The 53128-nt window shown below is 26.8% G+C and carries 45 protein-coding genes; 9 read left to right on the top strand and 36 right to left on the bottom strand.

All coding sequences use genetic code 11. From position 1 onward, the window contains the following. From KO488_RS15440 to KO488_RS05835, 4 genes are all read right to left on the bottom strand, one after another. Window positions 1-180 (bottom strand): SDR family NAD(P)-dependent oxidoreductase (locus KO488_RS15440; protein ID WP_228319040.1); only part of this gene is annotated, 180 nt, incomplete at its 3' end. A 1-nt stretch (window position 181) separates the two neighbouring features. Beyond that, on the bottom strand, window positions 182-358 hold the full coding sequence (locus tag KO488_RS05845) for a hypothetical protein (protein ID WP_216057859.1): 177 nt from the start codon (window positions 356-358) through the stop codon (window positions 182-184). Window positions 359-384: 26 nt separating this feature from the next. Further along, complete coding sequence (locus tag KO488_RS05840; protein ID WP_216057858.1) at window positions 385-618, bottom strand: transposase; 234 nt, start codon at window positions 616-618, stop codon at window positions 385-387. A gap of 70 nt (window positions 619-688) precedes the next feature. Then, complete coding sequence (locus KO488_RS05835; protein WP_216057857.1) at window positions 689-994, bottom strand: hypothetical protein; 306 nt, start codon at window positions 992-994, stop codon at window positions 689-691. Window positions 995-2211: 1217 nt separating this feature from the next. Between KO488_RS05835 and KO488_RS05830 the strand changes: the two genes are divergently transcribed. Both KO488_RS05830 and KO488_RS05825 read left to right on the top strand, forming a co-directional pair. Further along, on the top strand, window positions 2212-2808 hold the full coding sequence (locus tag KO488_RS05830; protein WP_216057856.1) for a hypothetical protein: 597 nt from the start codon (window positions 2212-2214) through the stop codon (window positions 2806-2808). Between the two features lie 2 nt (window positions 2809-2810). After that, complete coding sequence (locus KO488_RS05825) at window positions 2811-3086, top strand: hypothetical protein (RefSeq protein WP_216057855.1); 276 nt, start codon at window positions 2811-2813, stop codon at window positions 3084-3086. Here KO488_RS05825 and KO488_RS05820 read toward each other — a convergent pair. The 4 genes from KO488_RS05820 to KO488_RS05805 form a co-directional block, all read right to left on the bottom strand. Beyond that, on the bottom strand, window positions 3083-3418 hold the full coding sequence (locus KO488_RS05820) for a hypothetical protein (RefSeq protein ID WP_216057854.1): 336 nt from the start codon (window positions 3416-3418) through the stop codon (window positions 3083-3085). The two genes, KO488_RS05825 and KO488_RS05820, sit on opposite strands and share 4 nt — an antisense overlap. A 230-nt stretch (window positions 3419-3648) precedes the next feature. Further along, a complete protein-coding gene (locus KO488_RS05815) occupies window positions 3649-3837 on the bottom strand; it encodes a hypothetical protein (RefSeq protein WP_216057853.1) in 189 nt (62 codons plus the stop codon). After that, window positions 3834-4811 carry a hypothetical protein gene (locus KO488_RS05810; RefSeq protein ID WP_216057852.1) on the bottom strand — a complete coding sequence of 326 codons (978 nt, stop codon included), beginning with the start codon at window positions 4809-4811 and terminating at the stop codon, window positions 3834-3836. Before KO488_RS05810 ends, KO488_RS05815 begins: the two co-directional genes overlap by 4 nt. A 373-nt stretch (window positions 4812-5184) precedes the next feature. Next, on the bottom strand, window positions 5185-6393 hold the full coding sequence (locus tag KO488_RS05805; RefSeq protein ID WP_216057851.1) for a response regulator: 1209 nt from the start codon (window positions 6391-6393) through the stop codon (window positions 5185-5187). A 91-nt stretch (window positions 6394-6484) separates the two neighbouring features. Between KO488_RS05805 and KO488_RS05800 the strand changes: the two genes are divergently transcribed. Continuing rightward, window positions 6485-7609, top strand: a complete 1125-nt coding sequence (locus KO488_RS05800) for a response regulator (protein ID WP_216057850.1) — start codon at window positions 6485-6487, stop codon at window positions 7607-7609. A 9-nt stretch (window positions 7610-7618) separates the two neighbouring features. Here the strand turns inward: KO488_RS05800 and KO488_RS05795 are convergent, their stop codons facing one another. Genes KO488_RS05795 through KO488_RS05775 form a run of 5 tightly spaced genes read right to left on the bottom strand, consistent with a single transcriptional unit; the run spans window position 7619 to window position 14433 of the window. Next, window positions 7619-10465 (bottom strand): PAS domain S-box protein, encoded by a 2847-nt coding sequence (locus tag KO488_RS05795; protein WP_216057849.1) that lies wholly within the window; start codon window positions 10463-10465, stop codon window positions 7619-7621. A gap of 44 nt (window positions 10466-10509) precedes the next feature. After that, the gene (locus KO488_RS05790; RefSeq protein ID WP_216057848.1) at window positions 10510-11943 is read right to left on the bottom strand and encodes a leucyl aminopeptidase; all 1434 of its coding nucleotides are present in this window, start codon (window positions 11941-11943) and stop codon (window positions 10510-10512) included. Further along, window positions 11933-12646 carry a DedA family protein gene (locus tag KO488_RS05785; RefSeq protein ID WP_216057847.1) on the bottom strand — a complete coding sequence of 238 codons (714 nt, stop codon included), beginning with the start codon at window positions 12644-12646 and terminating at the stop codon, window positions 11933-11935. Before KO488_RS05785 ends, KO488_RS05790 begins: the two co-directional genes overlap by 11 nt. A gap of 11 nt (window positions 12647-12657) precedes the next feature. Next, a complete protein-coding gene (gene trpB / locus KO488_RS05780; RefSeq protein ID WP_216057846.1) occupies window positions 12658-13866 on the bottom strand; it encodes a tryptophan synthase subunit beta in 1209 nt (402 codons plus the stop codon). A gap of 12 nt (window positions 13867-13878) precedes the next feature. Further along, a complete protein-coding gene (locus tag KO488_RS05775) occupies window positions 13879-14433 on the bottom strand; it encodes an adenine phosphoribosyltransferase (RefSeq protein WP_216057845.1) in 555 nt (184 codons plus the stop codon). Between the two features lie 135 nt (window positions 14434-14568). Between KO488_RS05775 and KO488_RS05770 the strand changes: the two genes are divergently transcribed. Beyond that, window positions 14569-15387 (top strand): DNA ligase, encoded by an 819-nt coding sequence (locus tag KO488_RS05770; RefSeq protein ID WP_216057844.1) that lies wholly within the window; start codon window positions 14569-14571, stop codon window positions 15385-15387. Here KO488_RS05770 and KO488_RS05765 read toward each other — a convergent pair whose 3' ends face one another. The 10 genes from KO488_RS05765 to KO488_RS05720 form a co-directional block, all read right to left on the bottom strand. Beyond that, on the bottom strand, window positions 15388-15801 hold the full coding sequence (locus KO488_RS05765; protein ID WP_216057843.1) for a type II secretion system protein: 414 nt from the start codon (window positions 15799-15801) through the stop codon (window positions 15388-15390). A gap of 105 nt (window positions 15802-15906) precedes the next feature. Then, window positions 15907-17247 (bottom strand): sugar transferase, encoded by a 1341-nt coding sequence (locus KO488_RS05760; protein ID WP_216057842.1) that lies wholly within the window; start codon window positions 17245-17247, stop codon window positions 15907-15909. Continuing rightward, complete coding sequence (locus KO488_RS05755; protein ID WP_216057841.1) at window positions 17244-18344, bottom strand: glycosyltransferase; 1101 nt, start codon at window positions 18342-18344, stop codon at window positions 17244-17246. Before KO488_RS05755 ends, KO488_RS05760 begins: the two co-directional genes overlap by 4 nt. Further along, on the bottom strand, window positions 18341-19459 hold the full coding sequence (locus tag KO488_RS05750) for a glycosyltransferase family 4 protein (RefSeq protein WP_228319036.1): 1119 nt from the start codon (window positions 19457-19459) through the stop codon (window positions 18341-18343). Before KO488_RS05750 ends, KO488_RS05755 begins: the two co-directional genes overlap by 4 nt. Further along, a complete protein-coding gene (locus tag KO488_RS05745) occupies window positions 19449-20306 on the bottom strand; it encodes an NAD-dependent epimerase/dehydratase family protein (protein WP_216057840.1) in 858 nt (285 codons plus the stop codon). Before KO488_RS05745 ends, KO488_RS05750 begins: the two co-directional genes overlap by 11 nt. A 3-nt stretch (window positions 20307-20309) precedes the next feature. Continuing rightward, complete coding sequence (gene gmd, locus KO488_RS05740) at window positions 20310-21344, bottom strand: GDP-mannose 4,6-dehydratase (RefSeq protein ID WP_216057839.1); 1035 nt, start codon at window positions 21342-21344, stop codon at window positions 20310-20312. Between the two features lie 8 nt (window positions 21345-21352). After that, window positions 21353-22678 (bottom strand): TolC family protein, encoded by a 1326-nt coding sequence (locus KO488_RS05735; RefSeq protein WP_216057838.1) that lies wholly within the window; start codon window positions 22676-22678, stop codon window positions 21353-21355. After that, the gene (locus KO488_RS05730) at window positions 22668-23975 is read right to left on the bottom strand and encodes an HlyD family type I secretion periplasmic adaptor subunit (RefSeq protein ID WP_216057837.1); all 1308 of its coding nucleotides are present in this window, start codon (window positions 23973-23975) and stop codon (window positions 22668-22670) included. The genes KO488_RS05735 and KO488_RS05730 overlap by 11 nt, the downstream gene beginning before the upstream one ends. Window positions 23976-23977: 2 nt before the next feature. Next, a complete protein-coding gene (locus KO488_RS05725) occupies window positions 23978-25765 on the bottom strand; it encodes a type I secretion system permease/ATPase (RefSeq protein WP_216057836.1) in 1788 nt (595 codons plus the stop codon). A 16-nt stretch (window positions 25766-25781) separates the two neighbouring features. Next, window positions 25782-27080 (bottom strand): SapC family protein, encoded by a 1299-nt coding sequence (locus KO488_RS05720; protein ID WP_216057835.1) that lies wholly within the window; start codon window positions 27078-27080, stop codon window positions 25782-25784. A gap of 206 nt (window positions 27081-27286) precedes the next feature. On the opposite strand from KO488_RS05720, the gene KO488_RS05715 reads away from it, so the two are divergent. Beyond that, on the top strand, window positions 27287-28981 hold the full coding sequence (locus KO488_RS05715; protein ID WP_216057834.1) for an ATP-grasp domain-containing protein: 1695 nt from the start codon (window positions 27287-27289) through the stop codon (window positions 28979-28981). After that, complete coding sequence (locus KO488_RS05710; RefSeq protein WP_216057833.1) at window positions 28971-29957, top strand: hypothetical protein; 987 nt, start codon at window positions 28971-28973, stop codon at window positions 29955-29957. Before KO488_RS05715 ends, KO488_RS05710 begins: the two co-directional genes overlap by 11 nt. Window positions 29958-30039: 82 nt before the next feature. Here the strand turns inward: KO488_RS05710 and KO488_RS05705 are convergent, their stop codons facing one another. The 7 genes from KO488_RS05705 to KO488_RS05675 form a co-directional block, all read right to left on the bottom strand. Further along, the gene (locus KO488_RS05705; RefSeq protein WP_216057862.1) at window positions 30040-30435 is read right to left on the bottom strand and encodes a DUF6447 family protein; all 396 of its coding nucleotides are present in this window, start codon (window positions 30433-30435) and stop codon (window positions 30040-30042) included. 215 nt (window positions 30436-30650) lie between these two features. Continuing rightward, window positions 30651-33953: a DUF4214 domain-containing protein gene (locus tag KO488_RS05700; RefSeq protein ID WP_216057832.1), complete on the bottom strand. Its 3303-nt coding sequence runs from the start codon at window positions 33951-33953 to the stop codon at window positions 30651-30653. A 152-nt stretch (window positions 33954-34105) separates the two neighbouring features. Then, a complete protein-coding gene (locus KO488_RS05695) occupies window positions 34106-35254 on the bottom strand; it encodes a glycosyltransferase family 4 protein (protein WP_216057831.1) in 1149 nt (382 codons plus the stop codon). Between the two features lie 8 nt (window positions 35255-35262). Beyond that, the gene (locus KO488_RS05690) at window positions 35263-37602 is read right to left on the bottom strand and encodes a glycosyltransferase (RefSeq protein WP_216057830.1); all 2340 of its coding nucleotides are present in this window, start codon (window positions 37600-37602) and stop codon (window positions 35263-35265) included. Continuing rightward, a complete protein-coding gene (locus tag KO488_RS05685) occupies window positions 37602-38867 on the bottom strand; it encodes a class I SAM-dependent methyltransferase (RefSeq protein ID WP_216057829.1) in 1266 nt (421 codons plus the stop codon). Before KO488_RS05685 ends, KO488_RS05690 begins: the two co-directional genes overlap by 1 nt. A 3-nt stretch (window positions 38868-38870) precedes the next feature. Further along, window positions 38871-39896, bottom strand: a complete 1026-nt coding sequence (locus tag KO488_RS05680) for a glycosyltransferase family 4 protein (RefSeq protein ID WP_216057828.1) — start codon at window positions 39894-39896, stop codon at window positions 38871-38873. Next, complete coding sequence (locus tag KO488_RS05675; protein ID WP_216057827.1) at window positions 39896-41320, bottom strand: methyltransferase domain-containing protein; 1425 nt, start codon at window positions 41318-41320, stop codon at window positions 39896-39898. The genes KO488_RS05680 and KO488_RS05675 overlap by 1 nt, the downstream gene beginning before the upstream one ends. A 226-nt stretch (window positions 41321-41546) precedes the next feature. On the opposite strand from KO488_RS05675, the gene KO488_RS05670 reads away from it, so the two are divergent. Further along, window positions 41547-43553 carry an acyltransferase family protein gene (locus tag KO488_RS05670; RefSeq protein WP_216057826.1) on the top strand — a complete coding sequence of 669 codons (2007 nt, stop codon included), beginning with the start codon at window positions 41547-41549 and terminating at the stop codon, window positions 43551-43553. A gap of 24 nt (window positions 43554-43577) precedes the next feature. Here KO488_RS05670 and KO488_RS05665 read toward each other — a convergent pair whose 3' ends face one another. The 6 genes from KO488_RS05665 to ispG all read right to left on the bottom strand — a co-directional run bounded on the left by KO488_RS05665 (window position 43578) and on the right by ispG (window position 50670). Further along, window positions 43578-44066, bottom strand: a complete 489-nt coding sequence (locus tag KO488_RS05665) for an acyltransferase (protein WP_216057825.1) — start codon at window positions 44064-44066, stop codon at window positions 43578-43580. Then, window positions 44059-45279 carry an ABC transporter ATP-binding protein gene (locus KO488_RS05660; protein WP_216057824.1) on the bottom strand — a complete coding sequence of 407 codons (1221 nt, stop codon included), beginning with the start codon at window positions 45277-45279 and terminating at the stop codon, window positions 44059-44061. Before KO488_RS05660 ends, KO488_RS05665 begins: the two co-directional genes overlap by 8 nt. Next, window positions 45279-46052 carry an ABC transporter permease gene (locus tag KO488_RS05655; protein WP_228319034.1) on the bottom strand — a complete coding sequence of 258 codons (774 nt, stop codon included), beginning with the start codon at window positions 46050-46052 and terminating at the stop codon, window positions 45279-45281. The genes KO488_RS05660 and KO488_RS05655 overlap by 1 nt, the downstream gene beginning before the upstream one ends. Before the next feature lie 4 nt (window positions 46053-46056). Continuing rightward, window positions 46057-47427 carry a mannose-1-phosphate guanylyltransferase/mannose-6-phosphate isomerase gene (locus tag KO488_RS05650; protein WP_216057823.1) on the bottom strand — a complete coding sequence of 457 codons (1371 nt, stop codon included), beginning with the start codon at window positions 47425-47427 and terminating at the stop codon, window positions 46057-46059. Between the two features lie 93 nt (window positions 47428-47520). Continuing rightward, window positions 47521-49608, bottom strand: coding sequence for a replicative DNA helicase (gene dnaB, locus KO488_RS05645; RefSeq protein ID WP_216057822.1), 2088 nt, complete (start codon window positions 49606-49608; stop codon window positions 47521-47523). Next, a complete protein-coding gene (ispG, locus tag KO488_RS05640) occupies window positions 49609-50670 on the bottom strand; it encodes a flavodoxin-dependent (E)-4-hydroxy-3-methylbut-2-enyl-diphosphate synthase (protein ID WP_216057821.1) in 1062 nt (353 codons plus the stop codon). A 104-nt stretch (window positions 50671-50774) separates the two neighbouring features. On the opposite strand from ispG, the gene KO488_RS05635 reads away from it, so the two are divergent. Next, entirely contained in the window at window positions 50775-51569 is a 795-nt protein-coding gene (locus KO488_RS05635) for a CvpA family protein (RefSeq protein ID WP_216057820.1), read from the top strand. 10 nt (window positions 51570-51579) lie between these two features. Further along, window positions 51580-53106, top strand: a complete 1527-nt coding sequence (lysS, locus tag KO488_RS05630) for a lysine--tRNA ligase (RefSeq protein WP_216057819.1) — start codon at window positions 51580-51582, stop codon at window positions 53104-53106. Window positions 53107-53128 lie beyond the last annotated feature (22 nt).

Genomic DNA, 53128 nt, shown 5'->3' with positions numbered 1-53128 from the left:
ATAATGAGCTAAAAGAGGAAATCCTATTTTTCCTAAAAATGAACTAATATTAATTATTATTCCTGTTTTTGCTTCTCTCATATGAGGAAGAACTGCTCTAGTAACTTTTAGTAAACCAAATACATTTACATCAAACTGATTAAATATTTTTTCATCAGTTCCATCTTCTACTGTTGACAGATCAGTGCTTTAATCGTCTTGTTCCATACGTCTGTCTCGATTGAATAAAGATATCTTTGATAAGCTTATTTAACTGTTCATCAATCTTATTTACAACACAACCATTTTTAATCCAATAATAATAAGCACTTCGATTTAATTTAAATACTTTACATATAAGGGTAACACTGAAACTCATTTGATGTTCTTTTATCAAAGCATACTTTATAGAGTTTCTTTTGCAAAGTATGTGGTTGTCTTTTTTAAAATTTCTCTTTCTTGCTTAACAATAGCAAGCTCTTTTCTTAGACGTTTATTCTCTTCGTCTAATGTTTCTTTTAAAGAAGTTTTTTGAGTAGTTCGCCTATTGTCAACATGAATACTATTTGCTTTTTTATATTCTCTTAACCAACTATATAAAGTTTTATCATTAATATCTAAATCTTTGGCTATTTGCATTGGAGAGGTAACTAAAATTCATACATAGTTTTACTTATCTCTTATTAAAAGTTTTTAGAAAAGAAAAAATCTAGTGTATGATTCTTCTAGTAATTAAATATTCAATTCTTGAGATAAAAATCTTAGTATTTTTTAAAATCTCATTTCTTTTTTCTTTAAGTCTTTTACCTTTATACATTTTTTGAACTTTTTTCAAAGAATTTTCATATTTTAACTCAAACATTTTAAAAAATTCTTTTAAAATAAAACATTCATTTAAATTTACTTCTTCAATCTTTTCGTCATTTAAATTCCAATTTTCAATTACATTTTCTCTTGCTTTTTTATAACAATAATCATAAAAATCTATATTATTTCTAATCTCTTTTTTTTTCATTTTTTATCCTCATATTTATAATTTTGTCTTTTTTTAAATTTAACTATTAAAAAGTTTATTTTTTATTTCTTTTAATAAATAACTCTGGATTTAGACCAGAGGAAGTAAACAAAAGCTTGGCTTTGAAAAACACAAGCTTTTAACATAAATAACCCTTAGAATGAGCCGTCGTCGCTTTAGTTAGTATTTTTACATGCTCATACTAACGAGGTTTCATGGTGGGTAATGCGATACCATATATTTTACATATCTATTTGTTATAAATTATATCAATGATTGGTAATTCAAAGTAAAGTTAATAGTTAGACTTAGTAAAAAGTTGCCTCAAGCTTGGTTGAGTATCTAGTATCAAACACTACGCCATTTCTGCATGTAGTCCACTTTTTGCTAAAAGGGAGTTCTGTCCCTAGTCATTTGTTTCCAAATTCCTGCACACACCGTAGTGTCTCTTTTTTATTTATTCACCAAATGGCGTTTTTTTGGGTTACTATTTAACTAGAATAAGCCCCAAAGATGGTTACTTCATCAGACACAAGAGATTATGCCTATCATATATTATGAACAATACTTTATTCTCAACATTTAAGTTGTTTTAAAAAATTTGACAAGTATTGATAAAATGTTATTTTTTTGTTATACTATTAGTCTATTTATAATAGCTCGGTTGTCGCCAAAACTTACGCGGGCTATTATTTACCTCCTGTTTTTATATATTATTTTATTCTCCGACAATCAAGTGGATTTCTGTATATAATTAAAATGAATTGATTAGTAAGTAAAATTAGATTGCATATTTGGTAGATGCACAAACTAATAAATACTTAGAGCTTGATAGTTTATCAAGTGATAAACAAATCAAGCAAGATTGTGCGCCTACCAAGCTCTAAATATTTGTACCTAAAGTTTAGCTGTAAATATATGGAAAGTACATATCATTAAATATTATTAATAATGTAGTTTAATGTTAATTAATTATTAATATTTATAAAGATTGTATTATCAAAATAAAGCTACTAAATATATTTACTTAAAATTATAAATTAATAAATTTAATTTATACTATTTTAAGAATTAATTTTATATAAAAATATATATTTATATATAGAATTATTATATAAACATATAAATAAAATATTAATTCTTTATTAGTTATAATAAAAATATATTTTATATATTACTTTATATTTTTATATAGAAATAATTATTAGGAGCTTATATTGTCGTATGTTATTTATAGTATAAAAGGTGGAGTTGGGAAAACTACTCTATCTGTTCAGGTATCTCAAATGTTAGATTATACTTATGTTACGAATGATTCACATTCATCTGCACATAATTTAATGCCAGAAGAAAAAGGTTTCTTAGTTTCAACCGAAGATTATGATCAAATTCCTTTTGATGAAAATGTTGTTTATGATTTTGGTGGATTTAAAGATTCTAGAATAAATGACATTATTAAACAAGCTAGTAAAATTATAATACCAACGCTTACTTCAATTGTTGATGTACAAGCAACAATTGCAACACTCAAAGATGTATCTGAAATCAACAAAAATATAATCATTGTAATAAATAGAACTAAGAACAACAATAAAGCTATTGAGTTAAAAGAATATTTAGAAGAAGAGATAAAAAAATCATATAAAGATATACATTTTAATATTTTATTTGTTAGAGATTCTTCTGTATTAGAGGACAGTTTATTTGATTGTGAAGCTATTGAAAATAAAGCTGGAACAAATAGATTTAAAAGACATATTTATAGAAATGCCATAGAAGATATGAATAATATTAAAAAAGCACTCAAGGAGTAATTATGGGTTATGCAGATAAGTTAAAACAAAACTCTTCTAAAATTCAAACTAATGAAAAAGTTTTAAAAGAAAAAGTACCTACAAAGAAAAAAGCAGGAAGACCAAAAAAAACACAAGAAGAAGTAAGAAATGTAGCTATTCCTGTGGCATTAAATCAAATTGAAAAAGATTGGATTGAGCAACAAGCTTTAAATATGTCAAGAGAAATTGGAGTTAAGATTACTACTTCAGCTTGGATGAGAATGACTTTATTAAAAGAGATGGAAAAGGATCATTAATTATTTTGAATAAAGACTTTTTCTAATACTTTAATAACTTCTTTTTTAATTATAGGTAAGCCGTCGGCAAATGATTTAATAGATTTTGGATCTAATTCTTGAGTAAGATGTTCAAAAAAGCCATCAAAATCTTGATTCATTCTTCCATTTAACTCTATTTTTTCTTCTCCTGTTAAAAGCAAAGAGAGTTTTAAAATATCTCTTCTATGTTTTTTCCACTTTTTATCTCCACGTTCTTTTAAATCATAAAAAGCAGACATTTTAAGCATGATAGTAGCTTGTGTATTTGTACTTGGTGCAACTCCTCTTTTATCTATGTTATTTTTAATCATTTCGAAATATTCAGGGTCAAGCATTATTGCAGATAAAGAGTAAAGACCTTTTTTTGGATCAATAGGAATAATTCTTTGAGAATTTTCTAGTTCAAGCGTATTTTCATTTGATGCAAATAATTCAATTTCTTTTGCAAAATCTTCGATTTCAGGCTGTATAAATCTGTAATATCTATATTTATCTTTTTCACCAATTTGAATTTTATACTGCCCTGCTTTTACATATTCTTTTATAATTCTATTGAATTATTAGTTAAAATTACTAAATCAATATCATAAGTTGCTTTACCATGATCACTTCCAAATTCTTCATCTAGTAACATTACTGTTGCAAAACCACCTACAACAACATAATGTTCATCAAAATCTTTACAGTAATTTTGAAAATGACTTAAGCCTATATAATCAATACTTTTCATTTATTATCCTCAAATTTATTTATAATTTCTTCTTCTATTTCATCTAGAGCATATTCTGTACGTTCATCATCTATATTTGTAAATAATCTTAGTAGATACAAGGGATTTATTGCCTTATCTTTTGAAAAAAGACTAGGGTTTCTATCCCAAACCTCAATTTTATATTTTGCAGATTCTTTCTCACATTCAATTTCTTTTATATTTAAAGATTTGACTTCTTTATTATCAATAGCAATTGTTTTTATAGTTGCATCAATAAATGATGAATAAATTGATAATGCTGTGTATCCACTATAAACGATATTATTAGAAGAATACTCATTTACATAAAATGAGTATTTAATAGGTACTTGTATATGCTTTTTTAAATAATAATATATTTCTTTCTTACTTTCAAAATATATATGTTTACTTCTTCCTACTTTTTCAATACTAATTAACTTCATAGATAATAAAACATCTAAAGCTTTAGAAACCATTCGAGAATCTTTGTTAATTACTGATGCAATATCTTTTATCATTATTTTATTAGTAATTCTATTATCTAAATATGAGACTAGTATCATATCAGCATCAACACTTAATTGATTAAATCTTTTTAAATTAATTTTCTTATCTTCAGTTTTAATTTGAGTTAATGCAAAAGGTATATAAATTTGTTTATTTTGCACAATAAATGAAATATGTTTTTTTATTAAACTATTTGAATTCCTATTATCTAATTTCTCAAAAACTAGAACTGTATTACAAGAGCATGGCTCTTCTATTTTTTTTACTGCATTTTGATGAATTCTCATATCTATATTAGAATCTTTAATTTTAAGAAATAAAACATCAACTCCAGCTATTTGTGTATTCCATAATTCATAGGCAGATTTGATATATATAGGTAGATTTACATTAAGTACTTTTTCATTAATGTTCCAATTTGTACTGATTTTAATATAATTAAATAAATCTTTTTTTGTTTTCATAAACTTATATAAAAATGTTTATAAGTTTATGAAAACCTTATTGTATACTTAATGTATATGAAAGTTACTATTAAATTAATATTTTCAATATAATTGGGGAAGAAAAATTGTGTCTAAATTTAACTTGTTACTTAAATATTAAAATGAGTTGTAGATGATTTTTTATAAGGACTATTCAAGGACTAAGATTAAATATAAAAATTAAACTAGCTCTAGAACTCCTATATAACAGTGTTTAGAAGGTTATAAAAAAATTTTAATACGGGACACCTAATCCCATTGCTAACCTTTTATTATTATTTATTATATACCTCTAGAGGTTATTTATATATATATTATAAACAAAAATGCCCAAAAAGCAGATAAATTTACTTTAAATATTTTTTTTAATTTTATTAATTTTTAATAATTCTTCTAAATCTCGAATACGCACCCTAGCTTTTTTATTTTCTTCTTTTAAAAATAAATTTTCTTTTGCGATTAATTTAATATTTTTTTCTAAATGTTTTTTCTCTTTTTGAACTAAAGATACTTTTAATATTTCTTTTTGTGCTTTTTCAACAAAATTTCCAATTTCTTCTTGCTTTAATTTTAGCATATGCTCAAATTTTTTATCTTTTACATTCAATTCTAATTCGTATTTATCTACTTGTGAACTTAATCTTGCAACCTTTTCTTCTAATCCTGTAGTTGTATTTGATAAGAATAGTAAATTAGATCTTTCGGCAGTTAATCTTTCTATTTCTTGTTTATAATAAGTTTCTTTTTGATGAAACTCTTTTATACTATTTATAACCTTTTTATGGAAATCTCTTTTTTCAAGATTTTCTTTTGTTGTTAAAAAAGCGATAGTTATAAAAGAGTTTTCTTCCGTAATTAATCTAAAAATTGTACTATTTAAGTAAAATGCATCTTTATTTTTTGTAATAAACTTTGTATTTCCTTTCCATAGTTCACCATTATTTAAAACTCTCCATGTTTCATCAACATATTTTTTAGGAATATCAGGATGAAGAATATCATCAAAGGATAAATTAATTATATCTTTTTCTTCATATCCAGTATTTTCTAACATTGTATCATTCATATATGTTATATCGCCATCTTTGTTCATTTTATAAATAAAAGCAACACTATTTACAGAATCTAAATAATTTTTTAGTTCTTCTTTTCTTAATTCTTCTTTATATTTAAAATATTTTCTTTCACAAAGGATATCTATTCTTTCAATTAGTGAGTGAAGATTAATAGGTTTAGGAAGAAAAGAGCTTACATTTAGATTAATAGCTTGGATTAACATATCTTCATCAAAAGTTGCAGATACTATTAAAAAAGGTAAATAAAAATCTGAGTTTCTAATAAGTTTTAATAATTCTAATCCATTTATTTTAGGCATTTGAATATCTGAAATTATAATATCAATATTTTTATATTCTTTATAAAGTTCAAATGCATCAGCACCATTAGAAGCTGTATGAACTTTTTTAAAATATTTACTTAAAGACTTAGAAATTATCTCTAAGTCATTTTTATTATCATCTACTATTAAAATGCTTATCTTTTTTAAAAAACTTTCTTCCATAAATTAATACCTACTTATAGTTTCTCTATTTTATCTTAATATGCATAAAAATATGCTAATATAGTTATTAATAAAAAAGAGGTATTATTTAATGATTAATCTACGTGTAATGATAGTTGAAGATGATGGATTTCTTTTAAAAAAAATTGGAAAAGTTTTAAGTAGAGAAATTTCTCATATATATACTTTTAAAAATCCAATTGAAGCAATTAAAAAAGTTGAAGAAATCAATCCTGATATAATCATATCTGATATAAACATGCCTGAAATGAATGGTGTAGATATGTATAAAGAATTAAAAAAGAATAATTTTGATATTCCAATTATTCTTGCATCTGCCTTTAGCGAACCAGAATATTTTATTGAAGCTATTAAACTAAAAGTTAAAAAATTCATTGTTAAACCAATAGATTTAGAAGAGTTAGTTGATGAACTAAGACAATTTGAAAAAGAATTATTAAATGAAAAAGAAATTTTAAAACAAGAAAGAATGTTAATGATTCAATCTAAAATGGCAGCAATGGGTGAAATGCTTACAAATATTGCACATCAATGGAGACAACCTTTAAATACAATTTCTATATGTACTTCAAATATTAAACTAGAGAAAGAGTTTGGTAAGATAATTGATGAAGATAATACACTTGATAGTATGATTGAAAATATAATGAATTCCATCCATTATATGGATACAACACTTAACGATTTTCAAAGCTATCTTAAACCAAATAAATTAGAATCTTGTTTTTATATTAAAGATACTTTAGAAAAAATTGATAAATTGATATTTTCTCAAATGAGAACATATAAAATAGAAAAAATAATAGATATTGAAGATTTTCATTTATGTAATTATCAAAATGAACTTATACAAGTTTTAATAAATATTAAAAAAAATGCAATAGAAGAACTATCACATCAAGACAAAGAAAGACTTATTAAAATAAGTACACATAAAGATGATAATGGTTTTGTAATTAGTATCCATGATAATGCAGGAGGAGTTCCTATTGAACTTATGGAAAAGATTTTTGAACCATATTTTACTACAAAAAAAGAATCAGGAACAGGAATTGGTCTTTATATGTCTAGACAAATTGTAGAAAATCATTTACAAGGAAAACTAACGGTTAGTAATGAAGAATTTGTACATAATGAAACTATATACTATGGAGCTAAATTTCAAATTCATTTAGAATCACTTGATGAATACTAATATGTAATTCTATCTATGATTTTCAATAAACCTAGGTACAGTAATAATAAACCTTGAACCTAAATATTCAATACCATTAATTTTTTCTTTATTATATTTGTACTCAATATCACCTTTTAAAGATTGAGTACAAATCGTTTTACAAATATACAAACCTAATCCTGTACCCATTTCTTTTGTAGTAAAATATGGTTCAAATATTCTAGATAAAGTAGTAGTAGACACTCCTCCAGCCAAATCACTAATAGAAATTTGAATATTTTTTTCATTCTCCTGTATTTTAACAATTATATTTTTTTGTTCTTTTACCGTAGTCTTTAGTTCAATAATTGCATCTTTAGCATTTGATATACAGTTTATTAAAACTTGCTTTAATTGTGATTCTTGATTGATTACTCTAAATCTATTTTTCTCTTCTTTAGTTAATTCTTTAATATCTTTTCCATTTACTTTTATCTCAAGATTTAGGTAATAATTATCAATATGAGCCCTATAAAGCTTATTCACATCAAGTAAAGAAGAAACAATATTAAACTCTTTATATGGCTCATTATTTTTAAAATAGTTTCTAAATTCATCAATAGTCTCAGACATATAGTTTAACTGTTCCATCATCTCTTTTTTTACTTCTTTTAGATAATCTTCATTAAATTCATTATGTTTATAAGCAGAAATCATATCTTGTAAAATAAATCCAATAGAGTTCAAAGGCTGTCTCCATTGATGTGCAATAGAACCAACCATTTCTCCCATAGAAGCTAGTTTAGACTGTTCCATCAATACAAGTTCTCTTTTCTTTGTCTCTTGTTCTAATAACTTTAGATTAGTTATATCTTGACAAGTACCAAAAAACTCTATTGCTTCTTCACCTAAGTATAAAATTCTACCTTTTGCGTAAATAAATTTAATTTTATTATTTACAACTATTCTATACTCAATCTCTAAATCTTTTTTTAGATGAAGACATCCATTTAAAGTATTTAGAACATTTTCTTTATCATCTTCATGAATTATATCTATAAAAGAGTGGTAATCATTTTTAAAAGTTTCTTTAGTTTTTCCAAATATTGATAACATATTATCAGAAACACTTACAGATTCTTTTCTAATATCCCATAACCAATGACCAATATGAGCTATTTTTTCAGCCTCTTTTAACTTATTTTTTATCTGGATTTGCTCAGTAATATCATCAATACTTGCAATAAAATATTCAAAAATCTCATTATTTTCACTGCTAAAAACACCTTTAACTCTTAAATTTACCCATACAATTTTTCCTGATTTAGTTATATATCTTTTTTCTATAGAGTATTCATCTATTTCTTTTTCTAATACTTTATTAACTAATTTTAAATCTTTACTTAAATCCTCTTTATGAGTAATATCTTGAAAAGTTAATTTAGTTAATTCATCCACTGAATACTCAACTATATCTGCAAACTTTTTATTAATCCTCCATAAACTTCCATCTTTTAAAACAATTGCGATACCAATAGCAGAAGAAGCAAAAATGTTTTCAAATAGTTTTTTTGTTTTTATTTCATCACTTAAATTTTTTATTGTTCCTATAAAATATTCAGAATTAGAGATATTAACTTTTGTTACAACTAAGCTTATTGATAAACTAGAACCATCTTTGTGTAATGCAAATAATTCTCTATCAATATTTATTACTTTACTATGCATATTTTTATCATGATTTTTAATATAATTATCATGTTTACTATGATGTGGTTCAGGAACTAACATCTTTATATTTTTATTTACTAACTCATGTCTTTTATACCCAAATATCTTTTCTGTAGATAAATTTACTTCTTGAATTATTCCTTTTAAATTAATTAGAATAATTGCATCTGAAGTATGATCAAGTATTGATTCTATTTTTACTTTTGAATCAATTAATGAGGAATTTAATAAATTTATTCTCTTTATATATAATAAAATCATATATAGAAATGGCGTAAGTAAAAGTAAACTTGCTAGAAATATAAGTCCACCAATATCTGTAGTTCTTTTAATTAAAAAGTTTAAACTTGATGATTTCTTATTTTCATAAATGATTTTATATTTATTGTTCCATAAATTAATATCTTTAAAAACTAATTTTTCATATCTATTTTTTGGGAAATACTTAGAAACAACAGTTCTATGTTCTTTATATCTTGTCCAAGAAAACTCTTCTTGTGGATGATAAATAAAGTATTCATCTTCATCAATTAAATACAAATTAAAAGCTGAGGAAGAGAAAAGGCTTTTTATAAAACTATTCATATTATAATTTATTACTAATATTGCTCTTTCTTTTTCTTCTAAATAAATTGGCATTGCCATTCTAATTGTAGATTTAAAAGGTTTTTCAACTATATTATTCTCAACATTTAAACTAAGTTTAGAAATACCTAATTCATTGTTTTTAAGTTTTATAAAACTTTTAAAATACTCACTATGTCCTTTATTTTGAAAAGTATCTTTATTTTGAAAAACATATTTATCTTTTATTTTATCTAGTCTAAAGGTTTCATTACCGTTTAAGTCTAGTATACGTATTTGCATTATCAGTTTATCAGAACTTGCAAATGTTAAAAAAAGTTTTTTTAATTCAAGATCATCTTTTGAAGAGATAAATCTCTTTAAGTTTTCATTGTTTGATAAAGTATTTAATAAATCAAACTTTGTTCTATCAAATTGTTTTATAATAAATTTTATGTTGTTTTGATTGATTTCTATTTGATTATTAAAAGACTTCTGAATAGTTTTATTAGTTAAATTATATGCTAGTAAGTAAATACTAAGAGAGATACTTATGAAGATTATTGTTATAAATATGATTTTTTTATTTAACAGTTTCATTATTCAAATCCTTCATAAGTATTATAAATTAAGTGTTTTTAAATTTATTTATCAATATTTTTTAAAAACTCTATTGTCATTCTAACCCCTGCTCCACTTGCACCATAAGGATTATATCCCCAAGCTTTTTCAACAAATGCAGGTCCTGCAATATCAAAATGAATCCATTTCTCTTTATTTTCTTTCTTTAAAAAGTTATCTAAAAATAATCCTGCTGTAATTGCGCCACCATATCTAGTACTTGCAATATTTGAAATATCTGCAATATCTGATTTTATTGTTTTCTTTAAATATCTATTAAAATCTAAAGTAGTTGCATATTCCCCTGATCGTAAAGCTGATAAAACTGCATTTCTTTTTAAAATCTCATTATTCCCCATAATACCAGTTGTATATTGTCCAACTCCAACTACACAAGCTCCTGTTAAAGTTGCATAATCAAAGATATAATCAATATCAGAAATCTCATCTTGTGCATAACATAAACAATCAGCAAGAACTAGTCTTCCTTCAGCATCTGTATTTCTAACTTCTATTGTAGTTCCATTTTTTGCTTTTAATACATCATCTGGTTTATAAGCATCTCCACCTATCATATTTTCAACTGCTCCAACTACTGCGTGAACTTCATATGGAAGTTCTAATTTTGCAATTGCCCAAATAGTTGATAATACTGCACAACCACCTGATTTATCAGATTTCATTGTTACCATATAATCAGCAGGCTTTAAAGATAATCCACCAGAATCATAAGTAAGACCTTTTCCTACAAGTACTATTTTCTTTTTTGCATCTTTTGGTTTATAAGATAAATGTATTAATTTTGATTCATGAATAGAAGCTCGACCAACGCTTAACATTGCATTCATATCATTTTTTTCTAAGAACTTTTCACCTTTAATTTTACACTCAATTTTTGCATCTTTTGCTAATTTTTTAGCTAGTTTTGCCATTACATCTGGATAAAAGTCGCCAGGAGTAGTATTAACCATATCTCTTGTTTTATTTACTGCTTTTGAAATAATAGTTGATTCATTTAAAATTGCATTTAACTCAATATTATCTAATGTTGGAGAATCTTCTAAAATTGAAATTGTTAATTCTTGTTTTTTCTTTTTCTCTGGTTTTGATTTGTAGTTATCAAAAGTATAAGAACCTAAAAGAGTACCCTCAACAATAAATTTTAAAATCTTTGAATCAAAACAACTTAAATCTAATTTTGCATTTTTAAAAGTTGTTGTTTGGAACTTTTTAATTGCTGTTGCAATTGCAATTGCTAAACAATCATATGTTTCTTCTTCGTAAGCAACAAATATTTTTCCTGATTCAGGTAAATAAATTAATGCTTCATCTGAAATTTTAAATCCTAAATTCTCTAATAACTCTTTTTCTTCTAAATCTTCAAGTTTATCTACTAATACAATTTCAATATCTGATTTTATTTTATTTATTTTTGTATTTGTTAAATTAATTTTCATTTTCTTCCTTTTTTAAATTCTTCTTTTCTACTTTTTTTGATGCTTTATTAAAATAGTAAATAATACTAGCTCCAAAACCTAAAGCAATAGGTAATACTAAATACCAATGTTCTTTTAACCAATGTAGCACTTTTAAAATTTCTTCTCCAAAATACCAAACAGGGACAATTGTAATAGCTGCCCAGCACCATGCAGATATAAGATTTATAAAAGCAAACATTTTTGCATTGTATCTAGTAAGGCCAATTGAAATTGGAATAATTGTTCTCATTCCATACATATATCTTTGTGCAAAAATAATTGGCCAACCATATTTTTGAAGTAATAAATGTGCTAATGCAAACTTTCTTCTTTGACCTTTAAATGTTTTGTGAACATATGACTTATTAAATCTACCTATATAAAAATAGACTTGATCTCCTGCAAAACCACCAAGACCTGCTACAAAAATAGCAATATATAAATTCATATCTCCTGTATGTGCTAAAAGACCAGCCATTATAAGACCAGCTTCTCCTTCAAGCATACCCCAAGCAAAAAGTATTATATATCCATACTCTTTTAGTAAATAAACAAACTTTTCTTCAAACCCACTAACTGGGGCTTGATAAAGATTGTAAGCTAAAAAAGAGAAAAATATAATAATTACAGTTGCAAATATTTTTCCTGAATGGGGTTGAAACTTTTTAAAGAACTGTTCCATTTTCTTCCTTTTTAGTCAAAATTTAATAAACTTTTAGCCTGTACCATATCTTTATCACCACGTCCAGATAAATTGATAATCACAATTTTACCTTGAAGTCTATCTTTTGCTTTTTTTAAATAAGCAATTGCATGAGAACTTTCAAATGCAGGAATAATTCCTTCCCGTCTACTTAACCATACGAATGCATCTAAAGCTTCTTTATCTGTTATTGAATCATATTCTACACTTTTATTATCTTTGTGAAAAGAGTGTTCTGGTCCAATCCCTGGATAATCAAGTCCTGCTGAAATTGAATGAGCTTCTAAAACTTGTCCATCTTCATCTTGTAAAAGGTAAGAACATTGTCCGTGTAATACTCCTGGACTTCCTTTTTCAAGTGAACATCCATGCATATTAGTATCTAATCCTAAACCACCAGCTTCAATCCCGATACAAGTTACTTCTTTATCTTCTAAGAAATGAGAGAACATACCAATAGCATTTGAACCACCACCAATACAAGCAATTACATAATCAGGAAGTCTATTTTCTTTTTCTAATATTTGCTTTCTTGCTTCATAACCAATTACTGATTGAAAATCTCTAACCATCATAGGATAAGGATGTGGACCTGCAACTGTTCCAATTACATAAAAAGTATCACGTGCATTTGTAACCCAATATCTAATCGCATCATTCATAGCATCTTTTAATGTTTTACTTCCACTTTCAACTGCAATTACTTTAGCACCTAAAAGCTTCATTCTAAATACATTTAATTCTTGACGTTCAACATCTTTTGCACCCATAAAAACTGTACATTCTAAACCCATAAGTGCAGCAATAGTTGCAGAGGCAACTCCGTGTTGTCCAGCACCTGTTTCAGCTATAATTTTTGTTTTTCCAAGTTTTTTTGCTAATAAACCTTGTGCAATAACATTGTTAACTTTATGTGCACCCGTGTGATTTAAATCTTCTCTTTTTAAATATACTTTTGCACCAATTTCTTCTGAAATATTTTTTGCAAGGTAAAGTGGATTTTCTCGTCCAACATAATCTTTTAATAAAGCATTTACTTCAGCCCAAAACTCTTTATCAAATCTATATTTTTTATATTCTATTTCTAATTCTTTTAATACAGGCATTAATGTTTCAGGAACATATTGCCCTCCGAAGATTCCAAATTGACCTTTTTCATCTGGATCAAAAGGACTTGGTTTTGGTATATAATTACTCATATTTTTCCTTCTTTATATTTCTAATACAGAATAAACTGGTGCAACTTTTTCAAGTTTTTTGGCACCACCTAGCATTTTGATATCCATTAAAAAACACATTTCTACTAAATTTACATTTAATTTATTTATTAAATTAGCAGCTGCATATGCAGTTCCTCCACTTACAATAATATCATCTATTAAAAGAACTCTAGCATCTTTTGTATCTCTAAAAGCATCTAAATGTATTTCAACTTCATCAAAACCGTATTCTAATTCATATTTTTCACAAGCAGTAGTACTAGGAAGTTTTCCTTTTTTTCTAACTGGTACAAAACCAATACCAAGTTTATTAGCAAGTGCTGCTCCAAAAATAAAACCTCTTGCTTCAATTCCTGCAATATAATCTAAGTTATAATCTTTATATCTATCTTCTAAGTGTGTCATTAAAAGTTTGTAAGCATCTTTGTCATTTAATAGTGTAGTGATATCTTTAAATACAATACCAGCTTTAGGAAAGTCTTCAATACTTCTAATAGAGTTTAATAATATATTTTTTTCATCTTCTGTTAGTAATTTTTTATTCAAATATAATCCTTCTATAACACTAAATTCAGTGTAAAGTTAAATATTTTATCTAAATAATTATTATGACTTTATGATTTATTGCAATTATTTAATATTGCTTTAAATATAATTAATAAAATTACTAAAAGGATTTTTATGAAATCATTCTTCACTCTACTATTAATTTCAATTTTAAGTCATAATTTAAGTGCTATTGAATTACAAAAAGCAAAAACTTATAATAAAACTCATTCAATAGAAAATTGGATGATGAGTGAAAAACTTGATGGCATAAGAGCTTATTGGGATGGTAAACAACTACTTAGTAAAAATGGAAATATTATCAATGCTCCAAAATGGTTTGTGAAAGATTTTCCAAACTTTAAACTCGATGGTGAACTTTGGACTAAAAGAAATGATTTTGAAAATATACAAAGTATAGTTTTGGATAAAACCCCAAGTAAACATTGGAAGGAAATCACTTATAATATATTTGAAGTACCCTACGAAAAAGGTGATTTTATAAAAAGACTTAAAAAAATAAAAGAATGGCAAAAAGTAAACAAAAACAAATATATAAAAATAATTGAACAAATCAAATGCAAAGATAACAAACACTTAGAATCATACTTAGAAAAACTTATAAAGTTAAAAGCAGAAGGGATTATGATAAAAAATCCAAGTTTAGAATATTTCGTAGGTAGAAGTTCAAATATACTAAAAGTAAAAAAGTTTTTAGATTCAGAAGCTGAAGTAATAGGTATAAATTATAATAAAGACAAACAAAACAAATTTAAAAGCTTAGTACTAAAACTAGAAAATAATGTAGTTTTTAATTTAGGAAATGGTTTCACTGCCGAACAAAGAATCAATCACCCAAAAATTGGAGATATAGTCACTTTTAAATACTATAATCTCACAAGATTTGGAAAACCAAAATTTGCATCTTTTTTAAGAATACGAAAAAAGGAATGATTAAAATAATTCGTAACTTGTAGTCTTAACACCGTCATCAGTTAATATTTTACAAATACCACTTGTTGCTGTTGCATCAACAGTGAGTTCTAAACTTTTAGTACCTGAATCATCTTTAATCTCTAAAGTAACACAATCTTTTTCATTATCTTTATATGTAATTTTAGTATCTGTTATAGTCCAATTATTTTCATTTAAAGTAATAGAATCAGAGATTTTGTCAATCTCACCCTTTACCAAATGATAGCTTTGAATAGAAGTCGTTGCACTAGCAATATCTCTTTTTATAGTTGAAGCCATCGCAGAATCTCTAGTATCTAAATATTTTGGTATAGCAAAAGATGCAATAATACCAATAACAACAATAGCGAATATTAACTCAAGAAGAGAAAACCCTTTTTTCATTTTTTTCATAGATAATCCTTTGTATTAAATAATAGTAAAGATTATCTTATAAACAACTATATAACTTATTAAAATATAAAATTAATTATTTTTATTATGCTTAAATTAAGTCTTTTATTTAGCTCCAACTTTTGATAGTACAACTTTAATAGTTTTCATAAAAATCACAAAATCCATCCATAAAGACCAGTTTTGTATATACCAGATATCTAAATCTACTCTTTCTTTAAAAGTAAGTTCATTTCTTCCACTAACTTGCCAAAGACCACTAATACCTGGTTTAACTTTTAGAATAACTTCTTCATTAAATTTGCCAATTTTACTTTTTTCATCTAGCATATAAGGTCGAGGACCTATTAAATTCATATCACCTCTTAAAATATTGTAAAACTGTGGAAATTCATCTAAAGATGTATCTCTTAAAAATTTACCAATTTTTGTAATTCTTGGATCATTTTGATATTTATGATATTTATCATAATATTCAATTTCTAAAGGATTTTCATCTAAATACTTATTTAGTATCTCACTAGAATCCGAATACATTGTTCTGTATTTATAAACTCTAAAGCACTCTCCGTCTTTTCCAAATCTTTTTTGTTTAAAGAAAACAGTTCCCTTAGAATCTAATTTAATTAATAAAGAAATGAAAATATGTAAAACTAAAGCAAAAGGGAAAATCATAAAAACTAATAGTTTTTCAAATATATATTTTACAAATATATTTTGAGTATTTAGAAGCCTATTTTCTATATGGATTGCAGATAATCTTATATTAAAATAATCTACAACCGTTGCATGTGATAAATCAATATGATCAACATAAGGAATTATATAAATATCTTTTGTTTTTTTTGTATATTTCTTTATAATTTGATGAAACTCTTCTACTTCAAAATTCTTAGAAGATATAATAACCATATCAAAATTTGTTTTTACATCTTTAAAACCAAAATACCAATTTTCTCGAATCTCATCAGAAATTGAATTTTCTTGATCAGAATTTGCAACTACTTTAACTCTAATTTTAAAGTAATCAGCAGAGAATATAAATCTCTTAAAAAGTCTTTTTGAAAGTGGTAATAAAATACATAACAAAGTAAAAAAGATTAAGATAAACATACGAGAATAATCATCTGACATCTTAGTTAAAGTAATAACAGTGAAAACTGCAATAAAAGACATGATTAAAGCTTTTAATATTTTTTTTGTATCACTCCAGAAATCATATCTTATAAAATATATTTTTTCAAAAACTAATAATGTAATTATAATAAACATTATCCAATAGTAGCTTTTAATCCCATCTGTATTAAAAACAGGAACAAAGTTATTAAATAATTGTTCTCTTATCATTATTGCTATTTCTAAAGATAAAAGTACAACAATAAAATCCATAGAAATAAGTAATAAGATATAAAGAATATTGGATAAGTTTAATTTATTTGTTTTCATTGTTCTATTATAGTTAGTTTATTATCAACAAATGATTTAAATTCTTTTTTAAATCTATTAATTGAAAAAGAATTAGCATATTTTGATATCTCTTTATAATTAAAAGTTAATGTTTCAAATTCATCAACAGCATTAATTATACTTAATGTACTTTGTTCATCAAAATGAAGACCATTGGTTTTATTAATTACAGTTTCTGCAGTTCCACCTTGATTTAGTGCAATTACGGGTGTACCACAACTCATAGCTTCAATAGGAACTATCCCAAAATCTTCAACTGCGGCATAAACAAATGCTTTTGCTTTTTTCATATATTCTATTAAAACTTCATCTTCTTGATACCCTAATAAAGTTATATTATCTTTTGCAATAAGTTTTATATTATTGAATTCTTCCCCTGCTCCTATTACTATTAATTTTTTATTAGGCATTTTATTAAAAGCTTCAACAATTAGTTTTGTCTTTTTATATGGCACTAATCTTGAAGCAGTAAAATAAAAATCTTCTTTTTCTTCTTCCAATATAAATTTATCTGTATTTACAGGTGGATAGATTACAAGTGAATCTTTTTTGTATGTATTTGTTATTCTATTTTGTACAAACTTTGAGTTAGCAATAAAATAATCTACTCTATTTAGAGTTTTTATATCCCACTTTCTTAACTTTTCTAAAGTTTTCTGAACTAGATACTTTTTAGGCTGCTTTAAACTTGATGTATATTCATCATACAAGTCCCAAGCATATCTAATAGGAGTGTGGCAATAAGATATATGAAGTTGTTTTTTCGTTTTTTTTATTCCTTTTGCTACTGCCCAAGACGAAGAGATAATCAAATCATAGTCTTTTAAATCAAAACTTTCTATAGCTTTTGAGAAAAATGGCAAATAGTTTCGAAAGTGTTTTTTTGAAAATGGAAGTTTTTGTATAAAAGTTGTTTTTACAGGTTTACTATAAATCACTTCCTTTTTATCTTTTAAACTTAAGAAATCAACTAAAGAATATATATCAGCATTTGGATAAATATCAATAATAGCTTTTAAAACTTTTTCTGCACCTGCATTTGTAACAAGCCAATCATGCACTATTGCTATTTTCAATTTTTTAATACCTCTTCAAAAACTTTTATATGCTCTTTTGCTGATTTATCCCAAGAAAATAACTTAGCTCTTTGCATACCTTTTTTTATCATTTCTGTTTGTAATAAAGTATCTTTTAAAACCAGTTCTATTTTCTCTTTTATATCACTTATATCATCTGGATTACAATATACGACAGCATCTTCTCCAACTTCAGGTAAAGAACTTCTATTACTGCAAACGACAGGTGTTCCACAAGCCATAGCTTCAAGAACAGGTAAACCAAAACCTTCATAAAAAGAAGGGAATAAAAAACAAGTTGCAAGATTATAAACTTTTGCTAATTCAATATCAGATATAAAACCAAGATATATAATATTTTCTTTATTATTATCTATAATCTGCATTATTTCTTTATTTTCCCAACCTTTGAAACCTGCTAAAACAAGTTTATATTCACTTTTAACATCCTTAGATAAAAGGTTATATGCCTTTAATAATCCAAGTAAATTTTTTCTTGGTTCTATACTTCCTACACTAAATATAAATTTCTTAGGAACTTGGAAATCTAACTTTATATCATTATACATTTTAAATAAATCATGATTTATTCCGTGATATATTACTCTTATTTGATTTTCTTTAAAGTCCAATCTATCTAAAATTTCTTGTTTAGAAAAATTTGAACCAGTAATAATCATATCACTTTTAATAATATTTTTTAAAAAGTATTTCTCAAAATGTTCTATTCTTTCTTTTGGATGAAAGTCTTTGTGTAAAATAAATGAAAAATCATGTACTGTTGTAATAATCTTTTTCGCTTTTATACCTTCATTTGGTATAAAATTTGGTTGCCAATAAAGATCATAACTTGTAACAAACAATCTACTAGAAATTGTTACAAGTTTTCTTGCTATTTTTTTTAATATTTGACTTTTAGATAAAATCTTTTTTAATATCTTCAAATCATTTTTATCAGTAGATTCAATCAAAGTTTTACTATGATAACCATAAAAGAAACTAGAATTAATACCACTATCTTTTTCTACTCTTTTTGCTATTTCATAAGTATATCTACCAATACCTGTTAATGATGACAATAATGAAATAGTATCTATTATTATTTTAGGCTTCATACATCACTCTTAGTGTTTTTTCTAATTCTTTTGATTCTATATCACCTATTAAGTTAAAAAGCTTTTTTGAACTTCCACATAAAGTCTTGATTTCATCTTTACGAACAAAAGCTGGATTAACTAAAACTTTTATTTCATATCCTGATATTTTATTCATTAGTTCTATTACATCTAAAAGTGCAATAGGATTTTGTGAAGCTATATTAATTATTTTACTTTTTTCTTTTACCATAAGCAATTTAGAATAAACCTCACAAACAAAATTCACATCATTAAATTCACGCTTTACATCTAAATTTCCTAGTTCTATTTCTTTTTTATTCTCTTTAAAATGAGAAACAATTTTAGGTATTAAAAAATGTTCTTCTTGTCCAAAGCCTGTGTAATTAAATGGTCTAGTGATAATTATTGGAAGTTTAGAAAAATATCCACTTGCTAAACACTCCATTGAGTATTTACTAGCGCCATAATGATTTGCAGGTTTAGGACAAAGAGATTCATCTAAAATTTCTTTATCTTGGTTTCCATATACAGTAGCAGAGCTTGAAAGTATAATTTTTTCTATTTTTAAATTTGTTTGCAAAATTGCATCAAGTAAATTTGTAGTTCCAATTGTATTTATTTTATAAAAGTCTTCATTATTTGCATGAGCTGCAAAAGATATACCCGCTAGATGAATTATAAAGTTTGGTTTAAATTTATTTAAGGCATTGATAATATCATCTTTATTTGTAATATCACAAGATTTCGAAGTAGTTCCCACTACTTCAAAATCTTGTTTTTGAAGATATTTTTCTAGATGTTTACCTGTGAAACTATTTATTCCAGTTATTAAGACTTTTTTCATAACTTAAAAAGAAAAACCTATTTCATTTCTTCTTAAATCTTCTTTTACCATCATTGCACATAATTCTTCAAGTGTACATTTTGGTTCCCATCCTAGTTCATCTTTAGCTTTTTGTGGATTTCCAATAAGAATATCAACTTCTGCTGGTCTATAAAATTTTGGATTTACTTTTACAAGAGTTTTTCCTGTAGCTTTATCAATTGCTATTTCATCTTCAGCTTTTCCTTGAAATTCTATTTCAATTCCAGCTGCTTTAAATGACATTTCAACAAAATCTCTTACAGTTTCTGTTCTGTTTGTAGCTAATAAATAAGTATCAGGTTTATCAGCTTGTAGCATAAGATACATACCTTCTACATAATCTTTTGCAAAACCCCAATCTCTTTTTGCATCCATATTTCCAAGTTCCATATGACCTAATTTTCCAAGTTTGATTTTTGCTACAGAATCTGTAATTTTTCTTGTTACAAACTCTTGTCCTCTTAATGGTGATTCATGATTAAAAAGAATTCCACTTGTTGCAAAAATATCATAAGATTCTCTATAGTTTACAACCATCCAATGTGCATACATTTTTGCAGCCCCATAAGGACTTCTTGGCCAAAATGGTGTTTTTTCTGTTTGTGGAATTTCTTGAACATCTCCAAACATTTCAGATGTACTAGCTTGATAAAATTTAATTTTTGGATTTATAATTCTAATCGCTTCAAGTAAATGAACACAACCAAGTCCTGTAATATGTGCAGTTGCTAATGGTTGTTCAAAAGATACACCAACAAAACTTTGAGCAGCTAAATTATATATTTCATCTGGATTGATTTCTGAAACAATTCTAATACTACTTGATTGATCTGTTAAGTCATACTCTACTAAATTAAGATTTTTATGATCTTTTATTCCTAGTTCTTCAATTCTCCAAAAATTAACAGAAGAAGTTCTTCTATATGTACCATAAACTTCATAACCTTTTTCTAAAAGTAAGGCAGCTAAGTAAGCTCCATCTTGTCCTGTAATACCTGTAATTATCGCTTTTTTCATCATTCTTCCTATTCTTCAGTTTTAGACACAATATTATCAATTAAATCTAAATTATTTAAATTATTTGTTAAAATTAAAAACTCTACATATAAATTTGTCATTTCTTGTACACTTTGTATGTAATCAAATTTTATTTCAAAAAGTTTATTTTTTGCATCATATAGTTCTACAATATTTCTCAAACCTTTTTCATAAGCTAATTGAATTGAATCAAGATAAGTTTGACCAGAAATTAAGGCTTCTTTATACATTTTTAAAGTTTCAATCTCATTTTTTAATTTGTTAACATTTTCATTTAATTTTATGTTAGTTTCATCTTCAATTGTTTTTACATCTTCAACTGCTGCTTTTTTTATAAGTTGTTTTGATGCCACTCTTGAAGATGTTGCTCCACCTTTAAAAAATGGAATTCTTAACCTTAACATTGCGCTTCCATAATTTTCATAATCAGAAGTAGCATCATTTGAAATATACTGAGTATATCTTGCATTAATATCAAGTGTTGGTAAATGTCCAGCTTTTGCACTTGTTATGTCATCACTTGCCATTTTTACAGCTGTTCTTGATTGCAAAATATTAATATTTTTGTCTATACTTGTATTAATATTAACAACATTTAGAATATTGTGCATAAACTCATCAGATAAAGAATTTAAATTAATATCAGGTATTTCAATATTTTCTAGTTTCGTTATATCTTGTAATTTTCTAAACATAACTTCATAATTTTTTTCCTCACGAATTAGAGAAATCCTAGATTTTTGATATTCAACATTTACTTTTAAGTAATCCATTTTTGTTACTAAATTCATAGAATACTTTTTTTCAATCATATTTAGATTTTGACTTACATATTCTAAGTTTGATTCTAAAAGTGAAATCTTATTTTTTGAATTTAAAACACTCATATATGTATTTAAAGTTTCTGTTGCAATTTTTTGCTTTGATAGTTCAAAATCATATGAAGAAATTTTTACTTTTGACTTTTCAACATCAATTTGTGAAAATAAAGATTGGTCAAAAAGAACTTGATCTAAAGATATATTTAAATCAGTAGACTCTTCTTTTATATAAGGATCGCTACTATTTATTAACTCATTTCTTTCATAGTCTGTTCTTGATAAAGAAACACTACCTTCAATCTGAGGATATAATCTTGCATAAATCTCATTTAAACCTTCTTCTTTTGATTCAAATAAATACTTAGAAGAAGATACTTTAGTCGAATTATTAATTGCAGCTTTATAAGCATCACTTGGCGTAGTATAGGAAGCACTTGCAACACTTCCATAAATAAGTGTTGTAAGTAAAACTTTTGAAATTTTATTCTTCATTAAATCCCCTAGAAAGCATATCTGTAAATGGTTTAACTAAATAACTCAATGGCGTTCTCTCACCAATATTAATCATTACTTCAGCTGGCATACCAGGTAAAAGTTTGAAACCAAACTTTTCTAATTGAGTCATTCCTTCAGGTGTAACTTTAATTTTTGCTTCATAATATGGTTCACCAGTTGATTCATCTGTAAATCTATCAGCAGATACATAAATAATCTCACCCTCAATTACATGTGCATTTTGCAAATTAAATGCTGAAAATCTAATATCAGAAAGAAGTCCTATTTTAACTTTATCTATATCGGTAATTTGAACTCTTGCAATTACTATTAGATCCGAATTTTCGGGAACTATTTCTAAAATATCAGTACCAGGTCTTATAACTGAGCCTTCAGTATGCGCCTTTAAACCTACTACAATTCCACTTGTTGGAGCTTTAATATCTGATTTTGAGATAACATCTTCAAAACTATCAATTTTAGACTTTAAATCAGACATAATATTTTTTACTTGAACAATTTGATCTAAAACTGTATTTCTATACTCTTTTTCAGTTAATAACTGTTGGGTTTTCATCTCATTAATTTGTTCACCAAGTCTAGATATATCAGATTTATTACTTGCAATATCCCCTTTTAAAGAGTTTATTTCTCTATTAATATCTCTAATTTTAATCTTGTCTACAAGTTTTTGTGCATATAGAGATTCCCATTCTTTTAACTCATCACTTAATGATTTTATTCTATTAGTTCTTACATTATTTAAAGATTTAAGACCTGAAATTTGATTTCTTAATTGAACAATCCTTTGCTCAGTAATTTCTTTTTGATCTTTTAAACTTCTAGTTGTTGTATAAAATATATTTTCTTGGTCTTGAATTATATTTAAATTAGTAACCTCACTTGGGAAATTAATAGAATCTAAATCATCTCTTTGTGCAACTAATCTTGAAAAAGAAGCTAGTGAATCCATATATTGTCTTTTATATGCATCTAATTGAGCTTTACTTTGTAAAATATCAAGTTTAATTAAAACATCATCTTTTTTAACTATAGCTCCTTCTTTTACAAGAATTTCACTAATTGTTCCACCTTGTAAATGCTGAACTACTTTTTTCTCTGTACCAGCAGATACTTCTCCTATTGCAACAGAAGAACTTTGTAAAGGTGCAAAAGCCATCCAGCCACCACAAATTACAAAGACTACTATTAATAAAGTCAATCCAAAAGCAATTACTTTAGAATCATCATCTGATGGCATATTATTTTGTTGTAAATTATTTTCTAAATTCATTCCTAGCTCCCTGGCTTACTTAATGTAATTTGTTGAGTCGTTTTAGGTTTTTGCTGTGCTGCTTGCGTTTGTTGTGCTGCACTTGCTTGAGCTTTTTGCTGAGCTATTGAGGCAAAAATTTCATTTGTATTTCCATACTTTTCAACTTTTCCATTATTCATCATTGCAAGTTTATTTGTTGCTTTTAAAATATTTGGTCTATGTGTAATAATAATCATTGTAGTATTTGTTTTTTTCAATTCTTCAACTGTTTTTAATAATGCAATTTCACCTTGATCATCTAAATTTGAATTAGGTTCATCAAGCACTATAAATACAGGATTATCATAAATTGCTCGAGCAAGTCCTATTCTTTGTCTTTGACCTCCTGAAAGTGTCATTCCTGCTTTTCCGATAACTGTATCATAACCATCTGCTAATCTTAAAATCATATCATGAACACCAGCTTTCATTGCAGCTTCAATTACTTTTTTAGAATCAACTTCTGAAAATCTTGCAATATTTTCACTAATAGTACCTTCAAATAATTCAATATCTTGAGGTAAGTAACCAATAAATTTACCTAAATGCTCTCTATCCCATTGAGAGATATCAGCTCCATCCATTCTTACTGTTCCATGAGCTACTGGCCATACTCCTAAAACAATTCTAGCAAAAGTTGATTTTCCTGCAGCACTTGGTCCAACTACTCCTACAATATCACCTTTTTCTACTTTTAAACTTAATTCTTGAAGTGAATAATTGTCAGATGCAGGTGGTTTTGCAAAAACATTTTCAATTGATAATACACCTTTTGGTGATGGTAATTCCATATAATCTTTATCTTTTGGAAAGTCTTTTAATAGCTCATCAACTCTTTTAAAAGACATTCTTGCACCACTAAAACCTTTCCAAGTATTAATCATTAAATCAAGTGGAGCTAATGCTCTACCCATAAGAATAGAACCTGCAATCATCATACCAGCACTTAATTCCATATTAATAGCTAAATATGCACCAAGACCTAACATCATAGATTGAAAAAACATTCTTGAAGTTTTAGAAGTATTTGACCAAATACTAGCTTTTGTACTTGCATCATTTTGGGCATTTAAAAAACCAAAATATTTAGTTTGCCATTTTTTTCTAATATTTGTTTTCATACCCATAGCATTTACAACTTCTGCATTTCTTAGGCTTGATTCTAATTGCATCATAGATTCTCTGTTTAAACTATTTGCTTCATTCATTTTTTCTTTTGTTGTATATTCATTTAAAAGTGTAAATATAACTAATACAATAGCTGCAAAAATTGCAAAAATACCAAAATAAGTATGAAATAAAAATAATACTCCAATATATATAGGAATCCATGGAGCATCAAAAAATGCAAATAAACCATTTCCGCTTAAAAACTGTCTAATTTGCATTAAATCACCCATTAAACGTGAAGATGCTGATTCAGGTTTTTTATTTGCTAGTTCAAAACTACTATCAAATACTCTATCACTTAAAAGATTCGAAAACTTATTTCCAAACTTGATAAGAACTCTTGATCTTACAACTTCAAGTAAACCCATAGTAATAAATAATATAACAACAATTAAAGTAAGCATTATTAGTGTAGATTCACTTCTACTTGCAACTACTCTATCATATAATTGTAACATATATAAGGGTGGTACTAACATCAAAAGGTTTATAAACATACTAAAAAAACCTACCATAATTATAGATTTTTTTGCTTTACTTATCGTTTCTTTAAGTTCTGAATATTCTATATCATCAACTTTTTTATTATTTTGTGCCATTAAGTTATCCTAAAATTTAACTATTTTTTTGTGATGATAAATCCATCAAAGTTTGCATATTATCTAATGATTTAATATGCAAGTTTATAAATGAAATTATTCCATTTCTTACCCATGAAGCTAAAGTTGCATCATCTAGTGCATTTAACTTTTCTCTATCAACTACTTTGAAACCTTTTACTAAAACTTTTTTTTCTGCACCTTCACCAACACTAATTTCTCTATCTTCTAAAATATTAGCATCTGCTATAATTTTTACTAAACTCTTTGTTTTCATAGTTTCTTGTTCATAAGATGTCAAAAATTGTATAGTATCTTTTAAAAGTTGTGTTTGTTCTTTGTCTTCATCAAATAATGTATTTCCAACATCTGTCGATATTATTTCAGCTTCAATATCAATAGCAACAGCTTTTTGTTCTGTATTTTCTTTTACATTTACATAAGTAAATGGGTATTTTCTATAAACAGCTGGAATATAGTTAGTAATCCATCTGCCATCTTCTGTAATTGCTAAATTGTCATTGCCTAAAGCTGTAATAGCAATTAAAGATGGATTTTCATCTGCTGTAAAAACTATTGGAAAGGTAGTCATTATTTTTTCTGTTTCACTTATTAAAACAGGTATAGATGCCATATTCTTTGCAAACAATAAGTTTGACAAAGGTTTAATTTTTAAATTACTATGTTTTTCTTTACTTAATAATTCTAATTTTTTATACATTTTATTTCCTTGAATATTAGTATTTTTAGGTCTTCCTCTTTTTTTTGAAACTAGAGTCTTTCCAACAATATTTTCTAATGATTTTATAAAACTATCACTTCCTGTAATAGTTTCACTTTGTAAACTTTTTTCTATAAACTTTTTATCAAAATCACTTAAAGAAATCTTTTTTTTCTTTTTTAAGCTTGAAGAAATAGTATTTACAAGATTGTTTTTTATTGCAATATTATCAATATACAAGCTTACTTTTTCTGCATAATATTCAACTTCAACTAAGGATGTTTTATATCTACCCTCCCAAATTGTTCCACTTCTGTTATATTTTTTATTATAATAGAAAACATAATTTCTACCTAAAGTTTGCATAAACTTTGAAATATTTTCACTTATATGAGAACTTATTAATAATTCAAAATATTTTTCCATAAAAATATATGAATATATTTTTACATCTAATTTCTCTGCAGAAATAAACATAAACTCAGAAAATTTTGTATAATCTTCTTTATCATGAAAGATTATCTTTTCATTTAAACTTTTTTTTATAATATGTTGAGGAATATTAGGTAAAGATATTCTTGTTTTTCTAGCCAAATATATATTCCTCTTATTAATTTATTTGGAATAATATATCATTATTACTTTCATTCAACTTAATTTGACTCTGACACTAATTAATTTTAAATTAAATAGTACCATATTAAATAAGAAGAATTCACTTAAAATAAATTGATTAATATCTCTAATTATATTATAATCATAATTAATTCGTTAATGAAAAATATAAAGGCTTTAAGATAATGAAAGAAAATATACTTATAAATTTTGAAATACCTAATAATATCAATCTAACAGATAACAATAAAAAGAATATTGATAACTATTTAACAAAATTTTTTTTAATTAATATTGATGAGCTAACAAAAAAAGATATCAATTTAAAAACAGTTATACAAAGAGTATTAAAATTAAACTTATCCTTTTTGCAAGCAATTAAAATACCAATATTTGAAGAAGGTCTAATAGAAGAATTTGAAGATAATAAAAAGACAAAGAAAACAAGGATTATTATTTCTTTAAAATCTATAAAATATATATCAATCAATGCTTATAAAAATATATTTAACGAATCTTTAAATATATTTTTTAATTTTTTGATAAAACCTATTAGTAAAAGTAATATTTCAATTTTAAATAATATTATTCAGAAAAAAATAATAAAACCTCATTTAAATATTGCAGGTTCATCAAAATCATCAATTGTTATTTTAGAAACAGTTTATAATCTTGGTATCCCATATCGACATCTAGGTAGAGGTTTATATGTAATAGGAGAAGGAAAAGAATCAGTACAATTATTAAGTAGTTCTATAGGTAGTGACTCAAAAATTGGTTCTCAAGTAGTTGGCAATAAAATGATTACTGCGTTAATGTTAAAAGACTTAGGATTACCTTATCCTATTCATAAACTAATTAATAAAAAAGAACAATGTCTTAATGCTTCAGAAATCATAGGTTTTCCCTTAGTCGTAAAACCAGTAGATGAAAATGAAGGAAGAGGTGTATATATTGATATAGAAAATGTTCAACAACTTTACAAAGCTTTTGAGAAAGCAAAAACTTTTTCTAAATCAGGTCAAATTCTTGTGGAAAAACAAGTAAAAGGTACTTGTTATCGTATTTTTATTGTAAAACAAACTATTTTATATGTTGTAAAAAGACATCCAAAGTCTATTAAAGGTGATGGCATATCAAAAATAGAAGAATTAATAGGAAAAGAAAACCTTAAAAATGAATTATTAGTGACATGGAAAAGAACTGAACCTTATCCTTGTGATAAATTAACAATAGAAGTTCTTTCAAAGTTAAACTTAACTTTAGATTCTATACCTGAAAAAGATATTTGGATTCCATTAAGAAAAATAGAATCTACTCAAGATGGAGGGAGAAATGAAGACTTAACAAATAATATACATCCTGAAAATATTGATATCGCCTTAAGAGCTGCTAATCTTTTTGGTATGGATGTAGCAGGTATAGATGTTATTTCAGAAGATATATCTATACCATGGCACAAAAATGGTGCTATTATAAATGAAGTTAATTTTGCTCCACAATTAGGAAGAGATGACTTTACAAAAGATAAAATTATTAGCTTTGTTAAAACTATAATTAGAAATGATGGTAAAATACCTATTAAAGCTATAATAGGTAAAAATGAAGCTTTAAATAAAGCGAAACAACTACAAGAGAAAAGTCTAAATAAAGGTATAGTATCTTATGTTACAACTCATGATAAAACATTTTCATCTTCAGGGATAGAAATATATTATGAAACCATATTATTAAAAGAAAGAATAGATCATCTTCTCTTACAGAAAGATATTGATGAACTTATTATAGTAATTCAAAATAATGATTTTCAAATAATAAATAGTTCAGATTACGATGAAATAATTATTTTAGAGAAAGAGGAAATTAATAATGAAAAATAATAACCATTTAAAAAAACTTTTAAGAATAGAAGATGAACCTTTTAAACTTATTGATGACCTAACAGTTCATAATATACTTACAAAAGATATTTCGCAGTTTATGAGAAATTTAAAAAAATTTTATAATGATTGGGCTTTAGATCAAAGTCTTATTACCTTACCTACTAAAAGTATTTATAGTGTAGATAATATTAAAGGTGATTTTAGAATAATGCCTTGTATCATAAATAAAAATGAAAAAATAAAAGCAGTAAAAATAATAGGTACAAATGAAGAAAATAACTTCATAAAAGATAAGATTAGTGTAGGAAAGATGCTTTTACTTGATTGGTATGATAATTATATTTATGTAGCAATAGATGCATGTATTTTATCCTCATTTAGAACTGCAGCAATCAGTGTTTTAGCTTATACTTTATATGAATATCACAAAGAAAATGCTATTTCTATAATAGGGGCAGGAAGGATTGGTTTTTATACTGCATTAATTTTGCATAAATATTTAAAGATAAATACTTTATATTGTTATGATATTAAAAATACAGATAATTTTATTCAATTATGTAAGATTCACGCTCCCACATTAAAAATAATAATAAAAGATACATCTGAAGAAGTATTCAATAGCACAAATTCAGTATTTTTATGTACAAATTCAGAGAAATCTATTTTAAATAAAGAAAATAGTAAAAATATTGAATTTATAAGTAGTATAGGTGCAGACGCTGATAATTTATCAGAATTAGATTCTAGTATAGTCAATGATTTTCAGATAATTACAGATTCAAAGCAATCTCTACTTTTGGGAGATATGAAAAAATGGGAAAAAAACAATCTTATAGAAAAAGATGATGTCCTCGAATTAAGAGATTTAATAAATGAAAAACCTTTAAATAAAAAAGTATTATTTATTTCTACAGGTGTAGCGCTACAAGATGCTATTACAGCTAAATATGTTTATGATTTATATAACTAAGTTTCTGTTAAGATATTCTTTCTACTAGAAAATAAAAAACTCAAACTCTTAAAATTGAATTTGAGTCTTTATAGATTAAGGTTTACTTTACTTCTTCAATTAAAGATTTTGTGTAAAGGTTTTTAGCTGTTTTTGTAATTGCTAAGTCTGATTCTAAATCTGCTATCTTTTTATCTACTATTGATATTGACATAATATCTGCCATAGCTTTTTCATTCATATCAGCATATGCGTATTTCTTATCATTGATTGTTACTACATCTTTTTTCTTATTAGCTGCAGCTGGTTTTGGTAGGTTTGGTGTTAAAGAGATTCCATATGCACTTCTTGCTGTTTTTGCAATTGCTAATTTATCTTCTATTCTTTCTATCTCTTGGTTTGTTACTTTTAAAGATTCTACTGTACTTAATGCTTTTTTACTTAAATCTTTTTCATTGTACTTTTTTTCGTTTATAGTTACTGTTTTATTGTTTGCCAATATATTCTCCTGGTATTATTTATAGGTTAAAGGCTTATTATATTTAATTTATATTCTTTACCCTTTATATAAAGTTAGTAGTTAAATAACTCTTTATAGAAGGTAAAAAACCCCACTTTCTACTAAAAGAAAGTGAGGTTTAATTGTAAAGCTTAAATCATTAAGAAGTAAGCCCGAAGGCTTAAATCTTTTTAATTTATTTTACTTGTTAGTTATTAAGCTAAGTTAGCAGTTACTAAATCAACTTGGTTACCAAAGTCAATAGTTCCAACTAAAGTTGCAGATGCAAATTCATCATCAGCAGCATTATCAGAATAAGTAACGTTATATGCTTTGTACTCACCTAAGTTTGCAGTATTTTCAATTAATAAAATTGAATCTCTTGCATTAGTACCTATAGTTGCAGCATCTACAACAGTTGCAAAAGTTGCATCTGCATTAAGTGCAGCTAATACTTCAGCATCAGTTAATGTAGCAAAAGTGTTAGTAGCTGAACCATCAATAGCATCAATTTGTGTTGCAAAATCAACAGCAACAACAGTATTTTGACCTAAAGTTGTAGCAGTAGCATAAGTTGTTGCAACAGCAGTATTTGATAAAGTAGAACCTGAAGGTGAAACTTCGTCATCTAACCAAGCAGTGAAATCTAACATATTAATATTAGTATCAGCAGCTTCAGCAACAGTATGTGCAATAGAATCACCAGTAGTTTCAAAATTAACTACAGAAACTTTTCCCCAAGTTGCAGAGAATACAATTGTTTGAGTTGATGCTTCATTAGAGTTAAGAACAACTAAATCATTAGCACCTGCACCTAAATCAATTGTAGAAACATTAGTTACAGCAGTTTCATCAGCAGAACCACCAAGTGTACCAGTTCCTACTACAGTAGCAACGTCAGTTGCATTAGTAGCAATAATTCCTGAAATTTCAGCCGCAGTATCAGATAAAACAGATGTAGTCACACCAGTTTGAACATATCCAGCATTAAGTGCTGAAACATCTGTAGATAAAATATCAGTTGTTAAGTAATTTGGTTGAGCAATAGAAATATTTAATTCATTTGCACCTTCAATTACAGAATCAATTGTTAATTCTTGAGTACCAGTTCCTAATTCAGTTGTTAATAATCTTGATAGTTCAGGATTAGCTTCAATTGCATTGATAATTGCTTCATTAATTTCAACTTGTGTTGCAACAAAGTTATTTGCTGCAGTTGTATTAATAGCTATTGCTTGTTCAAAACCAGCAAAATCAACAGTTAAAATAGCTTTGTAATAAACTGTTTCAACAGAAGCAGCAGTGTTAGTACCTACAATCCATTGACCTTTAGCAGCATCAGCACTAGCAGCATCATTAATTGAGTTAATGTATACCATATCAGAATCAGCACCTGTAGTGATATTGAAATCTGCATCACCATCTATAACAGCAGTATCTGTACCACCAATTAAAGTAACCATATCAGCACCTGAACCAGTTGCAATTGATAAGTTATTTAAATCTGCAGTTGTTTCAACAGAAACACCAGCATTAGCAGCACCTGAACCTTGCATATTAACAGTAACGATATCATCATTTGCACCTGTACTAACTGCAAAACCTTCACCAATTGTATCAACAGCATCACCATCTAAATCAACAGTAATTTCATCTTTACCAGAACCTGTAGCAACAGTATATTTAACACCATTTTCAAGACCGTTAATTTCTTCATTTAATGTAACATTAGTAGATGAAGTAGCTGTAAATGTATTAATATTTTCAGCAGCATCAACATCACCAATTACTAAATTAGTTCCCATGAATGTATTAGCATTAAATGTATCTAAACCTTCAGTATCTATAGTATTAGCTGTAGTACCTTGGAAAGCATCTCTTACTCTTAATGAAGCAACAGAACCAGTTTCAGAAGTAACGTTTACTGTTTTTAATGCTTGGTCAGTTGAAGTAATGTAACCTAAATCAGAAGGTTGATCAGTGTTACCTTTTACAGTAATATTGAAAACTTCAATACCATCATTTTGATCTTCTTCACCATCACTAGCTAAATTTTGGTCTTTTCCACCAATTATTAAGTTTCCACCTTCACCATCTTGTCCAACTTTTTCAAGTTCAACATTAATAGTAATAGGGTTAGTAGTTTCAACTGCATCTCTATCATCTTGAGAATATGCAAGTGATCCATCTTTTTGACCATCAGTTAATGTGAAACCACCTTCAGTTAAAATTTCTGAACCTGAATTAGTAAGTACGAATGCAGAATATTCACCAGCATAAGAACCAGCAGTATAAGTAACACCAGTATCTTCATAATAAATATTTGTACCGAAGTATGCTTGCTCAGTATAAGTTGATACTGAAATATCTGTGAATCCAGCTGCTGTAACTGCTGCTTCAATTGCACCTTGAACTGCAGAAAGTTCTAAACCATTTACGTCAACAGTAATTAATGTAGAGTCAACACTAAATGTAAGAGCATCAAAACCTTGAATAACTGAAGAACCATTAGCTAATTTTAAGTTAAGAGTATTAATCATGTTAATTGTTAAAGCAGAGTTACCAGTACTAGTAGTATTATTTAAGTAATCTTCATCAAAATAAACTGTTAAATCTGAAGCATCTTCATCAGAATTAAAGTTATCTGTATGATTCATAGTAATAGTCATGTCAGATGTATTTCTAATTGTACCAGCATCAGTTAATGTATTTAAGTTTTCAATAACTAAATCACCATCTGAGTAGTAAGAACCGATTTTTTCAACACCAGTCATTTTTTCTGCATCAACTGTAATAGTATTTGCAATACCATTAGATGTAGTATCTTGTGCATTAAATTCTACGATTTCAACACTTGTAGTCTTAGGTGAAACTTCACTAACGTCACCGTTAAATGAAAATTGTCTAACTAATTCAGCATTTAATGTATCTGTACCAGCTCCACCATCAATTTTATCAGCAGTAGAAAGTGCATTTGCTACAGCACCAGTAAGTTCACTTTGAACTAAACCAGCTTCAAATGTATCATTGTCATCTGTACCAACTAATTTATCAGTTGATCCTGTTAATTCAAATGTTGAACCTACAACACCTGGAACCTCTGGAGTAACAACAGTAGTATCTAAAGCATCCTCAGCAAGAGCTTTTTGTGCTGCAAGGTAAGCTGCATCAACTGTATTTGCTGGATCTTTAGCTACAGCTAACATTTCTGCTAATACTTGTGTTTGAGTTTTTGTATCTAATTGAGCTGTCCAGTATGTTAAACCTTCTGCATCAGCTTCTCTTCCAAATGTACTTGAATATACACTTGCTATAAATTCACCATTTGTTTGTGTTTCTGGATATCTTGTTGCAACCTCTGGGAAGCTTCTATCTAAAAATAAACCCATTAATGCATCAGGTGTCATACCTGCGTCTAATTGTGATGTCCAGTATTCAAAACCAGCTTGATCTGGTAGTCTTCCTAACGCCGCAACGTAATATTCTGCAACGATTGCCTGATTTGTGTTAAATGCCATATATTCTCCTTAATTAAGTTCATTCCTAGGATATCTAGTCCAGCTAGATGTCATTTGTTTTTTTTAATTTTGACACGCTAGTGATCTAAGACTAGATTGACAGCATGCGTTCCTAGGCGAAACTCAGATATTGTATCAAGTATAAACTTAAACTAAGTTAAATACTTGCTTATTTTAAAGTAAAAAAGTTCCCAATTTTTAGCTTTAAAACCATCTTTTATTTTACTTTTTTTTGATGTATACAGAGCTTGATTTTTTAGATATTGATTAATTATTGATATAATACTTTTTTTTGAGTTGTTTTCTATATATTCTACGTATATTCCCCCTACTTCTGGCATAGAACTGTTTTTTGAAACTAGTGTAATATTGCAATATTGTAGTGATTCTATTATTGGAAGGCCATATCCTTCATAATGTGATAAATAAGTTACTATATATGCATTTTGATAAAACTTATTTAGCGTACTATCTTCTACATCAAGTAAATGAAATAGATTTTTGTCTTTAAGTTTATGATTATTTATTTTGTAGACAAGATTTTCTACATTCCATCCAATTTTACCTATGAATATCAAATTTAGATCTGGATTATTTTTATATAACTCATCAAAAGCATCTAGTATTAGTTCTTGGTTTTTTCTAGGTTCAAGTGTTCCAACAAATAGTATATATTTTTTTGATAATAATTTTTCATATTTTGATGATCTTGATTCTTCAACATTTTTACTAGTATTAAAATCTGAACCTAGATATATCACTTTTTTATTTATTTTACGGGGAAAGTTTGATTTTTCTTGTATTTTTGAAAAGTCTTGCATTGCTGAGTTCGAATCAAAGAATACAAAATCACTATACTTAAAAATAGAGTCTATATATGGTTTAAAATTATTGATAGTTTGTTCATACATAAAATGAGGAAATAATATAGGAATTAAATCATATATAAAATTATATATTAAAAAATTTCCTTCTTTTAGCTCTTTATAAAAGCCATCTCTTTTCAATGGAGAATTCCAAACAGAATCAATATCAAAAAATATTTTTTTGTTTTTGTTTTCTTTAAAAATATCTATCTTAGAAATATTTTTAAACTCATATTTAGCTACATTTTCAAGAAAACATAGTACTTCATCATTTTGTATTTGAGAAAAGTTTTTGTTTTTTAAATCATAAAACAAAACATATAAGTTTTTGTTTTGTTTTACTTCTCTAATCAAATATTCTTTTACAACTCTTTGAATACCTGTATTTAAACGATTAGTTATATATTGAGTAATATCTATATAAATTTCTGTCATATTTGATATTATAAATTGTTATCTACACTAAATAATTTGTTTTCTAAAGACTCTTTTATTTTATTCCATGAAAAGTTTTCTTCTACATAGCTTCTACTTTTTTCTATATTAGTAAATTTATGAATATCTTTTATGTATTTATCAAAGTCACAAATATCGGCAACGGCTATATAACCTTCTGGTATAGATAAACCTCTTGCACCTATTTTTGTACTTAACACAGGAATACCATTTGCCATATAATCTAACATTTTCAAATTTGTACCTGAACCTGTAAGCATAGGGTTTATTGCTATATCGACTGTACTTAATACATATTCTTTTTCTAGGTCATTTAACATACCTGTAAATCCTACATTTTCAGGTTTTAAATGCATTTTATTTTCACTTTTAAAATAGTTAGCTACTGTACCCATAATAAGAAACTTATATTCTGGTAATTTATTTGCAAGTATAAAGATCTCATCAACTGCGTCAATATTAGGCTGGTGCCAGCTTCCTATGAAAAGTACTAATTTCTGATTATCAAGACCAAGTTTTGTTTTCATAGAATCTCTTTGCACTTTTGACATAAAGTTTACAGTATGAAGATCTACTCCATTTGCTACGAGTAAAGATTTTTTAGGATTAAATCCATATATTTTTTCCATAGTCAAAGCATCTTCATTTGCACAAACAGTAGTAAAAATACTATTATTTGCAGCTTCTTTTTCTGCTATAAATACTGTTTCTAAAAGTTCTCTATTATATGGAGTATCTTGAAGCATCTGTTTTTTTAGATTATATTCTACATTTTGAGAATCATGGATAATAGCATCATTTGTAATACTTCTACAAATACCATAGGTATACACTTGAGTTGCAATTAGAAAGTTAGAGTTTTCATAAGAACTTGCAATAGCATCTTTATATGCAGGTGTTTCATCTGCTAAATATAACATAGCTATATCAGTAACAGGAATACCAGCTTTTTCGCGCATCTCATCTTCTTTTTCTTGATGTAAATAAGATTTTGGTACTCTAATTTCATATAAATTTTTCGCTATTTTAACTTTAGTGTATTCTTGATCTGCATTAACAATACAAACTATATCTACTACCATAGTTTTTGCTAACTCTTTGTAAAGATAAAATACTCTATTTTGTCCCCCACCTCTTGGAGGATATACTGGATATGTTGTTGCAACTGTTAACTTTAACTTTTTCTTACTATTTTTAAGTAAATTTTCAATAGTATTTTTCCATGTAATATTTTCTACAGCTTTCTTTGCATTTTGTCCCATAGTTTTACATAATTCAGTATTTTCAGAAATATAGTCAATATTTTTGCTTAACTCGTTTACATCTGGTTTACATACTAAACCTGTTTTTTCATTTTCTATAAACTCTACTACCCCACCTGCATCATCAAAAGTCAAAACTGGCTTTTCAGACATAGCTGCTTCTATTGTTATAAGACCGTAATCTTCATCATAAGGTACAAATAAAACAGCATAAGCTTTTGAGTAGTGCAGTATAAGTTCTTCATCACTTATAAAACCTAACATTTCTATGCGATTATCATCTTTTACTAATTCTTTCATCTGTTTTGTTAAAGGACCAGCACCTGCTACTTTTAAAGGAATAGTTGTGCTTGATTTTTTATATGCACTAATTATCATCTCTATTCTTTTTGCTGTATCTAGTCTACTTGCTGTAAAAAAATAATCATACGATTCATTATGTAAATTACTTAAATTTGAAGGATGAAAGTTTTTTTCTACTATAGAACCTTTAGGAAAGTACTCTTTTCTATTTATTACTGTTTGAGATATTGCTTGGAAACTTTCTACATTTTGCATAGTTTTATTATCTAAAAAGTGAATAATTTGCCGTATAAAAGGTCCGGGAAAATCATAAGTATCTTGTGGCACACTTGCATCTTTTTGTAATTCAAAAAGTAAAGTAAATACTGTATCTATAGTAGTATCTTTATTTTCTAAATAATATATAATTTCATTTACTTTTTTGTGTTCTGATTCTACAATAAGAGGTTTTTGTGAAAAATGATAAGTATCATAAAGTCCTCTTAGACAATGTTGTAAATACACATGATGATTTTGATGTTGTATCATCCATGCAGGATATTTTGTAGAAATAACCATATCAAAATGGGAAAGGTCAAGTTTGTAAAACTTGTAATATGATTCGATAAGGTCCCAAAAAGAGTTTTCTTTTGTGGGTATTTTTATAAGTTCACATTGGTTTGTAGTATTTTTATTAATATACTCTTGCATTCCCCACCAAAGTTTTTCTGCTCCACCTACACCAAAAGGTACAGGACTTGGAGCTATGATTACTATTTTCATTATAATGTTTCCTTTGCCAAAATTGATAGATTAAAAGCCAAGACTCTATTATCATCATTTTCTTCAAAAAGCAAAGGAGTAAAACTTGAATCAGCGTAAAATTCTATTTTAATATTTGAAAGTTTTTCTTCATTGACAAAAGTGTATTCTAAACTATTTATCTCATTTGTAAAAAGTAAAGTTTTTACTATCTTTCCATTTATTAAAATTCTTATATTTTGCTCTTTTTGTGTATATGCTGGGATATATGAATTTAACATCAGTTTGATATTTTTTATATGCGAAAGATTTATATAGCTATAAGGTTGAGACCACCTAAATAAAATATCATTTAGTTTTTCTTCTTGATAAAAATGTGTACTAAACTGGATATTTGATTGTGGTTTATCATGAGAATATTTTATAATATTTTTATCACTACATACTAAAAAACTAAAACCATATAAATTAAAAAATGTGTTTGAAGGTGTTGTTTCTTCATAAGCTTTATGCGCACAGTATTGACTGATATTAAAAGCATCTAAAAAACTTTTATCTTTTACCTTACTTTTTAAATAATCGATTAATTTAGGGTCTAAATAAGAGACATCATAACTTTGACTTTGCTTAATAATCTCTTCTAAATCATTTACGATACCATAAGGAGTATATGTATTTACATTTTGAAAATATTGTTGAAATCTTTTTGTTGTAGTTTCTTCAGATTCCATGCCAACATGTCCATCAACTATAGCAAACTTTGTTCTATCTTCAATTGAAAGTTCATTGTACTTTATATCACCTGTTTCTATACCATGAATCATAGTTCCATCTTTTTTAAGAAGCTGTTTAAGTCTTTGTATCACTTTATCTTTATGCATAAATTCAATATGTCCAAAAACATCAGATGAAATAATATAATCAAAATGGTTTTGAAACTTATCATAAAAATCATCAAAAATATCTAGAGAATATACTTCATCATAGTTATTTAATGTTTTTGCATTTTCAAGAGCAATTATAGACATATCAATGCCTACAATATAGGTATTGAGTTTTTTTAATATTTTAAATACACCACTTCCACACCCAAAATCTAAAACAGTTGAATTTGGTTTTATATAGTCATATACATACATTTGTTTTAAACTTAATATATTATATTCGTATAAATTATTTTGTTCTATGTCATAGCTTACATTATGAGCAAATTTATCTTTATAAAAAGAATCCACATTGGGAATTCCACAATTTTCGTATGTTATATTATTATTTTTATTTATCACTTACTATCCTAACAATTTGTTGACTACATTATCCCAAGTAATATTTTTACTTTTATAACTTCGTAGTGCATTTTCACCTAATTCTTTAGCTTCATTTTTATTGAAATACATCCAATCTATTTTTTTAGCTATCTCTTTTGGATCTGGATTAATTATAAATCCTGTTTTTTCATTTTCTACAAACTCTAAGGGACCACCTGAATCAACACAAGTAATAACTGGTTTTGATGATAACATCGCTTCTAATGTAATATATCCATAGTCTTCATCAAAGGGTGCAAAGAATACTCCAAGACATCTTGCATAATATGTTTCTTTTTCTGCTTGAGAGATAAAACCTACAAGTCTTACTTTTTTTTCAAGATTATATGATTTTATAAGTTCGTTATATTTCTCTTTTTGTCCACCATCACCTGCTATAATTACGCACACATCACTTATAGTATATCTCATAGCTTCAATAAGTAAATCTTGTCTTTTAAGCTCTTCTAATCTACTTGGATAAAAGATATAATCATAGCTTTCTTCACAGTAAAAATTTTCTTCATAAGCAGGAGGATGATATACAGGTATAGAAGAAAGATGATTATATTTTAATAATCTCTTACTTACATTTTCACACATAGAAAATCTTTTTGTAACATTTGATAATTCTGAAGAATCATTTGAATGTATTTTATCTTTTAAAAGTACGTCATCTTTACTAGCTATTTCTTCTTTATACAATTCATACATACTTCTATGTTGATGCATAAGCCATAAAACTTTGTTGTCATGTTTTACATAATATGCAGGAAATTGTAAAGCAATAACCATATCAATTTTATAGCCATTAAAGTTATTAAAGTCTTGTTCTTTCCAAATATCTATTAGATTACTCACATAAGAATTTGGAGAAAACTTAAAAGGTATAGTTACTATTTCTACTTGGTGTCCTGCTTTTATTAAGGCATGTTTTAGGCCTTCTGTCATAAGAGTAGAACCACCACTTATAAAGGGTACCTGGATTGAAGGAATTAATATTCTCATTATTTATAAGCTATTACACTTAGATCTCTACCAATATTGATATAATCGTTTATATCATTGAATTGTAAATCTTCAAAGTTTGTTAATTTTTCATCATCTAATATCATCGAGTCTACTTTTGTAAAACCTGCTTGTCTTACTAAGAATTTTAAAGTTAGAGGATGTATTGGGTTTTTATGTGTAGGGTCTAGATAAAAGTCTGATGAACCTACTAAAATATTTCTAGGATTTGGTGTTTCAAAGATAATCATACCTTCTTTTTTAAGAACTCTGAAACTCTCAACAAATACACTCATAAGAGTATCAAAAGGTAAGTGTTCTATGATATGAAAACCTGTAATAAGTGCAAGACTATCGCTTTTTAAAGATTTTAAGTGTGCTATAACATCTGCTTCTTTAACATCTAGATTTAGTTCTTTTGATTCTAATACCATCATACGATTTAAATCAATTCCTGTAGTATTTTTATAACCGTTTTCATTTAATAATTCTATCCATTCACCTCTACCACAACCTACATCAAGACTATTTATAGTTTCTTTGTCAAATGGTAAATTCTCTAAATATGGTAAATACACTTTTACTTTATTTTTTATATCTTCTTTTGTTCCTCTAAATTCATTTTCAAAATTTACATATAAAGCATCAAATAAATGATTTTCTTCTTCTATAAGTCTTTGAACTTCTTCTTTGTTAAAAGGCTCAAGAGGAAGTCTTTTTTTTGCTTCATTAATAAGTTCTGTTAAATGTTCTTTAGATATATTAGTTTCTTGCAAACCAATTTCAACTTTTGATAAATTCTTTTCTATAATATTTTTAAATTCTTTTAATTTTATTTCTTGATTAAACAAGTCTTCCTCTTGTTCTTTAAGATGTAGTTTTGTGTCTAGTGAATGCATTTTAAATTTTTTAATTAATTCATCATGTTTTTCTTCTTGTTTTATAGATTCTATTTCTCTTAGACCTTCATTTTTTGTTATTTGTTTTAATAATTTAGGTAAAGTTGCTAATAATACAAAAGTTTTTAAGATATATCCTAAAAATGGAACTTTATACCCTTTAGTTAATAAATAAATTATTTTTGTATTTTTAATAGAAATATTTTGTTGCTGTCCCTCTTCTGAGAAATGTATTAATGCAACAATTTCTTCTTTCGTTAAATCACCCTCTCTTAACTTTGTAAGATAATTGCTTTTCCCTGACTCATCTGCTTTTCTATTAAGTATTCCTTGATATGCATTGTTGATAAATTCTTCATCATGATACTTTGTAAAATCATCTAGTGAATAAAATATTTCTTTAGTATTTTTAGTTTTATTTTCCTGAAAATCATTTTCAGGTATATCCTGGAGAGATGAAGGTTCATCTTTTTGATTATTTTTTGCTTCTACTTTAATTTTCTTGATTATCTCTTCAACTGTCATAGGGGATTTTTCTCTCTTTTTAAGATTATAATCCTGTATTATACAAAAAGTTAGATTAATATATCCAAGCTAGTAATTACCTCATTACCTTAATTTTTATTACTAGAGATAATAGACTCCTCACCAGTTTGTACTAATCTATTTACTCAATATTTTATGTCCATTTTTTAAAGATTATAATGATACACTTCTGGTTTTAATAATGTTTTTAATGGATAATATAATAATGAATAATAATAATAATTCTAATAACTTTTCTTATATTGCAGGAATTGATAGTTTACGTGCTTTTGCAGTTTTATCAGTAATGATATTTCACCTTGATGCATCTTTTTTAGGTGGTGGATTTTCAGGGGTTGATGTTTTTTTTGTAATATCAGGATATGTTGTTAGTAGCTCTTTATATAAAGCTTACAAATCAAATTTTAAAGAACTTATTCTAAATTTTTATGCAAGAAGAATATTGAGAATTTTACCTCCATTGGTAATAATGCTTCTTGTTTTTAGTATTTTAAGTACATTATTCATTCCTAATTCATGGTTAAGTCAAACAAATAGTGAAACTGCATTAGCTGCTTTTTTTGGATATAGTAATTTTGCTCTTATTTGGTTTACGGATGGATACTTTTCTCCTAGAGTAGAATTTAATCCATTTTTACATACTTGGAGCTTAGGAGTTGAAGAACAATTCTATGTTTTCTTTCCACTTTTATTTTTCATTTGGATTAAATATAAAGAGCATCCTAGAGTAGGTATAGTTGCAAATTGGTTATTAGCTTCACTATTTGTATTTTCTTTAATCTTTGCTTGGTATGAGACACCTCTTCATTCGGATAGAGCTTTTTATTTATTACCTAGTAGATTTTGGGAATTAGCTGCAGGAGCATTACTTTTTAAACTACACTTACATAAAAATTTCCTCGCTAACTCTTGCTTAAAATCAAATATCTATATGGCGATAGGTTTAATTTTAATGTTTTCTGGATTCATTTTCTCAGATAAAGGTTCTTTTCCTTTTCCTTGGGCATTACTTAGTGTAAGTGGAACCTTGTTTTTAATTGCAGGAATAGCTAGAAGAGCAGAGAATAAATCCTTTTTGCAAAAAATATTTGAAAATAAAAAACTTGCTTATACTGGTAAAATATCATATTCCTTATATTTATGGCATTGGCCAATTTATGCTTTATTTAGATGGACAATTGGATTAGAATCTCTTTTTCAAATGACATTAGCAGTTTTCTTAACTGTTTTATTCGCAATATTATCTTATCATTTTATTGAACTTCCTATAAGAAAAAACAAATTTATTCTTAGTAAGCCACATTGGATAATCATATCAAGTGGAATACTAATAGTTATTGCCTCTTATTTTCTTTCTAAAACTATTTTTACATCGCAATCTAAAATGAATCTTAGTGTTACAAAAGAAAAAGAAATCTGGTATCCTCATAGATATGCAGCGCCTCTTGATTTAAAAAATAATGAAAAACTAAAAGGCAAAAAACTATTTGTTGTTGGTGACTCACATGCTGGAGCATATAGTACTATGTTAGGACTATTATCTTATGAATATGGAATTGAGATTCATCCACTTTCTACTGGTGGTTGTCCAATTGCAAACTTAATTGTTCCAGGAACAGCTATAAGTGAAGCTTGTACTCGAAATATGAATATAATGTTAGAAGAAATTGAGAAATTAGCAAGTGTTGGCGATACTGTTTTTTTAGCATCATTAAGAATGAATCGTTTAGCTGATCAATGGAAAAGTTTTGAACTTTCAGATCCAATCTCACGGCAATTAACTCCTAGCGCTATTAATAATAGAAAGCTTGCCTTAGAAGAAACAAGAACTATTCTGCAAAGATTAAAAGAAAAATCATTAGATATAATAATTGATGCACCTAAACCTGTATTTAAATCACCTGCTTTTCGTTGTTCAGATTGGTTTAACTCATCAAATCCTATTTGTAAAGATGGGCTAACAATTGATCGTAAATTTCTTATAAATTATCGGCAACCTGTTATGGATTCTCTTAGTATATTATCGAAGGAATTCCCACAACTAGTTATTTGGGATCCTTTTGTAACTTTATGTCCAACAAGTACATGTTCAGCTATGGATAATAATAATCCACTTTTCTTTGATGGGGACCATTTAAGTGCTTATGGAAATAAAATACTTTATCCTTCATTTAAAAGAATCATTGAAGATATAAAAGGTATAGAAAAGTAAAAGGGCAAAAAAACAAGAGAGAAATTAAGAAAAAAACTTTTTAATAAAATTCTTTACCTTCTCAAATATAGAAGTTTTTTTATGTATATATCGAATAAACTTTGCAGGGTTTCCTGCAAAAATTGCATTATCTGGAATATCTTTTGTTACGACACTTCCTGCTGCAACAACAGCATTTTTTCCAATTGTAACACCACCTAATATAATAGCTCCACTTGAAACCCAAGCTCCTTGTTTTATATATATTGGTTTTTCTGTAATGGCCTGCTGTCTAGCTTCATCGATTAAAGTATAATCATGACCTCTTGCTAATAACTTTACTCCATGTCCAAAAAAGACATAATCTTCAATAGTAATTCTGCCTAGATCATTTCCTGCGTTTATTAAGGTATCTACTAAATAAATATTTGAACCTAAATAAATATTTTCATGTCCTGTAAATACTCTAAATTCTTTTTCAAAATAAATATTCTGACCTTTGTTTGAAATAAGTTCAAAATCCTTGTTAATCATTAAGTTTTTCCATTTTTGATATTTTAGGATATAACTTATTTATACCAGTAAATAGACTACCTTTTATTCCAGCAATCTCAAAATTAGTACCATGGTCTAACCAATGAAGACAGCAATCTAAATGATTTTCACCAACTGCCAATGCTGTACTAATAGTATACTTACCAATACCTATATTTAAATCTAAATTAAAAGTGATTTTATACTTAGAGTTATTAATTAATTGATATTCAAAGCCTTCATTCTTACTAGTTGTACCAAAAATATCTTGACCATACCTATCTTTTATTAGTATTCCAATATTTACATTTTCAATATCAGTATTTGATTTCATTTCTATTGTAATATTTGCATTTTCACCAGAGCTTATTACTGCTGAATTAGATTCACTTCCTGAGATTTCAATTTTCAAAATCTCCACATCAAAAGTACCAAAAGAGTTACTATTTTGCTCATCACTAATAACAATTTTATCTTCATCTTCATTTAGTTTAGCAATAAGAAAGTTATATTTATTTATAACATCTTCAGGGGTTCCTTCTCTTACTACTTCTCCATGGTTTAGCAAAATTACCCTATCACAAAGAATTTTTAATGAATTTAAATCATGAGATACATAAATAATACTCATATTCTCTTCTTTTCTCTTCTTCAGCGCTTTTGTACATTTAGCTGAAAAATGAGCGTCTCCAACTGATAAAGCTTCATCAACAATAAGAATTTTAGGTTCGGAGAAAAGTGCAATGGAAAATGCTAAACGCATACTCATACCTGATGAATATGTCATAATTGGTTCGTAAATATAATCACCCAACTCACTAAATGCAATAATCTCATCACATTTACTTTTGCACTCTTCTTCGGACATACCAATAAGTGTTCCATTTAAAAAAATATTTTCATAGCCAGTTAACTCTTGATTAAAACCTGTTCCTAATTCCAAAAGAGCTGTAACTCTACCATGTCTAATTATCTCTCCGCTAGTGGGTTCAACTACTCCTGCTATTTGCTTAAGAAGAGTAGATTTACCAGCACCATTAGTACCTATAATTCCTAATGTTTCACCAACAAATAAATCAAAAGTAATATTGTTGTTAGAAATAAATTCTTTATGATATTTATTTTTAAAGAAAACTTCTTTTAATCTATCCAAATTTGATTTATATATTTTATATATTTTTGTTATATTTTTTATCTCTAATATTTTATTCATTAAATGATATCCTTAATTGTAGGAATCATTTTTTTATATAAGTATCCTGCAATAATAAGTGTTGAAAAAGTAAGAATAGATATCGATATTAAAGAATCATAAGAAGGAGCTTTTGATAATAAAAATATATCTTGATATATTTTAACAAAATAATAAAATGGATTATATATCAATAGTGCAGGATATTTATTCTCTATCATCTCACTTAAATATATGATAGGCGTCATCCAAAACCATAATTGAATGATGATAGGAATTGCTTCTTTTAAGTCTTTAAAAAATGGAGTGAATAAAGAAATAATTACTCCAATAGAAAAAGCAAATAGTACTTGCAAAATCATTACAGGAATCATCCACAAAAAAGTTAAAGTTATAGGCTGATCAACTAAAAATAAAAAAACTAAACTTAAAGTAATTGAAATGATAAATAAAAATAATTCTGTAAGTAAAATACTTAATTGAAAGGTATACATAGGTACTGCAATTTTTTTTATTAAATTTGACTTTTCAGAAAAAGAATTATTTAATCTCATAATTATAGTACTAAAAGTTGTCCATGCCAATAATCCTGGAACTAAATAAATACTATATGCATAACTATTATCAATAATATTTAATTTCATTTTCATAAAATCTGAAAAAATAACAGTATATATAAAAATTGTAATTATTGGAGAAAGTATATACCAAAATTGACCTAAACTTGTTCCTACATATCTTTCTTTAAAATCTCTTTTCGCAAAGCTAAAAGCTAATATAATATTGTTTTTCAATTAGTTATTCTCTTTCAAAATCATCTTCAATTCTCAAAATATCATCTTCACCTGTATATTCACCAACTTGCGCTTCAATTAAAATTACAGGTATTTTACCTTCATTTTCCAATCTATGAATCTCACCCATTTTAATATAAGTAGATTCATTAGGTCTAACTAATCTTCGCTCTTCACCTACAGTTACAGTAGCTGTTCCAGAAACTACTATCCAGTGTTCATTTCTATGAAAGTGTTTTTGTAAAGATAATCTTTTCCCAGGTTTAACTTCAATTCTTTTAATTTTGTATCCTGGAGTATCTTCTAGAATTGTATAAGTTCCCCAAGGTCTATGAGCTGTTAAATGAATATTATGAAGCTCGGTATCTCTTCCCTTTAATTCCTTAACAATATCTTTTATTTTTTGAGAACTACCTTTTTTTGTAATTAATAAAGCATCAGGAGTATCTACAATAGTTAAATCATCTATATCAGCTAAGGTAATCATTCTATCACTAGTATGAATAAAGTTATTTTTTGAATTAATAGTAATTATATTATCATCAATTGAATTACCATTTTCGTCTTTTTCAAACTCTTGTGATAATGCATCAAAAGAACCTAAATCGTTCCAAGAAATATCTGAATAAACAACTTTTACTTTTTTACTTTGTTCCATAACTGCATAGTCAATACTATCTTCTGGAATTAAATCCATATCTTGATGTGAAATTCTTATTAAATCTGATTTTTTTGTATTTGAAATAGCATTTAATGATGTTTCATAGATTTTTGGTGAATATTTTTTTAATTCATCTAAAAAAACACCTGCCTTAAAACAAAACATTCCCGAATTCCAATAATAATTACCTTTTTCTAAGTATTCAAGTGCTGTTTTTAAATCAGGTTTTTCTTTAAAAGAAAGAACATCTAGTCCTTTTGCTTCAATATATCCATATCCTGTTTCAGGGGATTCTGGCTTTATTCCAAAAGTCACTATATGATCTTTTTCTGCTAATTCTTTAGCTTGAATTAGTACTTTCTTATATTCACTCTCATTTTTAATCAAATGATCTGAAGGTGAAACTAAAACTATTTCATCATAATCTAATGTCATACAAGCAAGTGCAATTGCAGGTGCAGTATTTTTTGCTATTGGTTCAAGTAAATACTTTACATTGTTACATTTTAATTCTTCTAATTGGTCTAAAGCTAAAAAATATTGATCTGTATTAGAAATAATGTATTGTTCTTTACATAAGTCTTTATTTCTTCCAACAGTTAATTGGAAAAGTGACTTATTATCAAATAACTTAACAAATTGCTTAGGCATTAAAGACCTACTAATAGGCCATAACCTAGTTCCATTTCCGCCACATAAAATCATATTTACCATGCTAATTCCTATCAAATTTTATAATTATTACTATTATTATTTAGTATAATTTAAATTATGATGATAGCAAAAAATGATTTAATAACTGCTTATTTATAGTATATCAGGCATATCCATATTTGTTTCTCTTTCAATATCTGCAACATTTTCAAATATGATTTCTACAGGTGTTGAAGAGTTCATATCGTTTTCTTTATCAACAAATCTTGTAAGTGCTTTTTGAAAATCAAGTTTAACAGTTCCAATAGGTCCATTTCTTTGTTTTCCTATTATTATTTCTGCTTCTTCTACTGGTTTGTTTACAAATGAGGATTTGTATTCTTCACCTTTGTCTTTTGCTTCTTTTTCTTTTCTTGCTTCATCTCTTTCTTTATAAACATCATCTCTATAAACAAACATAATAATATCCGCATCCTGCTCAATTGCTCCAGATTCTCTTAAATCTGAAAGCATTGGACGTTTATCAGGTCTACTTTCAACTCCCCTATTTAACTGTGATAAAGCAATGATTGGAATTTTCATCTCACGCGCAAGCATTTTTAACCCTCTTGAGATCTCTGATACTTCTTGATGTCTATCTTTTCCACCTGTACCTTGCATTAGTTGAAGGTAATCGATGATTACTAGTGAGATATTATTATCTTCATTTTGTGCTAATTTTCGAACACGTGCACGAAGTTGATTAATATTTATACTTCCACCATCATCTACAAATAATTTTTTAGTATTTAAATCTTCAAAAGCACCACTTAGTTGGCTCCATTCATTATCATTCATATCACCTTTTCTAAGATTTTGTAAAGGGATTGAAGTTTTTGCAGCTAACATTCTTAGCATTAGTTGTTCTGCGGGCATTTCAAGAGAGAAAAAGATTACACCTTTTTGCGCTTCTACATTTTTTAAAGCCATATTAAGTACAAGTGCAGTGTTATGAGTAACTGTCATATCTTCTAGTAAAAACAGCTTATTTCCATCAATTTCAAAACCATAGTAATCATCTACTATATCTTTTTCAATTTTGATTTCTGTTAAATTTATCTCTAGTTTAAGTTTTGATACATATAATTTTTTATTTTCAAAATATGTTAAATAACCTAAAGAGTTAGCTAGAAATTTTATTTTTTCTATTTCTTCTAAATTTTCATCAAAAATAAAATAATCATTTTCTACAGTTGAATTTTTATCAATAAAAAAATTTAATTCTTCTTCTCTTTTTAAAACTGATAAATTTTCATTTTCAAATTCAACAGAAACTTTATATCCCTTATAGTTATTTTTGAACTTATCACTTTTTTCCAAGTATTCTTTTACATTTATATTTAAAATATCACCATTTTTATGTAGACCTTCTGTTCGGCTTCTTTTTAGAGATAAAATATGAGATTCATTTACTCTATAATCTATTGCTTTATTTTGACGTACCCAGTACATCTGTTCTCTTCCTCTAGCTATTGATAATACTTTTCTAGAAGTTGAATCATCTCCCATAAGTTTATCGCCACTTTTTATATCTTCAACTGCTTTTAAAGAACCGTCAAACATTAAGACTTTTGTACCACGTGCTAGACATTTTCCCATAGCTGGTCTAGCAGCAATAATAATCAAATCCCCTTCATTAAATCCAGTTGTTTTTCTATCAAGATCTTCAAAACCTGTTGTTTCGCCAATTAAATGTTTATTTCCAAGTTTCTTCATTTTCTCGATATATGAAAGAGTATCACCTGTGATTTCTTGCATATTTTTTAGCTCAGAAGTTGCCGAATCTGTTGAGATTTTATATAATTCCCCTTGAACTGTATCAAGGGCATCATTTCCACTTACTTCTTCTTCAAGTGCTACTTTTTTAATAGTAGTTGCAAGTGTAGCTAATTCTCTTTTTACTGAGCCGTCTTTAATTTCTTTTACATATGCAAGAGTATTTGTAATTGGATTTGCTGATAAAATTTCAATTAAAATAGAATCATCAACATCTTTTGCGTTTATTCTTTTTCTTATAAACTCTTCATCAATTGGCATATCGTCATTATGAAGTTTAATCATTACATCAAATATTTTTTGATGTGCAGGCAAATAGAAATCTTTTGCTTTTAAAACACCTAAAACATCTTCTAATTCTTCAGGATTAAAAAGTATTGAACTTAATACTGCTCTTTCTATATTTATACTATAAACGCTATCCATTTATTTTCTTTTCTCTGCTTCTACTTCCACTTCTTCAAGAAATCTATTAATCAAAGCATCCCCAGATAGTTTTGCGATAATCTCACCTTTTTTCATAACAAGACCCGAACCTTTTCCAAATGCAATTGCAACATCAGCAGATTTTGCTTCTCCGATTGCATTTACAACACATCCCATTACGGAAACATCAAGTGATGCTTTTATATGTTTTGTTCTTTTTTCAACCTCTGCAACTGCGTGAACTAAATCAGCTTCAATTCTTCCACACGTAGGACAAGAGATAATATTTAAACCCTCTTTTGTGATTCCAACATCTTTTAAAATTGCCTTACCTACTTCAATCTCTTTTTCTAATTCTCCTGTCATTGAAACTCTTAAAGTATCACCAATACCATCTAAAAGTAAAGAACCTAAAGCAATTGAAGATTTAACTGTAGAGTGAAATTGTGTCCCAGCTTCTGTAACTCCTAAATGAAAGGCATAATTATTCATAGGTCTTAAAGTTCTATAAGCTTCGACTGTTCTTTGAACATCACTTGCTTTTAAAGATACTTTTATATCAGTAAAACCTAAGTCTTCAAGATATTTTATATTGTAATCAGCACTAGCAACCATTCCTTCTGCTGTTTGTCCATACCTATCTTCAAACTGTTTTTCTAAAGATCCTGAATTTACTCCAATTCTAATTGGAAGATTTCTCTCTTGACAAGCACGTACTACTTCTTGTACTCTTTTTTTATCTCCAATATTTCCTGGATTAATCCTAATACAATCTACAACTTCTGCAGCAATTAATGCAAGTTTGTAGTGAAAATGAATATCAGCAACAATTGGTAAATCCACTTGTTTTTTTATCTCTTTTAAAGCTAAAGCAGCTTCTTTATTTGGCACTGCTAATCTTACTATATCAGCGCCTGCAAAGTGTAAAGCTCGAATTTGCTCAACAGTAGCTTCAACATCTGTTGTTTTTGTGAAGCACATTGACTGTACAGGAATTGGGGCATCACCACCAACTGGTACATTTCCTACGAATATTTGTTTTGTTGGGTATCTTTTTATCATGAAGAGATTTTATCTAAAAAAGTTTAAATTAAAGTCAAAAGTTTTTTTAAAGTTTAATTTTGAAAACATTAGATACAATAGCGCATATTATGTAAAGGAAATCTATGCAAGAGTTTACTATTTTTGATATGGTAATACTAGGTATTACTCTAGTTTTAGGACTAAAAGGCTTATTTAGAGGCTTAATAAAAGAAGTTTTCGGAATTGTTGGGATTATTGGTGCAATATTCGTAGCATCACGTGCAGCAAGTGAAATTGGTAATTTAATAGCTCCGTTTTTAGCGTTAGAAAATGAAACTACAATTAAATTAATCGGCTTTATTATTGCTTTAATTGGTTTTTGGATTATTATCTATGTACTTGGAGTAATTGTTAGTAAAATATTCTCTGCAAGTGGATTAGGAGTATTTGATAGAATTTTTGGATTTGTATTTGGAGCAGCTAAAGTATTTTTAATATTTTCAGTTATTGCATATGCTTTATATCAAGTTGAATCTTTTAAAAAAGCTATTGATAACAAAACAGCAGGTTCTGTTGTAATGCCACATTTAATAAGTACAGGTTCTTATATTATTAAACTTGATACTTCATCAATCACTTCAAATATTGAAAAAACAGTTGATACTGTTGTAGATACTGCAAAAGAAGCTACAACATCTAAGGATTCACAAGAGGAATCAGCTATTGAAGAAATGGGAAAAACTATAGAAGATACTAAAAAAGATATTACTCAAGGTGTACAAAGTACAATTGATGATGTTAAAAAATCTGTTGAAGATGAAGTAGTTAAAAAAGTAGAAGAAACAATTTCAAATACTACAGATGCAACAGAAGAACAAATCAACACTGTAAAAGAAAAGTTACAAAGCATAGTAAATAAATCAGAAGAAAATAAATAAGGAATTTTTATTGTTCGAAAATAAATATATACAACAAAGAATAGAAAAAGCTGAAAAATTAAGAGAAATAGGTATAAATCCTTACTCAAATGAAAGCTCAAGAAATACGACAATTGGTAAATTTCTAAATGTAAATAGTGATATTTTTCAATTAGAAGATAAAAGAGATGAAAAAAGAAACTATACAGTTGCAGGGAGAATTAAATTCTTTAGACTTATGGGAAAAGCATCTTTTCTAAAGATTGAAGATGAATCAGGAGTATTACAAATATATGTAAGTAGAGATAATCTTCCTGAAGGTTTTTATAATGAGATTTTTAAGAAAACTGTTGAAGTTGGTGATATTATTGAAATCTCTGGATATCCATTTGTAACAGGTAAAGGTGAATTATCACTTCATGTTGATGGTTTAAAAATATTAACAAAATCAATTTCTCCACTTCCTGAAAAATATCATGGTATTCAAGATAAAGAACTTAGATATAGACAAAGATATTTAGATTTAATCATGAATAGTGAAGTTCGAAAAACTTTTCATATAAGATCTAAAGTTATATCATTAACTAGAAGATTCTTTGAAGATAAAGGTTTCTTAGAAGTAGAAACTCCTATGATGCACCCAATTGCAGGTGGAGCAAATGCTAAACCATTTACAACTCATCATAATGCTTTAGGTGTTGATAGATTCTTAAGAATTGCACCTGAATTATATTTAAAAAGATGTATTGTTGGTGGATTTGAAGCAGTATTTGAAATTAATAGATGTTTTAGAAATGAAGGTATGGATGCAACACATAATCCAGAATTCACATCAATTGAATTTTACTGGGCTTATAAAACATATAAAGATTTAATTGCTTTAACAAAAGAGTATTTTGAATATTTATTTGAACATTTAGATTTACCAACGATATTACCTTATGGAGATTTAGAAATTAATTTCGCAAACTTTAGTGAAATTCCATTAATTGAATCTTTAACAAGTATTGGTGGTGTTCCAGCTGATGTTACGGAAGATAAAGAAAAAATTATTGCTTATTTAAAAGCTGCAAATGTAGATGTAAATGAAAAAATGAATTTAGGACAATTACAAGGTGAATTATTTGACGAATATGTTGAAGATAAACTAATAGACCCTACTTTTATTACAGAATATCCAGTAGAAATTTCTCCACTTGCAAGAAGAAATGATGAAAAATCTCATTTAACTGACAGATTTGAATTATTTATTGCTGGAAAAGAAATAGCAAATGCATTCTCAGAACTTAATGACCCAATTGATCAATTAAAAAGATTTGAAGGCCAAATGGAAGCAAAAGAATCAGGTGGTGATGATGAAGCACATGAAATGGATGAAGATTTCGTAAATGCATTATCTTATGGAATGGCTCCATGTGCAGGTCAAGGTATCGGAATGGATAGATTAGTAATGATGCTTACAAATGAGCACTCAATTAGAGATGTATTACTTTTTCCAGCTATGAAACCAGTTAAACAAGAAATTAATCTTCACGAAGATAGTGAAGAAGATAAATAAGGAAAACCATGAACTATATATC

Source organism: Poseidonibacter lekithochrous, from assembly GCF_018861145.1.
GTDB lineage: Bacteria > Campylobacterota > Campylobacteria > Campylobacterales > Arcobacteraceae > Poseidonibacter > Poseidonibacter lekithochrous_A.
This window is presented reverse-complemented; position numbering and strand designations above follow the sequence as displayed.

Bases quoted from the DNA above. Each gene is read 5' to 3' on its own strand.
- KO488_RS05845 (WP_216057859.1), bottom strand. From the start codon at position 358: ATGAGTTTCAGTGTTACCCTTATATGTAAAGTATTTAAATTAAATCGA.
- KO488_RS05840 (WP_216057858.1), bottom strand. From the start codon at position 618: ATGCAAATAGCCAAAGATTTAGATATTAATGATAAAACTTTATATAGT.
- KO488_RS05835 (WP_216057857.1), bottom strand. From the start codon at position 994: ATGAAAAAAAAAGAGATTAGAAATAATATAGATTTTTATGATTATTGT.
- KO488_RS05825 (WP_216057855.1), top strand. From the start codon at position 2,811: ATGGGTTATGCAGATAAGTTAAAACAAAACTCTTCTAAAATTCAAACT.
- KO488_RS05820 (WP_216057854.1), bottom strand. From the start codon at position 3,418: ATGATTAAAAATAACATAGATAAAAGAGGAGTTGCACCAAGTACAAAT.
- KO488_RS05815 (WP_216057853.1), bottom strand. From the start codon at position 3,837: ATGAAAAGTATTGATTATATAGGCTTAAGTCATTTTCAAAATTACTGT.
- KO488_RS05810 (WP_216057852.1), bottom strand. From the start codon at position 4,811: ATGAAAACAAAAAAAGATTTATTTAATTATATTAAAATCAGTACAAAT.
- KO488_RS05805 (WP_216057851.1), bottom strand. From the start codon at position 6,393: ATGGAAGAAAGTTTTTTAAAAAAGATAAGCATTTTAATAGTAGATGAT.
- KO488_RS05800 (WP_216057850.1), top strand. From the start codon at position 6,485: ATGATTAATCTACGTGTAATGATAGTTGAAGATGATGGATTTCTTTTA.
- KO488_RS05795 (WP_216057849.1), bottom strand. From the start codon at position 10,465: ATGAAACTGTTAAATAAAAAAATCATATTTATAACAATAATCTTCATA.
- KO488_RS05790 (WP_216057848.1), bottom strand. From the start codon at position 11,943: ATGAAAATTAATTTAACAAATACAAAAATAAATAAAATAAAATCAGAT.
- KO488_RS05785 (WP_216057847.1), bottom strand. From the start codon at position 12,646: ATGGAACAGTTCTTTAAAAAGTTTCAACCCCATTCAGGAAAAATATTT.
- trpB (WP_216057846.1), bottom strand. From the start codon at position 13,866: ATGAGTAATTATATACCAAAACCAAGTCCTTTTGATCCAGATGAAAAA.
- KO488_RS05770 (WP_216057844.1), top strand. From the start codon at position 14,569: ATGAAATCATTCTTCACTCTACTATTAATTTCAATTTTAAGTCATAAT.
- KO488_RS05765 (WP_216057843.1), bottom strand. From the start codon at position 15,801: ATGAAAAAAATGAAAAAAGGGTTTTCTCTTCTTGAGTTAATATTCGCT.
- KO488_RS05760 (WP_216057842.1), bottom strand. From the start codon at position 17,247: ATGAAAACAAATAAATTAAACTTATCCAATATTCTTTATATCTTATTA.
- KO488_RS05750 (WP_228319036.1), bottom strand. From the start codon at position 19,459: ATGAAGCCTAAAATAATAATAGATACTATTTCATTATTGTCATCATTA.
- KO488_RS05745 (WP_216057840.1), bottom strand. From the start codon at position 20,306: ATGAAAAAAGTCTTAATAACTGGAATAAATAGTTTCACAGGTAAACAT.
- gmd (WP_216057839.1), bottom strand. From the start codon at position 21,344: ATGAAAAAAGCGATAATTACAGGTATTACAGGACAAGATGGAGCTTAC.
- KO488_RS05735 (WP_216057838.1), bottom strand. From the start codon at position 22,678: ATGAAGAATAAAATTTCAAAAGTTTTACTTACAACACTTATTTATGGA.
- KO488_RS05730 (WP_216057837.1), bottom strand. From the start codon at position 23,975: ATGAATTTAGAAAATAATTTACAACAAAATAATATGCCATCAGATGAT.
- KO488_RS05725 (WP_216057836.1), bottom strand. From the start codon at position 25,765: ATGGCACAAAATAATAAAAAAGTTGATGATATAGAATATTCAGAACTT.
- KO488_RS05715 (WP_216057834.1), top strand. From the start codon at position 27,287: ATGAAAGAAAATATACTTATAAATTTTGAAATACCTAATAATATCAAT.
- KO488_RS05710 (WP_216057833.1), top strand. From the start codon at position 28,971: ATGAAAAATAATAACCATTTAAAAAAACTTTTAAGAATAGAAGATGAA.
- KO488_RS05700 (WP_216057832.1), bottom strand. From the start codon at position 33,953: ATGGCATTTAACACAAATCAGGCAATCGTTGCAGAATATTACGTTGCG.
- KO488_RS05695 (WP_216057831.1), bottom strand. From the start codon at position 35,254: ATGACAGAAATTTATATAGATATTACTCAATATATAACTAATCGTTTA.
- KO488_RS05690 (WP_216057830.1), bottom strand. From the start codon at position 37,602: ATGAAAATAGTAATCATAGCTCCAAGTCCTGTACCTTTTGGTGTAGGT.
- KO488_RS05680 (WP_216057828.1), bottom strand. From the start codon at position 39,896: ATGAGAATATTAATTCCTTCAATCCAGGTACCCTTTATAAGTGGTGGT.
- KO488_RS05675 (WP_216057827.1), bottom strand. From the start codon at position 41,320: ATGACAGTTGAAGAGATAATCAAGAAAATTAAAGTAGAAGCAAAAAAT.
- KO488_RS05670 (WP_216057826.1), top strand. From the start codon at position 41,547: ATGAATAATAATAATAATTCTAATAACTTTTCTTATATTGCAGGAATT.
- KO488_RS05665 (WP_216057825.1), bottom strand. From the start codon at position 44,066: ATGATTAACAAGGATTTTGAACTTATTTCAAACAAAGGTCAGAATATT.
- KO488_RS05660 (WP_216057824.1), bottom strand. From the start codon at position 45,279: ATGAATAAAATATTAGAGATAAAAAATATAACAAAAATATATAAAATA.
- KO488_RS05650 (WP_216057823.1), bottom strand. From the start codon at position 47,427: ATGGTAAATATGATTTTATGTGGCGGAAATGGAACTAGGTTATGGCCT.
- dnaB (WP_216057822.1), bottom strand. From the start codon at position 49,608: ATGGATAGCGTTTATAGTATAAATATAGAAAGAGCAGTATTAAGTTCA.
- ispG (WP_216057821.1), bottom strand. From the start codon at position 50,670: ATGATAAAAAGATACCCAACAAAACAAATATTCGTAGGAAATGTACCA.
- KO488_RS05635 (WP_216057820.1), top strand. From the start codon at position 50,775: ATGCAAGAGTTTACTATTTTTGATATGGTAATACTAGGTATTACTCTA.